Raw genomic sequence first — 57,671 nt, 5'->3', positions numbered from 1 at the left:
CGTCATAGTCACGGTGGCAATGTCATTCTGGTAATGATCCGCGGTCATCGCCGCGCCCTTGATCATGGCTTCCAGACTGGTTTTTACCGTATCGCTTTGCGTCACCATTTGCTCAACAACGGTTTCAGACGTTACGCGCACGCCACGTACCATTTCGGCCAGGTTTCGATAAGCATCCAACTGCGCGGCTCTTCGAGCCAGTAAACGCTGTTTAACCAGCGGCACATCATCAGGCGCAACCCCATAACCATAAGCGGAAATCACCCCGGTAGACCAGTTGATTTGACCGCCCGCCTGCTGCTGTACCACGTCGTCGGCACTGGCTGAGCCTAATAATAAACTACTGCATAAGGTCAGTAGTGTAAGAACGGTAGTTGAAGACTTTTTCATAAGGTTGACTCGCTATGCGTCAAATTGCTTGTATTTTTCCATTCGGGTTACCACCTTTTTCAGGTAGTTCCTGGTTTCTTGTGCCGGTAAATGCGTAAGCAGAAAATCATACACATCATCGGGTGCCATTTGATTAATGGCATCTACCGCAGCACTGATACTTTTGGTTCCGGTAAATGTTCTGGCAACATTACCCACACCGGTGTTGTAGCTTGCAACAGCGCAGTAAAAACGTGCGGTAGGATCGCTTATTTTGCGCAAATAACGATGGGTTAACAGGTGAAAATACGCCGAGCCGAGTTTGAGGTTATTTTCCTCGTTAAATAAATAATCGGCGCTAACGATTTTCTTTTCGCCATGTACGAATAAATGCGCGTCCAGTCCGGCAGTTTTAGGTACCAACTGCATTAAACCAAATGCGGGAATAGGTGACACCGCACGCGGATTAAAGCTTGATTCGGTTTCGATGATCGCCATAATCACCGACACGGGCACGTCGTACTGCTCTGCATAATCCTTGATTTCGTTGAAGTACTGCCCAAATAGTTTTTCCTGGTAGTCGTTAACGAACGCGATACGCAGTTGCAGGCGTGTTTGTCCGTTTTCTTCAATCACATCCACAACGGGCACGGCTGGCGCTGTACTTTTGGGTTGGGGTGTTGCAGCAACCTTCGTATCCTGAGCTGGCAACTGATTGATTCGTGAACCTGCCTCTTTTTCTTGTTTCACCGCTTCTGGCTTGCTTTCCACTCCTGCTGGATTTACCGGACCGGCTAATGCGCTAATAGCACTAAGTTGCTTGCTTTGCGTGACAGTATTGCTCTGTTTAGCGACTGGTTGCTTCGTTTCGGCTTCGGCTTCGGCTTCGGCTTCGGCTTCGGCTATTTTGGCAGCCAGTTGCTCATTAAGGTTCGCCAGATCGGAATCAATCTTAACCGGTAACACCGTTTGTATAGACGATTCTGTTGATGGAATAATCTCATTGGTTGGCTCTGTCACTTGCGCCACTTCTTCGATAACAGCCTGACGCAACACATCCTGCGCGTCCAGTTGCTCCGGAGTAGCCGTCGCAATAGATCCCGACATGGCCATTAGCTCTGCTAGTTTTTCCTGTACATTTGAGCCTGGCTCAATGATGGTTTCCACCACCAGTTCGCCTTTATCGAAATCGGCAATAGCCCTGCTTGTCATAGAGGCGTTGTAGGTTACCCAACGGTGACGGTCGGGCAAGGCACCATCCGGCCACTTAACTTCAATGCGTTTAGTTAAACCTTTGAAGGCTTTATCGATAGCTTTGTCTACGGCGTTGTATATGTCGTCTATTCGCTGCGCCTGGGTGTTAAATTCAAGGTCCATTTGCGCGCTGACTTCATCAAAATCATCTACCGACTGTGCAGATACAACACCAACACCGCTCACAGTGAGCGCCAGTAGCGAAACGACTAATTTAGTTTTGATTCGCCGCATTACTAATGGCCTCTAGACTTTCCTTTTGCTTGCAGATTTCAGCTTCGTTGGTTAAACAAATCCCCAATGTCACTTCCGCTACCCAGGTACCTTCTGATTCATACACTTTCTCATCCACCACAACTGTTCCCTGAAGCCAGGTTTTCACGCGCGTGGCAATAATGTCGCTGCGAACTTCGTATTCTTCAACCGTCGATCCTGCGCGAATTTCGATACCTTTAACCTGCTCAGATAACTGACGTTGCGCATCCAACTGGGCTGCGCGCTTGGCTAGCATACGGGCCTGGGCATTTGTTTTGGCCATAGCAGGATCAATAGTGCCAAACCCCAGTGCAGTAACCACGCCAGGCAACGAGTCCTGTGCCTGAGCCATTCCAACACACCCCAACAGTACCGCAGCAGTTATCAATTTACGCATCATGGTTGAATACCTTTCTTTTTGAGAACTTCGTCGTAAACGCTGTTCACCAGGTCAATTTCAACCCCTTCACGAACTGAATCCATCAGTTGGTCTACAACATCTACTTTAAAGGCACCCGACAGTAAAAACTGACGGATACTCAGCAATTCGCGTTTGCATGCAATCGGCGCGTGCACAATGGTGGAATCAATAGAATTCACTTTTAAATATAATTTTGCTTTCGCTACCACACAGGCGCGGTAATTATCCCGCAGCGTACCCAATTCCTTTGATTCGCTTACTTTTTTAATTGCCGACAACTCGTTGGCAATGGCGCCCGACCCCGTTACCAACAGCATGCTGGCGCAGATTGCCGTTGCCATGCCTCGCAACTTCCTTAACATAATCATTTATTGGCCTCCTCTGGCCACAGCAGTAGTGGTGATTTCCACCGATGAAGAGGGATTACCTTCGAGTTCGTCGTTATCAATTGCGCTAACGCGATAGCAGTAACTTCTGCCGCCTGACACATCCGCATCCACATAAGAGGTATTTTTCACGCTAGCCAGCTTTCTGAGGCTGCTACAACCCGACCCGCGATACACCTGGTACACACCAATATCAGACTCGGGATTGGCCTGCCAGTTGAGTACCACATTCGGTATGGATTCTGACGCAACCAGCCCCTCTACTCTTGCAGGCACGGGTTTAGTTTGCGCTACCACCGAGGCCGAAGCCGGACCAATTGCGTCATATTGATTATAGGCGACAATCTGGTACTCGTACTCAGTGCCGTCTTTCAGCTTCTTAAAGAAATTGCCTTCGTCTGCATATGAGCTTCGGGTGCGGCTGTCCAGCGTGTCCAACAGGTCGAAGCTGCTGCCGTCCTTGCGATAAATTTTATAGCCTTTTACGTCCGGGTCAGTAAGGGGCACCCAACTAAGCACGACTTTCTTCACTTCGCCACTGACAGCCTGAAATTGATCAGGCGGCATAGGTACAGGCTTGGTAGTTGCACTTACAATATTGGATTGTTCTGTTTCGGTATCGCCATCAACTGCGGTAATCACATAGTCATAGGTGACACCGTCGGCAAGGTTGCGTCGGTCGTCATCGCTAAACTCAGTGATAGACGGCGTAGTAATATTTTTTATTAACTTCCAGCTTGCACTACCTTGCAACCGACGATAAATGCGGTAACCGTCGATGTTGCGATGTTGACTCCACGACAAATCCGTTCTGCGCAGTCCGCCTTCGGCGGTAACTTGCAGTGCAATAGTATCGGGGCTCTTAGCAACAGCATAATCTGAGGGGTCGCTCAGCAGACCGTCCTTGTCTTCGGCAACCACGTAATAGGACGTCTGCGCATAAGGTTTTAAATCACTGTCGGCAAACTGTGTCTCACTGGCCGGCACCGTTGCTAATTGTTGCCAGCTCCCATTGTTCCAGCGCCGGTACAAACGGTACTGTTTAATGTCGATTTCGTTAGAAGGCTCCCAGCTAACCAGTATGCTGCTGGCCTGCACGGTTAACACCGGACTGCCAGCCTGATCCGGACGAGGTTTAGTGACCGCAGTTTGTGTTTCAGAAACAACCCCGACCCCACCAAATTTATTGGTAGCAACCACCAGGTAATGGTACTCCTGCCCATCCTGGAGAGGCTTGCTGTTATCAACGCCATCAACAAACTGCGTTTTGGTTCTGCCACTCACATCAGCCAGTTCATCCAGTAAAGTCTCGGGTGTCAGTGATCCCTGAGTACGGAAAATACGATAACCCGTAACATCGTTGTCAGGCACTTCAGACCAGAGCAAGTGTACGGATTTCACTCCTCCTGATGCCGTAAACTCAGCAGGGGCAGGCAATTTCTTTGTGTTTTTTTGTACAATATTAGTTCGAGCGGATTCAGATAGTCTGTCGTACAGGGTAATGGCGTATTCGTAAGTAATGCCGTCTCCAAGTCCCTTGGTGTCAGTGTATTGCCCGCCGTGTCCTGCAGCAACTTCGGCTACTGGTGCCCAGTTTGCAGAGCCTGCCTCACGTCGATATACCTTTACACCATATTCACTTGCCGTTGGTTGCCAGGCAAGGCCCACTTCACGCGTTAATTCCGCTTCATTTACCGTTAGCGTAACAGAGGGGGCACTGGTGATTTGAATGGGTGATGACTTCGCACTTTCCTTGCCACTAACGGTGAGCGTGGTGACTGCAAATTCGTATTGTTTGTCTGCTTCCAGAATATTTACCGCGGTTACCGAATAATTAATCTTACCGGTGTCTTCCACTTTTACTGCAAGTTGCCACTCACCGCCCGATTCGCGGTAGTACACCTGGTAGGCTGCGGTTTTCTCTTTGTTAGCAATAGAGGGTACAAAGTCGAGCGCCACGCCATTAACAAAGATCTGATGTGACAATATGGCCGGAGCGGAAACATCGGTGGCCACTTCTGCTTTCGAAATGCTGGCCCGGGCGAGCATGCCCCCGTCAATTTCGTCACCCGATTCAAGAATAATGTCCAACCGGTAAAAATAGGTGCCGCTTTGTGGAACCCGGTTATCCACGTATTTGGCTTCGGTTGTGCTTTCCACAAACTCAAACGGGCCGGATTCAGATTCTCCGCGATACAGGTTGTAGTAGAACACCGGACCAAGCTCTACCGTTGTCCATTCCAGTAATACCTGCTCGCCTTTAATTGTGCTTCGGAATTGTGTTAAAGAGGATGCTGCTGAAGAAGTGTCGGGTTTAACCGATTGCGCTTTGCGAATTCGTCGTTCCAGTGATTCAACAATCTCTGCCGCTCTGGAAACCAACTCACCCTGGGTCAGAAAGCTTTCCTGCCAGATAGACGCTTCTCTGGAATTGCTCACATCAACCAGTTTGAAATCGACAATAATCGTGGCGCGTTTAATGTCGATGGTGCCGGTAAGAATAAAGTTAACACCTAAATCATTACCGTAAGTGATCACTTTATCGGTATCGGCGACTTGCGCACCGCCAATCCGATAAAGTCCTTCTTCCATTTGACGGCGAGATAGCAGCTGGTAAGTTTGCGTGCGTTCCAACTCCTTGCGCATCGAAAACAACAGGTCACCATCCAGCCCGATTGCATCTATGCTGGCTGGCGTTAAATTAAATAACGCCAGACTGGTTTTACCCTGAACAACAGCTGGGATGCATAACATCACCAGCACAAGTAACCTGTTAATCACTCTGCGCATATCCCTCGCCTACTGCTTAGTTTTTAAACTGATAAGTATCGATAATTTGCTCAATATACCCATCAATTTTTGATGAAATGGGTGAATTAATATTTGATTTCACTTTTTCATCAAACATGGCGTTGATAAATTGTTCCAGCGCAGCGAGTGGCTCTTTACGTCTCAGCAGGAATTCCTCACCTTGCTCAAAGTAACCAACCTCGCGGTTGCGCAGCGGTTGCAATACTTTACGCGACAGGTCTTCTACCACCTGATCTGCCATCATTTGCAGCATTTCTGTGTCGGTAGCAATTTCCAGTGGATCGTAAGGTACATTGGCGTCTTTTACGCCATCATTACCTTCGTCTTCTTTTACCAGGCGTGAGCGAATGGTATCTACACTTACGTTCTGGCCTGTAGAAACATCAACAATCCGGTAAGAAATTTCAATAAAGCCCACTTTTTTGGCTTTGGTTACGGTGTACTCTTTTTCTGCGTATACCGGCACCATGATTTTGGCCTGTGGAGCAGACTGCAAATCTTCTTTCTTAGGATTCGGATTCAGTGCCTGCCAGTTCAGGAAGTCAATGTTGTCCTGAATTTCCTGACCAACCTGATAACGCACAGTTTCGGCGCTCTCAGAGCGAGTTTGATCTACTTTGAACAGCAGTACGGAACCCATAATTGCCACATCGATACCGTACAAACGGCCCATTTCCTTGGCCGTATCCTCTGATACCACACCAATCTGGCCCAGCTTCATCTCTTCCAGAATCGATTTTAAGTTTTCACGCTCAAGTATATTGATATCCTTGCTTGCGTTGTTAAACAGGTTGGAAATCAGTTTACCTGCAATTAAACCACCAGCGTCCATGTTATAAGACGGACTTTTGAAATCGAATACCGCAATCGACTTCACCACGCGTTCACGGATTTTGTCCTGTACATCACGTGATTTTTCAAACAAACCGTCCATTAACGGGTCCAGTTTGCCAATCAGCTCATACATGTACCAGGCTACACCGTAATTCCCGTTATCCAGGTATTCCAACGCAATGTCTTCTGCCTTGGAAACAACTGCATTGCGCAGTGCTACAGCACGCGCCGGTAATGCACCGCCCGTTGCTTCATCAATCTGAACGGCCAACATTACTGCGCGGGCAATGTATCCCTGTTGGAGCAAGCGCGTACCTTCCAGTACTTTCTCGTCTACCTGCTTCTCAACGGCTGTCACTTTCCATGAGCGGCAGTCCTGATCGTCACCCGACAAGGCAAGTACCTTGTTACAGGCAAACTCTACCTGCGCCCAATTCTGAACATCCATCGACTCTGCCGCCAGGCTCTTGAAGAATATTGGCGTATTCTTTGAGTCTGCATCGTCTGCCATCTTTTTAGCGATGGCATTCGTTGGATCCAGCATATTAGCTTTGCGGGCAGCCAGTTTCGCTTCTTCAAATTCATAGTTTACAAACGCTTTCTTCGCTTGTAACAGGTAATCACGCGTACCTTCGGTTTTAATACGCGATGCCAGTGGTACCGATGCTTCAAAGTTCGGATACAGCTTCTGAACCTGTTGCAACGTTAAGTTCGCGCGAACCCAATCCTGGCGATCAATCAGCGCCAGCGCTTCAGAGTATTTCTCTTTCACTTCGTCAATCAGCGCGGTTCTGGATGTAGTGATCGTACTTTCCAGTTCGGCAATGGCGGGCAAACCTGAGGAGAACTTTTTCGCTTCATTTACCAGCGATTCAGCTTTTTCAATAGCATTAATGTCTACACTCGCACCATTAAGCAACGTTTGCGCCTGGCTCAGCAAGTCCTGGGTGGCCTTCAACCGCATACTGCTCAATTGCGCAGCGTACTGCTTGTTATCAGGTTCCTTAGCAATAGCCTGCTGCAAGTACGCAATGGCTTCTGCGTAGTTACCGGCTGCCGCCAATTGTTGAGATACGTCAAACTCTTTCTTTCCCTTGCCCGTTGATTGACACCCTGCTAGGGCTGACAATACCAGAGCGGCCAGTACATACCGTCTCATTGTTTATCCTCAAACTTTGGTTGCGGTGATTTTATTTCCAGACACGCCAAGAATGGTCATTTGGTGACGCTGGGCAATTTGGCTTGCCAACAACTCTTCGTAAAGCTGTTCGGTCCACCCTTTGTAGCTAATTACCAGATGTGCAACACCATTGGCGATGGTTGATACTTCAATTTGTTCCACTGCCGGCATGGCATCCTGGAGTGCTGCTTTCACCTGATTGGCAGTTTCCAGTGATTCAACGCCTTCAATGTCTAAAAATATGTTGCGCGCCTGTACCTGTTCGAGGTGCCAGAACTTAATAAGCTGCTTGCGCAATTGTGGCCATTCTTTGCGGATAATGTCAGCAGACAATTTGCTGAAAATACTGTTGGATTTTACCCCAGGTTTACTCGCACTCTTGACGCCGGCGGCCAGCACCTGATTGTCGCCCACGCGGGTAATTTTCATACCCAGCGTCAGCTCATTGGCATTAATTTGCATGCCCTGAAATTCATCAGGTTTAATTTGCGCATCAACGGTTAAGTTCACGGCAAATCCTGCATACACAGGTTCGGATTCGTCAAACACCTGGAAACCGTCACGTAATAAACGCTCTACCATCTCATTACGCACATTTTGCGCAACAATTTCATTTTCAGAGGTATCGTCGATCACTACGGTAATGCGAGGCATTTTAGTCCAGCCCATAGAGGCCTGGATTTGTGCAACTTTATCTACCAGTGCGTTTACCCGAACATCTGCCTGAATAACCACTTCGTACACGCCGTTGTCCCCGGGGCCGTCGTACATGATTTTATATTCGTCGATCTGGCCAGCGGTGCTGGAGTAGATTTGGTCTTTACCTAAAAGGTAGTTGTTCACATCGGTGCGCGAGCGAACAAAGGTTCCTACAACCTGCTCCACCGCTGCGCGTTTGGCGTTTTCCAGCGCAACCTTGCGCGCTTCAACCATGTTGCCTTCAGTAAATTCACTGATCCCTTTGGCTTCCACCAGTTTCGCAGATACAACTGAACTAAACCCGGCGCTTAACAAAGCACAGAGCGTGAATGCGACGCGAAAAAAACGGCCTACGCTTCCATTGCACACTAACATGGTGTCTCCAATTACCAACTTTTAAACCACAAGTGGTAAATATAATCCAATTGTTGGGTTATTGCACTAATACAACTCGTTCATCGCAGTTTATCCAGATTTCACCCGTATTGTCTCCACCAAAAGTACCTTTTTAAGGATTTTTATCGCGAGTTAACTGTATTAACGTAAAACAATTTACAAACCAATAACAAAATCACATCGACAACTGTTCCTACCTGTTGCCAAATCGCGTCATATTCAGACAAAAGCGCAAAATTTTGCGTGTATATATTCAACAAAGGTTTATTATCATTATTGAATACACACGTTTAACGGCCAAGCTGTAAGGCGGAGTTTGCCCGGTAGAAGGCAACTGCCATTGGTCATCAAACCCAAAAGGAAACAGGCATGCAAAGTGATTCCACTGGTATCTGGTATTTTGAGTGTCAGGTAGCCGAACTGGAGAGTTACTTACTGTCGCTACAGCGTCGGTCGGTTATCTATCCAGACGAATGTGAGTTTCTTCTTCAGCACAAAAACGAACTGCAAGCCACTTCCAATCAGAACACCCGCGGCGTTGTGCCCTTGTGCCATCGCTGTGTTACGTTGATTCAAAAAGATAACCTGATAGAGATCATCGTTAACCGGGAACAGGAAAAAATCGATCACGTCACACAATTACCCCTGCGTGTGGCCCTTTTGAGACAGATAGAAATCTGGTATCAGACATCGCCCAATGCGATTACCGGGATTTGCTTAGTAGAGCTGGACGGGTTTAGCAACATTAACGATACCGTTGGCCATGCCACCGGCGATTCCATTCTGTTTGAAATTGCGCGCCGTCTTGAACGATACAATAGCCACAAGTTTAAGTTGGTGAGACTGCATGGCGATGAATTTGCCCTGGCGGTTACCAATATGAGCAGCCACGAAGAGATTTGGGGCGTATCGAAATGGATAGGTGACCAGTTTGAAGCCCCCTTTAATACACAAAAAGGCGCGGTTTTCCTTACCCCTTCAATAGGTATGTCGCTGAATATTAATACCAATGGCGAACCTGTATCGTTGCTCGAATGTGCCTATGTAGCGTTAAATCATGCGAAGAGCGATCCGCTTACCCGGGAAAAATTGTTTAACCCGCAGCACGAACAGAAAATAATCCGCCAGGTATTGCTTGAATCCCAGCTAAATCAGGCACTTGACGATGAAACCGATCTGGAAATCTGGTATCAGCCCAAGCAAAGTCTGCACAATATGCACATCAGTGGCCTGGAAGCGTTGATCCGCTGGCGCCACCCCAACGACGGTTTGATATCCCCCGGGGAATTTATTCCGCTGGCAGAACGCACTGGACTGATATGCAAAGTGACCGATTTTGTGGTTAAGCAGGTCGCCAGAGATCTGCCCACCTTGCGAAAGCAAGGCTTTGAAGGAATGATGTCGATAAACATTTCTGCCAATGATTTCTTGCGGCCCAATGTTGTTCAGGCGCTGCTCGACATTATTACCGAACAGCAAATCAGTACGTCCGATATTGAGTTAGAAATAACAGAAGGCGCGTTCATCAGTGATTTTGACCACTGTATCCTACTGTTAAACTCATTGAAAGAAGCAGGGTTTGCGTTGTCAATTGACGATTTTGGCACCGGCTACAGTTCGCTGAGTTATCTGACTAAACTACCGGTAGACACGGTAAAAATTGATATGAGTTTTGTTCGCGAACTCGCCGCGTCGAAGCAAGCCAGAAAAGTGTACAAAGGGATGATTGATATTTGTAAAGCGCTCGACTTTAAAGTGCTTGCCGAGGGCGTCGATCACGACGACCAGCGTGCAGTGTTAAAAGACATCGGCTGCGACAGTATTCAGGGATACCTGCTGAGCAAACCTTTGCCACTGGATGCACTGGTTGGCTACCTGCTGGCAACCTGCAACAAAACACCTGATACGGAATGACGGGGCGCCCGTCATTCACAATTTTACTACACGGCCATTACACGGCTTCTACAATACGTAAAGCTGCCTTACCAGCCCAACGACAGCACCACCAGCCTGTCGGGACATCCCGGTGTATTCACTCTGCACCAGCAGTATAATACACACGCTCATTACAAGGACTTGTTTCCCTTTGTGTAATACCAGGTCCTGGTTATCTTTATTGACTATACGCTTAAGGCTTATGAAAAACGCATCACACAGTGTTTTCGAAGATGTTTTCGCTTTACTTTGCGCGGGATTATTTGTCGCGTTTGGTATTTTCCTGTTCCAGTCTCAGGAACTCATGGTAGGCGGTGCTGCGGGATTAGCACTGCTGGGTACCTATGCTTTTCCAGTTGAATTTGGCGTGTTGTTCTTCCTGGTTAATCTGCCGTTTTATTATTTAGCGTGGCATCAAATCAGCAAGCGGTTCATGATCAATACGTTTATTTCGGTTACCACAGTTTCGTTATTTTCAGAGTGGGTTCCCCGTTTTGTTAACCTGTCTATGATCGACCCATTTTTTGCCGCTATTTTCGGAGGCATATTAATTGGTGTAGGTATGCTGATCATGTTTCGCCATAGTTCCAGTTTAGGTGGCCTGGGCATTCTGGCGTTTTACTTACAAAGCCGGTTTAACATTCGTGCCGGTACCTTTCAGCTTTGTGCCGATTCGGTCATTCTGAGCGTGTCTTTTTTGTTTATCGACACGCACCTGGTACTTATTTCGATACTGGCAGCGTTTTGCCTGAACATGGTGATCTCGCTTAACCACCGCCCAGAACGTTATACCTTGCCACAAGTCGCCAAGCCTGCCGAGCAGCCAGCACAACCCAACACTACCGAAGTAGACCACTTACATCCACAGAATGGTTAGCTATAGCGATTATCGAGCGCGGGTTATTTAACCAGCGCGTCCTGATCAGCGCACACAGTAGATTGGGACGCTTGTAACGTTCTCGCGTAAAACATCGCTCCCCATTCTGCAGAGTGCAGCGGCTGAATCAGTCGCTTCTGTATGTCTGTATTGAGCAATGGCGTCCATTTTTCAGCCAAACCGCCCAGAAAAACCAGTTTCAGCGACGCATCGGTCAACGCACTTTTTGCAAGGGCATTCAGGTATTCTGCACCGCTTTGTAGGAGTTGCCTGGCTTGCTCATCGTGTTTCGCAAGCGCAAACAGCCCCGGCGCCAGTTGAGCAAACTCACCGGGTTGCCCCTGATTTAAACGGTCAACAATATCGGTAGCAGACTGACACTGATAAAATCCCGTTACCAAAGTGTATATTCCAGGTGCTTCAACAATAGCGTCGGCGTGCAACAGCGCTTGCTGCACTGCCTGTCTGCCGAGCCAGGCTCCGCTGGCCTGATCGCCTAACTGGAAACCGTATCCCCCCACTTGTTTTACGCGAAAGTCTCCGTTGACGTTACACAGAGTAGCAGCACAAGAACCCGTACCCGCGATCATAACGGCACCGTCCTGACCGCCATGGGCGCCTAATAATGCAATTTGCAGATCAGACGTAAACACAAAGTTGCCAAACGGATGCTGCCACTGCGAAAGCAATTGTCGTGACGACGGCAAAAATGCACCCGCAAGTCCTGCACATACTGTTGAAGATGTACTCACTTCATCAAATTCCAGCCCAGCCTGAGCAACGGCCGCTTTTACTGCATCCAGCATGGCGTCAAGCGCAAGCGCCTTATACCTGGCAATGTTTGCCGGACCACCGAGCCCTTCAGCCAACGCATCGCCCTGCTCACTAAAAAGCACAGCCCGGCACTTGGTGCCGCCACCGTCAATCCCAACCCAATACTGTTGTTTACTGTTTGTCATGTCGTTAACCCAACACGATATCTAAAAACATCATTGCAACGAACCCTATTATGAGACTAAACGTCGCCACGTTTTGATTGCCATTCTGGTGCGTCTCCGGAATGATTTCATCGGAGATAATGAATAACATTGCCCCTGCCGAAAATGCCAACGCCCAAGGCATAACACTCGCGGTGCTACTTACTGCGATTGCACCTATTAACCCGCCAACTGGTTCAACCAATCCACTTGCCACGCCAATTGCGGCCGATTGGATTCGGCTGTAACCAACCGACATCAGGGCTACCGAAACCGCCAACCCTTCGGGTATATTCTGAATACCGATACCCACGGCCAGCGACAGGCCATTCGTTATTTCGCCACCCGCAAACCCCACGCCCACTGCCAGTCCTTCCGGAAAATTATGCAATGTAATGGCAATCACAAACAGCCATATTCTTGCTAATTTTTTTCCTTCAGCCCCTTCCCGACCGGTCACGAAATGCTCGTGTGGCACAGCCTGGTGAATAAAAAACAGCAATAACGCTCCACTGATCACACCTGCACCGGCTATCAGTGCCCCCGCCATTTCGCTGGCATACTGTTCAGTGCCGTACTCAATGGCAGGCAATAACAACGAAAAAAACGTCGCTGCCAGCATGATTCCTGCTGCCAGGCTCAGCAACCCGTCCTCCAGGCGTCTTGACAGCGTTTGTATAAAGAACACTCCAACACTGCCTACGGCCGTCCCCAGACTTGCACATGTGCTGGCGATCAAACCCGCAAGAATGACGTGTTGTACGTCCATGGGGATTGCGGACATGGTTACTATGCGCCTTCGCTAATTTGTTCCAGTACTCTGGGTACACGGGTAGATACCCGGGTAGTCAGTTCATAACTGATTGTGCCCGCCCAAGCGGCCACTTCGTCAACCGGCAACTGACGCCCCCATAATTCCACTTTGTCCTGCAATGACACCTCTGGAATATCGGTTACATCTACCGTGATCATGTCCATGGAAACCCTGCCGGCCAGGGCTGCCCGATGTCCGTTCACAATGACCGGCGTACCGCTTGGGCAGTGGCGTGGGTAACCGTCAGCGTAGCCAATGCCTACGGTTGCAATCACGCTGTCTCTGTCGGCAAACCAGGTCTGGCTGTAACCTACCGATTCGCCTTTTTTTATCCTGTGCAAACCAATCACTTCAGCCTGAAGTGTCATGGCAGCTTCCAGCGACAGTGCTTTGGCCGTTTCGTTAGCCAATGGTGTCGCACCGTACATGCCTATTCCAAGCCGACACCATGCGCCACTGGTTTCAGGATGCGCAAGGGTTGCAGCGGAATTAGCCATACACACCGGCAAACCGGAATTCACTGCGATCTGATTAAACTGCTCAATTTGCTGCGCATTAAACGGATTATCCGGTTCATCAGCACACGCAAAATGCGTGACCAGCACACAGGGCTGCTCAGTTAACCAGGAATTTTCGGCCAGCACTCTGGCTGCTTCCTGCACGGAAAATCCTAAACGGTGCATTCCGGAATCAACCTTGAGCCAAATGACGGGTCTGTGTTGGGGGGGTAACTCAGATAACCATTCCAGTTGCACCTGGTTGTGCACAACCAGAATACAATTGCTGGATTTGGCCACTACACAGTCCTGCTTGTCATGCGGTCCTTCCAACACAACAACCGGTTGTGTGATACCGGCCTCCCGCAACGGGTGAACCTCATCACATATCGCCACAGCAAAGCACTCACAGCGATCGCGTAAAGCACTTGCAACGTTAACCGCACCATGCCCATACGCATCAGCTTTAATAACCGCAATAGCCCGAGAAGGCAACGATGGCTGAAGCCTGGAAAAATTAGCCTGTAGCGCCTTAGGATGAATTATGGCGCGGGTTTGTCTGCTCAACTAACTGACTCTCTTTAACGAACGCAAATCATACAATACACTGACTGCATTAATTAATAAATTCTTAATTTGAAATGTTCACAGAATAATATATTCTAGACTGAGACTGTGCGTAATAATCACTGATATTATTGCAAAGCAGTAACATAACAATGATGCAGTTAACGCTGTTTACAGCATCATAACTCAGCCAGCCAATAGCGATAAAGTGGATACATGCTAACCCAATATACCAGTATCGATCTGTTGCTCTTTATCCTATACGGATTATTACTTGCCGTAAGCGGTTGGTATTTTAATCGAAAAACCACTACAACCAGCGATTATTTTCTGGGTGGACACGTTATGCCGGTTTGGATGGTTGCCATATCGGTACTGGCCACCTCGCAGTCTGCTGCGACGTTTTTGGGCGGCCCCGACCAGGGATACCGCGGAGATCTGACGTATTTAGCCACTAACATCGGGGCTTTTATTGCCGCGTTTTTCGTTGCCCGCTTTTTAATCCCGCGCTTTTACGCCCTAAAGGCCTTTACCGTTTACGAACTACTGGAAAATCGATTCGGTGAGCCCGCGAAACAACAAGCCGGGCTGATGTATTTATTCGGCCGTGTATTCGCAAGCGGTGCCAGGCTCTACATGGCAGCACTGGCCGTGGCGATGATTATCTTTGGCAATATAAATGCCTCCAGTGTGATATCAGCCACCCTAATCATTAGTGTTATCGGCCTGGTGTATAGTATTTACGGGGGCATTCGCACCGTTATCTACAGCGATGTCATGCAGGCTATTACCTATGTGAGCGCTGCAATTGCGGTTATTGTTGCGCTGTGGCTGGCGATACCCGCCGATTTCAGCACGGTGCTCGAGGCCCTTCAGCATCCCAGCGATGGTCAGTCTAAACTACTACTTTTTGACACACGACTGGATGTTGGCCCTGGTGGCGTATTCACCTTGTTGTCGGTATTCACTGGTTTTGTTCTGCTGAACATTGCCGCCTTTGGCCTGGATCAGGACATGACGCAGCGGGTACTCACCTGCAAAAATGCCCAGGAAGGAGCACGGGCGATGCTGCTTTCGGTAGTTATGGTGATCCCGGTTATGCTGCTATTCATCATTATTGGCTTGTTGTTGTATATCTACTATCAGCGACCTGACATAATGAGTACCGGCTCGGGTGCGCCAGTACCTGAATTCGCTGGCGAACAGGTGACTATTTTTATGTATTATGTGCTCACCGATTTACCAGCTGGGCTAAAAGGGCTGGTTACCATTGGAATACTTGCTGCGGCGCTTTCTACTCTCAATTCCGGGCTCAATTCCATGTCGAGTGTATTGATTCAGGATTTGTACCGGCCCTGGAAATTAAAGCAGCACGATTCTTGTGCAGAAGAGCACTTTGTTAGCGCAGGCCGGGTAGCAATGGCGATAGTGGCGTTGGCATTAGCGCTTATGGCGTGTTTGTGCTATTACTGGCAACAGTATTCAGATACGCCACTGTTGCAGTTTGCGCTTGGGGTGATGGTTTTCTCTTACAGCGGATTACTTGGCGTGTACTTTGTTACGCTGTTTACCCAGCGTGGAAGTCCTGCCTCAGTATTAACCGCTCTGATTATTGGTTTTATCATCCCTCTGCTGCTACAACCTTATATAATGGAATGGTATTTGCCTGAATCTATGCGTTTCTCGCTGGGATTTACGTGGCAACTGGTAATAGGCACACTGATTGCCGGTGTAGTGTGTGCGGTCGGAAGACCGTCTGGCAAAACATGGCAGGAGGCCAGCGTACAATGACACGTACGAACGGTATTTTATGTTTCGGACAGGCGCAATCAAGCGTTAATAATTATGCTCATGACTAATAAAAACTCAGCAACGCTACTGGAACAACTCAACAAGATTGTCTCTGAAGGTCGCAATCCAAACACCATGGATATTGACCTGTTACCCACCATTTCGATACTTGAAAAAATTAATCAGGAAGATACGGGTGTCGCGGATGCGGTTCGCAAAACCATTCCGCATATTGCAAAAGCAGTTGATGCCATCGTGCCCCGCCTCCAGAACGGTGGTCGCCTGGTGTATCTGGGTGCAGGCACCAGCGGCAGACTCGGCATTCTGGATGCAGTAGAGTGCCGCCCCACATTTAGTGTGTCTGAATCTGTAGTGATTGGCATTATTGCCGGCGGCGACAGCGCCATTAAGCAAGCCATTGAAGGTGCAGAAGATAACACTGCACAGGGCGTGTTGGATCTGGAAACTATCCAGTTTAACAGCAAGGATGTACTGGTTGCCCTGTCTGCCAGTGGACGGACCCCCTATGCGATAGGCGCACTTGAACACGCCAACAAATTAGGCGCCGTTACCGTTACGGTTACCTGTAATCCTGGTTCACCCATGATGGAATGCGCGCAAATTGGCATCTGCCCTGTTGTTGGTCCGGAATGTATTACCGGTTCAACACGGATGAAATCAGGTACCGCGCAAAAGCTGATATTAAATATGCTGAGTACCGCCAGCATGATTCGACTGGGTAAAACCTACGAAAACCTGATGGTGGATGTCAATGCAACTAACCAAAAACTCAAAGCCAGAGCCATCCGCATTGTAATGCAAGCTACCGACTGCAATGAGCAGGTAGCCAGCGAAGCACTGATCGCGGCAAACAACCACGCCAAACTCGCTATTCTTATGATATTAACGGGTTTGGGCGCCGTTGAGGCAGAAACCATTTTAACTCAGAACAATGGCTTCCTAAGACAAGCCGTACAATCGCAATCTTAGCCCCATGCCCAAGGATAAGCGCATGACGGGCTTAATACGCAGTGTCAGTTTGTTAGTTTGCTGGCTGATTGTGAGCTTTCAGGCAAAGGCGTTGGTGGTAGGCGCTGAGCAATCCGCCATTTATCTGCCATTATTAAAAGACAAACAGGTGGGACTGGTTGTTAATCAAACCAGCCGGGTTAGGGAACAGCATCTGGTTGATTATTTGTTGTCGCAACACATCAATGTCAAATCGGTGTTCTCGCCAGAACACGGCTTCAGAGGTGATGCTGGAGCCGGTGAAACCATTAGTGATGGTATCGATGTCCAAACGGGCCTGCCGATTCGCTCGTTATACGGTAAAACGAAGAAGCCAACCCCTGACATGCTAGCCGGCATTGACGTACTGGTGTTTGATATTCAGGACGTTGGTGCGCGCTTTTACACTTATATCAGTACCCTGCACTATGTGATGGAGGCCGCTGCCGAACAAGGCATTGCCATTTTGGTGCTGGACCGTCCCAATCCAAATGGTCGGTTTGTTGATGGCCCGGTATTGGAACCCGCTTTTAAGTCGTTTGTAGGCATGCATCCGATTCCGTTACTCCACGGCATGACAGTAGGTGAGCTGGCATTAATGATCCGCGGTGAACAGTGGATAAATCAGGCGAATTCGCTGTCGTTAACCGTCATACCGGTATTCCGTTACCGCAAAACTAACCACTATTCACTGCCCGTACCGCCCAGCCCAAACTTACCCAACGACCAGGCAATTCAATTGTACCCCTCGCTGTGTTTGTTTGAAGCCACCACCATGAGCATTGGGCGCGGCACGCCCTGGCCATTTCAGGTGCTCGGGCATCCGGTTATTCAGCCAGGAAACTTTGAATTTACGCCGGTGTCCATGCCAAACAGTGCACCGAACCCCAAACTCATGGGAGAAGCGTTACGGGGATTAGACTTGCGTTCAAGCACCGTTAAAGGATTTGATTTATCGTTATTAATTAAAGCAAGAGACGCTTTCGCGGCGACAGACCACACCTTCATAGACCGCCCGCGTTTTTTTGATTTGCTGGCAGGCACCGACGTATTGCGTACGCAAATGGAACAGGGCCTGAGTGAAGAGTCCATTCGGTTGAGCTGGCAATCGGGAATTGAACATTTTCTGGTTCAGCGCAAACCTTATCTGCTCTACCCGACACACTAATTACACCATTTCTCTGGGCGGACGACTTTTTATTTTGCAGGTAGGTTCCAGTGTGACTTGCATTTTTACCATTGACTCTCCACATTATACGCACTGGTCTCATTGCCCTGGCTTAGGACGCTAACTATGACCGCGAAACACACGAACACCGATCTTCCTTTTGGCATGGTTCAGGGGATTGCACCAGGCAATGTGCCTGCCTATTGCAGTGATTACGACACAGTGGATGAAACACAGCATCCCAATCGTCAGTCTTTCAAACATTATCACAATGGCATTTACACAGGTTATAAATGGCAGTGTGTGGAATTTGCACGTCGCTGGTTACTGATCAACACCGGGTGTGTATTTGATGACGTTGCCATGGCTTACGACATCTTCACCTTGCGCACCCTGACTCACGTGCAGAAAAAAGCGTCGCTGCCACTACAGGCATTTCGCAACGGCAGTAAGCAAAAGCCGCAAGCCGGTTGCTTGCTTATTTGGGAAGAAGGCGGTGAATTTGCGGTGACCGGCCATGTTGCCATTATTGTCAGGGTAAATGACGACTGTGTGCATGTAGCTGAACAAAATGCTTCCTATCAGGCCTGGCCTGAAGGCGCTGATTACGCTCGCAGCCTGCCAATGTATACCGACGAATCAGGTGGCGTGTGGATTAAAGAACCCGAACACGGCACAGCGGTACTGGGTTGGATGATCCAAACCCAGGACAGTGAATTTGCCGAACCCTCGGTACCCTTTATTCCCTCGCGAATGCAGGTACTGGCCCATCGCATAAAAAAGGCGTTTTCAGCCAATCATTGGTTGAACGAAGCCAATCTGGCCGAAAAGGCCTATGTAGATATGATGGAAGGTCATGCCATGGTGGCGCAGAGTGATCCCAATCAGTTTTATTCTGTGTCGGACACAGCCAGAAAAGCCGTAAAACGGGCTACAACCGAGCTTCACCGTCAGTTTATGCATGCCATTGACTACGTACTGCAAAATCCTACTTGCTGGCCTGCGTTTAATATTCCTGACGTTATCTGGCCGAAAATACAGCAAAGCTGGAACAACCGGCGCAATGAAGTGATGACAGGCCGCTTCGATTTTTGCTTAAGTGAGCGGGGACTCAAGTTATACGAGTACAACGCCGATTCCGCCTCCTGTTATATGGAAGCAGGCCGTATTCAGGGAAAATGGGCGCGTGTCGCAGGGGTTGAAATGGGTGCTGACAGCGGTCAGGATCTTTTTGGTTCGCTGGTTACTGCCTGGACAGAACTGGTAGAGGAGGTCACCGAAAACGGCGAACCGCTGCATATTCACGTGCTGTACGATTCTGATTTAGAGGAAGCATATCACGCCCGATATATGTGTGAAGCCATGGAAGCCGCCGGCATTGTTACGCACCTTCAGCAGGGTTTTAAAGGACTGCATTTTAACGATGCAGGGCAGGTTGTAGACGCCAATGACCGTCCGATTACCCGTGTATGGAAAACCTGGGCCTGGGAAACGGCGCTCGACCAATTACGGGCCGACCTCAATGACACCAGCGCGCCCGCTTCTGGCCAACCCCGATTGTCTGATATTTTGCTGCAAGACAACGTAATGGTTCACGAACCATTATGGACGTTATTGCCCAGCAACAAAGCCATGCTTACCGTGTTGTGGGAATTGTTCCCCGATAGCCCCTATCTGCTTGAATCAACGTTTGAGATCACCGACAGCCTCAGCGCCAGTGGCTATGTGAGCAAGCCGATTGCCGGTCGCTGCGGCGCCAATATCACAATGGTAGATGCTTCTGATCAGAAGCTTTCTGAATCACTAGGGAAGTTTTCTGCTCAGGATCGCATTTATCAGGCCCTGTTTCCTTTGCCATTTGTAGGGGAACAGTATGTGCAAATTTGCAGCTTCTGTGTAACGGGTGCGATGCGCGGTATGTGTACCCGTGTAGATACCAGCGCTATCATAACCAGCAAGAGTGATGTAGTGCCATTACGGGTAATTCCCGACAATGAGCACGACCAATGCGTGATCAACCTGATAAAGTAGATCAATGAATACCGTTATCTGGCTGGGTATAGTGCTGTGTTTAGTGCAATCAGCACTATTTTCCGGGTTAAATCTGGCTTACTTTTCGGTGAGCCGGATGCGATTGGAAGTGGAGAATGCCAATGGCAATCCGCACGCCCAGTATCACCATCACATGCAGCAACCAACCTGGTTGAATTAACCGAACTTAACCAGCTGATATTGGCGCTTAGTGACGACAATGACACCTACAACCGGTATCAGTGGTTTCAGGACAGACTCTATATAAGACTTAGCGACAAAGAACGGGCTGAGGCCAACATATTGGCGGAACGGTAACCACACCGCAGGTAAATATTGATTAACCATGGACTAGCAACCATAAAGCCCGCATAATTGCGGTTCAATTTTATTTGTACCTATTACTTTGAGTCGTCAATCACACCATCTCTTTGACGTTCCAGCTGCAAAACGCTCGAGGACGTCGGATATACTGCTATCTATCGCCAGTCAGGGGGCCGAGCACTCGTTGTCGCTGGGCACCCTGGCAACGCAATTTGGCGACCGTACCTTCGGTATCCTGCTGATATTTCTAGCGATAATTAATATCGTGCCGATTATTTCGATTATTTCGGGGTTGTTGATTGTATTTCTGGGCGTACAAATGATTCTGGGCATGCGCAGAGCCTGGCTGCCCGCCTCTGTTATGCATTACCAGTTGAACCCGGTACAAATTCAAAAGGCGCTGAACACTTTTCATCCCAGCATTGTAAAACTGGAGTACTATATCCGACCTCGCTGGCAATTTTGTGAAGCGCCCATCGTTGATCGCATTAACGGTGTCGCCATTACGGTATTTGGTATGGCTACCATGATCCCCATTCCACTGACAAACCTGCCGCCCGCATTGTTTATTATTTTAATGGGCCTTGGCTTATTGGAACGCGATGGGCTGGTTCAGGTGGCGGCTGCGTTTTTTGGACTGTTAGTGACCAGCCTGCTTGGTTACCTGATCTTAATGTAGCCCCATGTGATCAGCATTGAATAGCAATACTGACTACCGGTGTGACCTGTAAATTATTAGGCGAAAATACTAACCGGCCCCGTTTACCGGCGGCGTCCCCTGACGGAATTGCGAAACCACTTCATTGGTTTTCTCCAGTAGCTTACGACCAGGACGCGACGCCTGAGTTAACGCAATAAACAGCATATCAATAATGAGTTCCTGCGCCGTTCTGGCCAGAATGGATGAAAGCCGAGCTGATGCCTCTTCGGCTACGGAATAGAGTTTCACATCAGCCAATTCAGACACCGGAGTTGTGCCGTATTTGGTAATCGAAATCACTTTTGCGTGATTGGCTTTTGCCTGCTGCACCACATTCACAATTTCCCGGGTAGTGCCAGACTCAGAAATGGCAATAACTACGTCAGCCTCACTGTAGGTTGCAGCAATGGCTAACTGTATATGACCATCGGCTTCAGCCATCGCCACCATCCCCAGCTTTTGTAGCTTGAATGAGAAGTCCTTGCTGACCAGCGCTGAGCCGCCTACTCCGCAAATTAAAATCCGTTTGGCATTTTTAATGATCTCTACAGATTTTTCGAATTCAACAATTTCATTGAGGTTACGGGTTTCGTTCAACACGCTGATCTTACTGCTTAGCAGTTTATCGGCCATCTGTTCAAAGCCGTCGTTCAGCGTAATTTTACCGTGTAACTGGGTATTCGGCGTTTCGCGATTAAGCGCATCAATAACCGCCAGCTTAAACGCAGGATAACCTTTGTAACCCAGCTTCTGTGCAAACTTCACAACACTGGACTGACTCACACCTACCACATTTGCCAGTTCCTGCGACGACAAATCTCGCACCGCATTGGGCGAATCCAGGGTAAAGGTTGCCAGTTTTGCTTCGCTTGAAGACAACGAATGTTTAATGGCTTTGATTTTTACAAAGGCAGACATAGCAGATTATTTCCTACTCTCAGGTTCAAACGTCACAATCGCAATGTACAACGCAAAACCTTCAACATGAATTTTTTATTCAAATATAAACTAGTTGCTACGAATATCAAAATCTCTTTAAATAAAGGGTAGCGAGCAAGGCGTCCTTAAATTATTCCAAATAGGTTACCGTAAATTATGCACACTGCCCATCCACACCTGCCTGCCAATTCCATTGCGTCAATCTGGGATGAGCAGCACTTTGCCTGTTTGAATAAACCCCATTTACGGTTTAGTGACATTACCGGGCCAATAACACAGTTTACGGAACACTCCAATGTGCGGCACCAGGTAATAGGCCATGCCTGTTCAGGTACCCCGGTTACGCGTTTGACCGTTGGTGAGGGGCCGCTGGTGTTGCTGGCATGGACTCAGATGCATGGAGACGAACCCACTGCTACCGCAGCCGTGTTGGACTGGCTGCATATTTTGCTAACCCAGCCATTGCCCTCACTGGACACAAACTGGCAGTCGCTGGTTACGCTACACATTATTCCCATGCTCAATCCAGACGGCGCTGAACAACGCACCAGAGTTAACGCACAGGGCATTGATATCAACCGTGACGCCAAAGCGCTGCAATCGCCGGAAGGCCGGATATTGTGGGAGCAGGTTAGCCTGCTAAAGCCCGACATTGCGTTTAACCTGCACGACCAGAACCCTTATTACACCGCGGGCAACCAAGGCGAAAGCGCTACCATTGCCTTTTTAGCCCCGGCGTTCCATGTAGATAAACATGTAGACGCACCACGCCTGCGTGCAAAGCAGTTGATCGCCTGTATGGCAGACGCAATAAAACACTGGTTACCCCGCCACATTGGACGCTATGATGATACTTACTCTCTGCGCTCATTTGGCGATAACATTGCCGCAACCGGTGCCAGCACTATTTTAATTGAGTCCGGCGCTTATCCGGGCGATCCCAATCGCCAGATGGCCAGAAAAATGAACGTAATTGCATTGCAAACCGCCCTGGAGGCACTGCTCAGCAATCAGTTTATGGCGAAATCGCTGGCAGACTACTACAGCATTCCCGACAACGTCGAAGACGGCCTGGTCGATATCAAATTCCAACAGCTTGCACTGACATGTTTTAACGAACAATTCCATGCCGATATTAGCGTGAATATCTGCCGTAAGACCGGCAGAGCCAGCATTAAACACATTGGCGATTTATCGGTGCAACAGGCTTTTTATAACCCCAACACAGTGGGGATGAAGGTGCTGCCTCTGGTTGGAGAAGCATTAGTTGCCCCGTTAACCTTAACCAGGCAGGATTATCTGAACAAACTGTCGGCGGGAATTGTGTACTTTATTGGTGATCAGCATTACCTGAACAACCAATCGGGCTTACCCGTTCTTTGCGTGCCTGAAGCGTTAACACACCACTGGTTGCAACCCGACACTGCGGCCTACTGGATTATGCAACACGACAATGGCCACTGTGTTGCGGTGTTAAATGGCGAGCTAGTCAGCGTAGAGAGCTGATTAGCCCGCTGGTTAATTAACTAATAACAATGCGTTTGTAAGCCAGTAGGGAACCGTCGGCATTCTGCTGAAGGTCAAACAAAAAGGCTTCGTCACTGCTGCGGAACACCGTATCGCCCGACAAATGTGTGTCTGGCTCGCCTCGTGATGAATAGTCTGTATGAGATGTACAAATCGCATCGACAAAATCATCACTAAACGCAAACTGTGATACCACTTCGTCGTTGTTGTTGCTTTTCACCCTGAAATGAATATGGATCACCCGGCTCGAATACCAGCCAGGGAAGCACGACGAAAAATTCACCCGCCCTGCACTGTCGGTTACCTTGATTCCACGGAACCATTTGGCAGCTAGTGCATCGCGGTCGTTGCCGGTACAAAAGGATGAGCTGAATCCATTTGCATCGCTGCTGTCGCTGGTATCACCCGAGTAAATACCGTCTACGTCACAATGCCATACTTCAATTTCATAGCCCGACAACGGATTACAATTAGCATCTACCAGTTGCAGGCACAGCATCATGGGCAAGCCGGTTTGGCCTTCGGAAATATCGTCCCGGTACTCACTGTCGAAGTAGCACGGCCCTTCGGTTAAGGTCTGAGTGAGTTCAACCGAACAGGTACTGCTACTCTCAAATAAGCTGTCATCCGGAAAATTCTCGGTCATGGATGAGGTGCCGCCACTTAGCCAATCGGTAGTGGTAGTTACACCGCTACTCGTAGTACCGCTTCCCGACGTGGTGCCGCCACTACTGCCCGTGGAGCCAGTTGAAGTCGCTGCCGACGCTGAAGTTGACGCAGTTGATGTACTCGCTCCACCGCACCCAATGAGGGATAATACCGGTGTTGCCATGGCGGCGCCCAACAGGGTTCGGATAACCTTTCTGCGCTGCGTAATTTGATTTGAATTTAATGGTGGTTGACGGTCCACAATAATGCTCTCCACTTAAAGCCTGAGCCAGTTTGGCAGCGAAAGTGGCGGTTTATTCAAACCTTTACGGAAGTTTTACATTAGCATCCAGTTGTTGCTTTAAAGCCTGATTAAATCGCTTCATAAAGTCAGCATCGACACGCAAGCGGCTAAACATAAAATGCACCGGTGTTTGATTGATGACGGCTGCGCCGATTTGTAAATCCGTGATCCCCAGCTCCCAGGCCGCATCCTGTAAAACATGGATGTCACCAATCACTGCCGACACCCTGCCCATTTTGAGCAGCTGCATTCGCCGGAGCGTGCCTTCAGCATGAATCAACTGGGTCGGATAGGTCTCCTGAATATGGTACCTGAACCAATCGCCGAACCAACCGCTATTGTTTACTGCAATGAGTTCTTGCTGCTGCAGGATCTGTTCAAGCCCCTTATCCTGCCAATCGGGATGCACCGACTTACGGTAGGCAAATACGATAGTTTCCAGGCGATAGGGAATAGAAAAATAATTTTGCTCACGTCGCTCGGGGGTAGAAACGGCTCCCAACGTCACATCTACATGACCACGGAATATATCCCGCCCTAACCGTTGTTCCGGGAGGTCAACCGCCATTAGTTCGTATTGCATACTGGTTAGCGTACGTTGAAGCAAAGAAAAATCGTCACCCGCTGCTTTGCCGTTGGCATCGAGGTAAACATAAGGCTTCCAGTCTTCTGCCATGGCCAGATACAGGGTTTCGTCACTCTGTGCTGTAACTACACAGCAAAACACCATAGCTGTGATATACAACGTATGCCTGAGCCGCCTGGCAATCATCCTTAAATCCTTTTACTCACAATGAATTTCCAACCCTGTCTATTCTGCCCTTGACCCAATGGTCAGGTGGACCTACCAGACCGTCCAGAGCAATACTAAAGAAATCAGTATTACACCCGCCAAAAGATACCGCGCCGGTACATCCAGCGAAGCGGCAAATAACACACTCCGCAAAACAGCAATGCAAAACACAACGACGCCAGTTCCGGTGAGCTTATTACCTGCGTAATGGGCTGATACAACCAATGCTTCAGCGATTCACCATTTATCCGCACCATCAACAATAACCGAGCTAATATGCCAGCAAGCATGTAAAGCGCGATACTATTGGTACCGGCCACCAGCAAGGGATTCCCTGGTTTAAACAGCTGAAAGCGGCGTTCCAGTAACATCAATCCCCACAGCAGGTACACCATAATGCCACTGGTGATCAGCACAAAAGTGGGTGTCCATAACGCTTTATTCACAGGGACCCATGCCGACATTGCTGCACCAATACATATTCCCGCCAGCGCTATATTCAACAAGCGCGAGCTACAACCATTAGCCACCAGCGCATGACGGCCTGCAACGACGCCTAACAAACAACTACTGACAGCCGGCATCGTAGATAACAAGCCTTCCGGATCGAACGCAAACGGTCTAGCCTTTGCGTAGTACAGGTGTTGCGCGCCAAACAGCTGATTATCTACATAAGCAGCCAGGCTATTACCATGCAGCCACAACCCCTGAAATTGCTCACCAGTGGCTGTCTGATAAGGCATGAAACTCATTATTAACCAATAGAAAATCAGTAGCGCTATTGCGCTGTATAATATCCCCCTGGCTGCCACAACACACAACACAACTATGGTTAAAAAATACACCAAACCAAGGCGTTGCAGCACACCAAAGTATCGCAATGTAGCTAATCGGGAATCCAGCCAACTGTATTGAGGCACAGAAAAATCAAACCAGAACAGGTATAACAGCCAGCCCAACAGCACCAGCACAGCACTGCGACGCAGTGCAGATAAACACAGTGCTGCTCGGCCTGAAGACGTCGCCACAGCCTTGGGAAACTGAATGGCAATGGTCACACCCATCACAAAAATAAAGCCCGGAAACACCAGATCTGTTGGCGTTAATCCGTGCCAGGATGCATGCAGTAAAGGCGCATATACATGCTGCCAGGAGCCCGGATTATTTACCAACAACATGGCAAATATCGCCAGCCCTCTAAGTGCATCCAGCGCCTGTACCCGTTGGGTCATTCTATGGTTACCGGCGATTGTCCGGGCATTGGAATATGCCCTAACAGCCCTGCGGCCAGCGCGGTAAACACTGCACCTACTGCCACCTCGCCCTTTGCTGTACTATTTACTGTAACGTTGTAACCAAAGGTTGCTACACCCGCATCGGCAAGCTCCCGATATTCACTGAGCATATAGGGCGTGCGAAGCGCAACCATCACAACCGGCACCTGCCTGGAGCGGGCCTGTTCCACCAGCCCTTTCACCCACTTGTCTATGGCGGCTTTATCCGGCCTTGCTTTCCAGTTAGCCAGATCATCCATTCCGCCCATTTCCACCAAAGAGTGCAGAGGGGTAATATCGCCAATAATCAACGCGTCGGCCTCTAACAACGGTCTGACATCTGGCTGGGCAGCAATGCGATTAAGCGACAGGCACGTTGTGGTAATCCCCTTACCGTGCTGTTCAAGTGCGGTTGAAAGCGCATCGCAGCGCGCTTCGTCTGGCATAACCAGCGCAAAGTGCTTACCTTTGAGCGGCAGTACGCCCTTGTCAAATACCTTGGTTAGCGAAGCCTCCGCCAACTCACGTTCCAATTGCTGATTATCCGGCATAGGAAGCTGTGATGTGGCATCAGCAAGACGCTTGCTGAGCGGCTGCTTTATAAACTCGTCCAACGCATAAGTCTGCTTGGCTGCCAAAATACGTTGTAGAGAAGCATCCAGCTCGGTGGCGTTTAATTCGCCGGTTGCTCTGGCTTGTATCCACTGTTCGTACAATTGCCAAAACTGCTTTACACCCTGCGGATTGCGGATGGCAAATGGCATGAGCGCGATATCGGCACCGGCGTTAAAGGTTTTCACCACCGCGTCGCGGTGATCAACATATTGCGCAATACCAGCCATGTCCAGCGCGTCGGTTACGATCAAGCCACTGTAACCCATTTTGTTGCGCAACAAGCCGGTTAAAATATTATGAGACAACGTGGCGGGTAACACTTTTTGCTCGCCGTCTTTTGTGGTGAACGTCGTGTCATCCAGTTCAGGATATTGAATATGCGCAGTCATGATCATAGCGGGGTAATCAGGCTGCTCAATGGCATAGTTAAATGGCAATAGGTCAACTGACTCGATGGTTGCCGCATCGTGTTCTACTTTCGGCAAGCCAGTGTGGCTGTCCACATGCGTGTCACCATGTCCCGGAAAGTGCTTGAGGGCACTCATCACCCCATTCTTTTGAAGTGCTGACACGGCTACAGCCCCCATTTCGGCGACGAGTTCGGCTGATTCACCATACGAACGCACATTGATCACTGGATTGTCAGCATTCACGTTTACATCCACCGTGGGGGCAAAGTTAACGTTAAACCCCAACAAGCGAATAGATTTCGCAATTCCCGCATTCACCTCAGCCGAAAACCGGGTGCCGTGCTCAGGATAGGTTGCACCTATCGCCATGTTGCCAACAAAACGGGTGGCAACGGCATCGGGTAATCTCGCAACCCTGCCGCCTTCCTGATCAATGGCAACAAACAAAGGAGGCAGTCCGGCTTCCTTGACAATCGATTGCAACTGGTAATTAAGCTTAACCACTTGCGCGGTATCCTGCAGGTTTTCCGCAAACAGGATCACACCGCCAATCTTACCTTGCTTAATGACCTCAATTAATACTGGCGGCAGTTCGGTAACAGGCGTTTTACATTGCTTTTCATCGGTGCCGTCTGCGCAATAATAACGCAAATCCAACATTAGTTTCTGGCCAAGCCACAATGGTGACTCACTGGAAAACGAGCAACCCGCCGACACGCTCAGCATAACCAGCACTCCCAAAAAACCATACAACCCTCGCAACATAATACCTGTAATCCGTATTGCTGTTTCATTATTCATGCAGCTTACCTGATCCGCCACAAAAAATAAATTATTCCAACACATGTCTATTCACCCGCTGATTTACCACCTTATTGCTTCGACATAGAATTTATTGGGTCAAGTCTAAAAACGCCCAACAGGACTAATATAGCGACAGTATGAAGCTTGAAACAGCAAGTAACGCCTTCAGCATCACTGACACAATATTGGAATATTTTATTATTTACATTCCGGTTGGGTATTGTTAATTTGAGCTGAATGATGAATAACACCAGTAGCAAAGGAATCTCCGTGATCAAGCGCGTAGCACGCACCCCGTTTACCTTACTGCTTTGCACCCTTCTGATGATCAGTTGTAGTAGTCGCAATGTTATTCAAATGCCGTCCAGCAACTACGGCGAAAGGGTTAAGTCACTGGTGATCCACTTCACCGCCATTGATTACGCGAAATCGGTCGACGCACTGGTAAAGGAAGGCGGACTTAGCGCGCATTATCTGGTGCCCGAATCCAATGATCCTTCCGATCCGGTGGGCAAGCCCCGGGTCATCCAACTGGTAGATGAAAACAAACGGGCCTGGCATGCCGGGCAAAGTTACTGGCAGGGTCGTACCGGCTTAAACGATCATTCTATCGGTATTGAAATTGTTAACGTACCGACCTGCGAACGGGATGGGCAGCTTGGCCCATCATTGGCAGAACATGGCAATAATCGCCTGTGCTTGTTTCCAGACTACGATCCCAAACAAATAGAAGTGGTAATTGAATTAGCTAAAGATATTCTGTCACGCAACCCGGATATTCATCCAACGGCAGTCATTGGTCATTCAGACATCGCGTTTAACCGCAAGAACGATCCAGGCCCGCGATTTCCCTGGTACGAGCTTTATCAGGAAGGGATTGGTGCGTGGTACGACAACGACACCCTTGCGCACTACTGGAAGCAATTTAATGAGCACCCGGCTTCAGTTGGACTAATTCAGGCCGCTTTTCGTGCCTATGGCTATGGTTTGGTGGAAACCGGCATAAAAGACAGCAGTACACTGAACGCGGTGTCGGCATTTCAAATGCATTTTTTACCCTGGCACGTTACGGGTGAGCCGGATAGCCGCACGGCTGCGGCCTTGTTTGCATTGTTGGAGAAGTATTTCCCTGCCACTGCAGAAAATCTGCTGGCCCGTTATGCAAAAGAGCTACAACCTTCGGAACAATTGAGTTATGAGCCGAAACACGGTCAAATCGACGCCATCGTACCCGATATGTCCCCCTCAGAGCGCGCTTTGGTAAACGACAGATTTTCCTTTAAAGGTTATCAGGGCCGCGGCGAATTGATGATCAAAGCCTCTGAACCTACGCAAGCTACCATTACCGTAAATGGTGAGCGAATCAACATAGACCAACCTCTTATGCCTGATACCCCTTATCAGTATTCACTGGCGCGACGAACCCGCAACGGCGTAAACACCCTTGCGGTGAGCCAGGTTGAACCTGAATCCGCTACATTGCGTGTAACAGTGCCTTTCCCCACGCTAACCGACCAGACTGCGCAAAATAATCAGCGCTTCTCAGCAGTAGATGCGCTGATTAATCAGGAAGTGCAGCAGGGTTTTCCAGGTGCTGTACTACTGGTAGTCAAAGACGGTGCCATTATTAAACGTACCGCTTACGGTTATGCAAAACGTTACAACGAATCCGATCACGAATTGATGCATCCCCAGCCAATGCGCACCGACACAGGCTTTGATCTGGCGTCGAATACCAAAATGTTTGCCACTACATTTGCCCTGATGCGGCTGGTGGAAACCAGGCAACTCGACGTGTCCAAACCCATTCAATTTTATCTGCCGGAATATCAGGGTGATGGACGCGAAGCCCGCCTTGTCAGTGATTTACTGTCACACAAATCCGGTTATGCGCCAGAGATCCCGTTTCACAAGCCAGACAATCCACTTGGCCCGGCCTTCTACTCCCAGGACAAACAACGCACCTCAGAACTGCTGGTAACCCAGGTGCCCTTTGACACCGGCAACGGACTAACTACCGCGTACAGCGATACCAATTTTATGCTTTTGGGTTTATTGGTTGAACGCATTACCGGTATGCCTTTGGACCAATATTGCGAAGAGCAGCTTTACGCCCCTCTCGGGCTAACTCACACGCGCTTTAATCCATTGCTTAAAGGGCATCAAAGCGAGGAATTTGCCGCCACTGAACTCATGGGCAATACCCGTGGTGGACGATTGGACTTCCCCAATATCCGCACCTATACCCTGCAGGGTGAAGTGCACGATGAAAAGGCGTTTCATGCAATGCTTGGGGTATCGGGTCATGCGGGTTTGTTTTCCACTGCTGATGATCTGGCCGTCATGGCACAACTGCTGCTGAACGGTGGCGGATATGGCACAGTGCAGCTTTTTGAAAACAGTGTACTTAATGCTTTTATTAAGCCGGATAACCGCTTTTGGAGTTACGGACTAGGCTGGCGGCGAGCGGCTAATGGCGTAAACCGCTGGCATTTTGGCCCTTACGCCAGTGAACAGGCGTTTGGCCACACCGGATGGACCGGCACAGCGACAGTTATCGACCCTGCTCTGGATTTGGCCGTCATTCTGTTGACCAATGCCCGCCACTCGCCCATTGTAGAAAATGAAGACGGCGAATTGCAATTTACCGGTAAAACCTTTGAAACCGGCAAATATGGCAGTATTGTATCGCTGGTATACGAAGCGGTACTAAACCGCTGATCCTGGCATTAATGCCACACTACAAGAACAACAACAGGGCTTAACATTATGGAATGGGTTTCCATTATTCCACCGCTGGTCGCTATCGTGATTGTTTTCTGGAAGAAAGAAGTCATTATGGCGCTGCTGATGGCGGTATTGTGCGCCGAAGCACTTATTCTCTTCACCGCAAATGACGGCTCGCTGCTTCTTGCTCCCATCACCTCTATTGAACGGGTGGTGGACGTTGCAACCAGTGCGGGCAACACACGGATTTTGTTATTCAGTGTGCTGGTAGGTGCACTACTTGCCTATATTCGCGATTCCGGCGGGGTCACCGCTACCGTTAACTGGCTTACCCAGCGCGGTGTTGCGCGTAGTAAGCGTCAGGTGGGTGGATTAACCATGGCCACCGGCATAGTGGTATTCATTGAATCAAACCTGAGCGTACTCACCGCAGGTATTTTCGCGCGGGGGCTGTTTGATAAATTCGGCATGAGCCGCGCGCGACTGGCCTACCTGATAGACAGCACCAGTGCACCTGTGTGTATATTAATTCTGTTAAATGGCTGGGGGGCATTTGTACTGGGCATGCTTGACACATACGACCTACCTGAGTCTTCTGCCAGCATTTTGTGGGGTTCAGTGCCCTTTAACTTTTACGCCATCATTGCCCTGGTACTTGCAGCCTTTACCGTATTTGCCGACAAGGTACACGGCCCAATGGCAAAAGCAGAACAGCAGTTAAGTAGTAACCAGCAAACACTCGAGGCCGCTCCGGCAACTAAAGCCAGTTACATGGTAGTCCCTATTGTTACCATGGTGTTGAGCATGGTGGGCTTTATGCTGTGGACAGGAAACGGTGAAATTGCCCAGGGCAGCGGCAGTAAATCGGTACTTTACGCCACCATACTGGCGACTGCCGTTGCTTACCTGATGCTGGTTTTTGGCAAGCGGTTCACTCATCATGAAGCCGTTGAAACCGGCTTTAAAGGTATGGGAGAAATTCTGCCACTGGTTACGATTGTACTGTTGTCGTTAACCCTGGGCAGCAGCCTTAAAATTCTGGGTACCGGCGTATTCGTGGCAGGATTAGTTGGTGAGTACTTACCAGCTGTACTGGTAGTGCCCATGTTGTTTATTGCTGGTGCCATAATGTCATTCACTACCGGTACATCCTGGGGAACCTTTGCTATTTTGATCCCAATTGGTGTGCCGCTAATCCAGCAGTTAGGCTTGCCGCCTTCTTTAGTGATAGGCGCCATTCTGGGTGGCGGGGTGTTTGGCGACCATTGCTCGCCAATTTCTGATACCACAGCGGTATCGTCCATCGCCTCCGGCTGTGACTTGCTGGAACACGTAAGAACCCAATTACCCTATGCACTGGTTGGCGGAGGACTGGCCCTCGTCGCTTACCTCGTCGCAAGTATTATAATGGTGGGATAACAATGCGAATATTACTGATCACATTAGGCTTGTTCGGGCTGGTTGCCTGCTCGAATCAACCTGCAAATCAAACGACATCTGATTATGCGGTAGCCATGCCCGACAAGTTCGGCGCACAAGTAGCCATGGACGTTCTGGAACAGGGCGGCAATGCCGTAGATGCTGCTATCGCAGCCCAGTTCGCGCTGGCAGTAACCTACCCGGAGGCAGGTAACATTGGTGGCGGCGGCTTTATGACCATCTATATCGATGGACAATCCGATTTTCTGGATTACCGTGAAATGGCGCCGGAAGCTGCCTCTCGCGATATGTATTTAGACGCCGACGGCAACGTTCATCCCACTGATTCCTTATTTGGTGCCAAAGCGTCCGGTATTCCTGGCACGGTTGCCGGTATGTGGGAAGCTCACCAGAAATACGGCAAACTGCCCTGGGCCAGACTGGTTCAGCCTGCCGTGTCGCTGGCAAAAGATGGATTTAACGTGCCGCCAAAACTGGCTGGACGTGTAAGCCGCTATATTAAGCGATTAGGTGAAAATAGCCGCGAGAGCAATTTTGAAACCTATTTTGGCGCCGCTGCTGAACCAGAGGTGTTATTTACGCAACCTGAACTGGCCGCCACACTGGCTCGCATTCGCGACCAGGGACCGGATGGCTTCTACAAAGGTGAAACGGCCGATGCCATCGTAGCCTACATGCAGAAAACCAATGGGTTAATGACCCACCGTGATTTAACCAATTATCACGCCAAATGGCGCACGCCGCTGGCATTTGATTGGCGCGGCTACAAAATCGTTACGGCGCCACCGCCTAGTTCAGGGGGGATCGCTGTAGCACAATGGCTGGGTATGGTTGATAGCGTATTAAGCACCAATGTAATGCCTGCACACAACTCTGCGCCCTATTTGCACATGGTGTCAGAAGCCGGCAAACGCGTATTCGCCGACCGTGCTGAATATCTGGGTGACCCGGATTTTGTTAATGTGCCACAGAGCCAGTTAATGGCACCGGCGTATATCGAAAGCCGGGCCAAAGACATTAACCTGACCGCTATTTCCGCTACAGAAGGCATACAACCTGGTTTGCATGAAAGTGAAGACACCACCCACTTTTCTATTGTTGATCAATGGGGTAATGCCGTATCGAATACCACCACCATTAACCTGAGTTTTGGTGCAGGCGTGGTAGCAGAGGGCGCAGGATTTCTGTTGAACGACGAAATGGACGACTTTAGTGCCAAACCTGGCGTCCCCAATTTCTTTGGAGCAATGGGCGGCGATGCCAACGCGATTGAACCGTTCAAACGCATGTTGTCGTCGATGACACCGACTATTGTGCTGGATAACGACAAGGTTAAACTGGTTACCGGCTCCCCCGGTGGCACCACCATTATCTCCTCAGTAACACTCTCGGTATTCAATACGCTGTTATATGGCATGAGCGCAGAAGAGGCCGTGAACAGCCCGCGCTTCCATCATCAGTTGTGGCCCAAAGATACTATTCGTGTACACGATGGATTTAGTGCAGAGACATTGGCAACCCTTAAAGCAATGGGTTATACCATTGACGAAAGCCGCTTTGGCGATCTGCACCTGATTTTAAGCGAAAACGGCAAGCTGTCTGCGGCGTCTGAGAAAAACGGCCGTGGCAAGGCAGAGGTTCGCAGTACCCATTAATCCACCGCGGGGAACGGCACCTGTCGTTCCCCGCTTATTCTTAGTCAAAGACTGCCATCACAGGCCTGCTGGGCCTTTAGATAATCCGCCAGAGACTTGCCTTTTTCATCGCGAAAACGTTGTTGTCCAATAGTAAACGCGGCTATCCGATCCAATCTGAAATTGCGGAAATCCTGCCGTAATTCACACCATCCTGCCAGTAGCCAAACCGGACTAAACGAAATCAATGCCAGCGGTCGTATCGTGCGTTCGGTAACTTGTTCGTTGAGGTCGCGATACTGAAACGACACAAATTGCTTGCGCCGGATACACTCCCTTACCTGAGTAAAGTTAACCTCCCAGGGAATTTTATAATGGCTTGGCGCCGAAAACGTGCTGATCTGCGTGAGTTCATGAATCATTGGCGCAGTTAACGTTGCCTGAATTTTTTGATAGGCACTTTTGGCCTTGCGGGCAAAGGCATCGTCAGTCCAGTTACTCACCATGCCAATGCCCAGAGCAATGGCTTCAATTTCATCCGCATCAAACATAATCGGAGGAAGGTGATATTGCTTGTCTATCATGTAACCCACACCCGCTTCGCCGGAAATGGGGATCCCCGAATCCACTAAATCCTGAATATCGCGATAGATTGTACGTGGGCTTACCTCAAAGGCTTGGGCTAACGTTTCTGCTGTTACTGCGTGATGCATTCTTCTTAAATGGTGAACAATGGCATTAAGACGTTCCGCTTTTCGCATACTGACTATCCGGTTACCAGGGACGATTAACAATACAAAAACACTACTGACACTTACTGTCAGTAGTCAACGAATAAGATGAGATTGTGTAGATCAACACTCATTAAGGAGATAAAAATGATTGGTTATGTTTTGGTAGGTACTGCCGATTTGGCTAAGTCTGGCGCATATTACGATGCATTGTTAAGCACAATAGGGGCTGAGCGTTTTATGGAGCAGGACAATTACTTTATTGCCTGGGCCCGCACACCCGGTGAAGTGTCGTTTGGCGTAACCCTGCCCTTTAACAAACAAGCTGCTGTTGCTGGCAATGGCAACATGACGGCCATTGCACTGGAAACGCCGGAACAGGTTAATGCCTTTTATAACAAAGCACTGGCGTTAGGTGGCACTTGCGAGGGTGCGCCGGGATTTAGGCCACACGATGCCACAAAGGGTTTTTATGTCGGCTATTTCAGAGATTTGGACGGCAATAAACTCAACGCGTTCTGCATGGTAAAGTAGCGATTAGTAAGCGGGCATTAGGTTGTTATTTATGCCCGTTTTTTGCGCTGAACCCGTTTTGGGTTCAGCCTCTCGACGCATTGTTATCTCAGCGTCAGCGCAGGAAGATAACCCGTAAAATACGCCACAACCAAACTCAGTACAATCAAGCCCACCATAGCACAACTAAAGCCCGTATGTGCCCGCTGATGCCGGAATATAGCCCGCTCACGGGATTGAGAGTGTGGATAAGATCCAAGGGTGAATACCTTGCACACCGGCCAGCCAATAGCATAACACACTCCCCAGAATAACCAGCCCAAAAACACTTTTGACACTGAGCGCCTGCGCTGACCATCAGTTATAAATTCTTCACGCATGATGTCGCTCCTTTATTATTATTTTTTTGCGATTAACGTGAGCAGTCGCATTAATTTAATGTATTGTCGTTTGTCTCGTACTGACTGTTGTGCAGCAATTGCGCCTGGGCAATTTTCTGCTCAGACTCCGCTTTTGTTATTACTTTTTGTTCTGCCAACCACTGAAACTTCCTGATTTCGTTTTGCAGGTCGTTTTCAGGATTCACCTCGCCATACCAATTAAGCAATTGTGCCTTTCTGCGTGCATGCAGCGTATCGACTATTTGCTGATGCTGCTTGTTCTGGAGTACCAGTACATGACCCTGATCAGTTCGGAACACCGAGTAGCGGGTTTTAGAAAAGTGCGCCCACAATACACACGCCGTTCCCACCATTAGCCAAAAACCTTTGCCAGACAGGCTCAGGTCATTAAACAACGCCCAACCAATTTGGGCCACACCCAGCGCAATCCATAAAAAACCCACGTTGCGCAACCATTCGTTTTGCTCAATGGTTACCGACGACTTCACCGGAAAATCAGCGTAGTTTACATCGATGTCACCTGCGCCTGATTTATCCTCATAAGCAAAATTGAAGTGGTCTTCCTTCAGGGTAAACGTATGCTTAACGCCGCGTTTCTTTTGGATAAACTCCATTTATCTCGTTCCTGTTGTGTTAGCTGCTTGTACTTCGGCCAGCGCCGAATACAATAGTTTCATACTAACAATAAGTTAGCAAAAAAAGCCAGTATCATTTTGCGTATTTTTTAATCTACCGCAAACAACTGTTTCATATCTTTAAACGCTTTGAATTCCAGCGCATTACCCGCAGGATCCATAAAGAACAAGGTAGCTTGCTCGCCCGCCTGCCCTTTAAAACGGATGTATGGCTCAATTACAAATGACACACCAGCCGCAGTAAGTCTGTCGGCCAGCTGTTGCCAGTCAGCCATGCCAAGCACCACACCAAAATGCGGCACGGGCACATTGTGGCCATCTACGCTATTGTATTCCGGTGGTGTTGGCATACGTTTTACGCAATGCGTAACTAACTGGTGCCCATACAAGTCCCAATCGATCCAGTGAGTATCACTTCTGCCCTGCTTGCAGCCCAGCAAGTCACCGTAAAACGCACGGGCCTTATCTAAATCGTCTACCGGAATGGCTAAATGAAAAGGTTGCGTCATACCCTGCCCTTATGTCGGATAATGAAAATCTGTCAAAGCACATTCGCGTTTACACCGCGAATGTATGATGAAAGGAAGCATAGTAGAAAATAAAGTGATAAACGCAAAGCGCTGTGTGTTGTTTTGTCGCTTTTAATACGCTTCGTCTCTTATTTTCAAATCAAACGCTCAGGTTATTGAATTGAAAGTTAGCACGCCCAAAAGGGAACATTTAACTTTTATTAGAGCCGTTCTAAAACCGATGAAAAGAAGCTGGCAATAGACGAAGTAATGCTAAAGCAACTTCTTCAATAAATAGCGTTTCCGCGCACTGGACGGCGCGTAGCGAATAGCCACGTCGAACCAGAAGCTGCGTTTCATCACACTCTTATGGTGAGAAAACGTATCAAAGCCAAATTTACCGTGATAACGCCCCATGCCACTAAAACCAGTACCGCCAAAAGGCAGCTCCGGATTTGCCATAAACATCATTACATCGTTTATACATATACTGCCCGCACTTACTTCACCGACGATTTGCTGCTGTACCGATTGACGATGGCTAAACAAATAGGCCGCCAGAGGTTTGGGCCGGCGTTTCACAAAATCAAAGGCTTCCTGCACACTGCTGACTTCCAGTAGCGGCATAACAGGGCCAAATATTTCTTCCTGCATAACCGGGCTGTCGATATCCGGATTAAGCACAACAGTGGGGGCTATGCGAAGCGAGGATTCGTCAACCTGCCCGCCCATCACCACATTTTGTTGCTGCAAATAACCACGCAGGCGATCGAAATGCGTGCGATTTACAATCCGTCCGTAATCCTTACTGGTCAGCGGCTGAGTGCCGAACTGGCGGGCGATTTCCTGCTCCAGCAACAAAAGAAACTCCCGGGTTACCGAACGCTCTACCAACAGGTAGTCCGGTGCAATGCAAGTTTGACCTGCGTTAGTCCATTTTCCCCAGACCACACGGCGCGCACTCACCGCCAGGTCGGTTTCACTATCGATAATGCACGGACTTTTGCCACCCAATTCCAGCGTTACTGGCGTTAAATGGTTAGCCGCTGCTTGCATTACAATTTTGCCCACGCGGTCGCCACCTGTGTAGAAGATGTGGTCGAAGGGCAATGTCAGTAGTTCCGCCGCTTCTTCTTTACCACCTTCTATCACTGAAATTGCATCGCCGTCCAGATAACGCGGCACAAGTGAAGCCATTAATGCTGAGCTGGCTGGCGATAATTCAGAAGGTTTCAACAAAGCGCAATTGCCTGCAGCCAGGGCCGCAATATAAGGTGCCAGACTAAGTTGTACGGGGTAATTCCAGGCACCAATAATCAATACGGTTCCAAGTGGCTCTGGCTGAATAAAACTGCGCCCCGGTTGTGCCACTATGGGCGTGCTTACCCTTACGGGCTTCATCCATTGCTTGAGGTGTTTCTTGGTGTGTTTTATGTCACTCAGCAAAAAGCCAATTTCAGTTGTAAAGGCTTCGCTTTGGCTTTTGCCCAGATCTTCTGCCAAAGCATTGCAAAACGCTTGCTCATTTTCCGTAAGCAGGCGCTGCAGGGCTTCCAACTGTGATTTTCTCCACGCGTACGTGCGCGTTTTACCTAGCTGAAAGGTTTGCTGTAAACGTTCAAACGCCTGAACAATTGGGGTATTTTGCGACATTACTGGTCAACTCCACCTTAACTGGACCGACCTATCCTAACACTAATTTACGCCAATCCGCACTGGAGATTATTCAGCTGATTCAAGTGGCCAGCAGACAAAAAAAAGCCCCGGCATCGGGGCTCTATAGATTTGAACTACGCAGAGCGCTTACGCGTCGTAAGGGTGGCGCAGTACAATTGTTTCGTTGCGATCCGGGCCTGTAGAAATAATGTCTACCGGTACACCCGTTAATGCTTCCAGGCGCGCAATATAGTTTTTCGCCGCCTGAGGCAGTTTTTCATATTCAGTCACGCCGAAAGTGGTATCGCTCCAGCCTGGCATTTCTTCATATACAGGAGTAACCAATTCGTAACCATCGGCAGCCATTGGCGGCACATCTTTAATGTTGCCGTCTTTGTCTTTATAACCAACGCAAATTTGCAGGGTTTTCAGACCATCCAGCACGTCCAGCTTGGTTAAGCAAAAACCAGTAATGGAGTTAATCTGTACGGCGCGCTTCATTGCTACCGCATCAAACCAGCCAGTGCGGCGTTTACGACCAGTAGTAGCACCAAATTCGTGACCTTTCACGCCCAGATGCTCACCCACTTCACAGGCAAGCTCAGTTGGGAACGGGCCTGAACCCACGCGAGTGGTATAGGCTTTTACAATACCCAGTACGTAATCCAGGTTGAGCGGACCAAAGCCAGCGCCTGTTGCTACGCCACCTACGGTGGTGTTTGAAGACGTAACATAAGGGTACGTGCCGTGGTCGATGTCCAGTAACGTGCCTTGTGCACCTTCAAACATAATTGGCAGACCCGCTTTCTGAGCCTTATCCAGCTCATCAGTTACATCTACCACCATGGCGCGCAATATGTCGGCAACTGCCAGCGCATCAGCCAGGGTTTTATCGAAATCAACTGGCTCTGCACCATAGTACTGAGTCAGTGTGAAGTTATGTACGTGTAATACTTCTTTCAGCTTAGCGGCGAAGTCTTCTGCATTAAACAGATCGCCAACGCGTAAACCGCGACGGGATACTTTGTCTTCATATGCAGGACCAATACCGCGGCCTGTGGTACCGATGGCTTTGTTACCGCGCGCTTTTTCACGAGCCACATCCAGTGCCACGTGATAAGGCAGAATAAGCGGGCAGGCTTCGCTGATCTTAAGACGCTCGCGTACCGGTACGCCGCGTGCTTCAAGCATGCCGACTTCAGTCATCAGCGCTTCCGGGCTCAACACCACACCGTTACCAATAATACAGGTTACGTTGTCGCGCAGAATACCAGAGGGGATCAGGTGCAAAACGGTTTTTTGACCGTCGATCACCAGGGTGTGACCAGCGTTGTGTCCGCCCTGATAGCGCACAACATACTTTGCCCGGTCAGTGAGTAGATCTACTACCTTACCTTTACCCTCGTCACCCCATTGGGTACCGAGGACTACAATATTTTTAGCCATGAGTCGAGTATGTGTAAAAAATTAGGCGTGGATTCTATCAAAATTCCCCACACCTGATCATCTGTTTTATGCACAAATATTCAGCACGGAGTGATTTAATAAGGAATATCTTACAATTAATACCAATAACGAGGGTGCTACCGGTTATTCCTGACCATCGCGAAACGAATCAGGTTGTTGCCCAGAGTAGCCACAATGCGCCAATAATCACGGTGACACCACCAATTTGCCGCAGTTGGGCAACAGACAAACTGCTGAGCTCCTTGATATAGGCTTTCCATCTGTTTGGAAAACAAAGGGGGCCCAGCCCTTCCAAAATCACTACCATGGCTATTGCCGGCCAGAACCAATCAGGCATTTTTGGCTATCTCCAAATTTTTATGTTGCAACACAGTATTTCCCTCTATACTCAGCGTACACCTGTTAACTGAATGTGCCATGCTATTTCCTAATTTAGGTCAGTTTAGCCTGACGGTTTCCAACAATATACTGGAAGTCTACGTTACCGGCGCCTGGGATTTGGCCATGGCGAATTTGCTGGTAGATGAAATGCTGCCAGTATCAGAAACATTCAACAATACCCCATGGGCGGCCATCATTGACTGTCGCCGATGGGTGCTCAGCACGCCGGAATCTCAGGTTAAAGTGCGGGAGGGCATTGCCCGTAATATCAGCAAAGGCTTGTGCAGGGCGGCGTATGTGGTAGACACAAATCACATAAAACACGCGCAATTAGAGCGAACAAATCCGCAAATGGTAAGCAATAATCCGGCCCTGAAAGCATATAAAAGGCGGTATTTCACCAGTTATCTGGAAGCACTAAAGTGGCTTCAAGGCGAGGGATATACGCCCTGAGAGACGACCCTCCCAGGGCAGTTCAATTAATACATCAGGCTGTACAGTTTTCTGCGATAGGTCGACTTCAGCGCGTCGCCATCTGGCAGGGCGTTAATCACATCCAGCATGGTTTTCTTTGCTTCACCAAAACCAAAGTCTTTTAACAGCACACCGTGCAGTAGTTCCAGCGCCTCAGCCGAACGCTGCACCCGATAAAGGGCCACAGCCAAATCCACTTTTAACTGCAGGTTGTCGGGTTGTGCTTCAACCTGTTCAAACAAAGCGCGAATTTCCGGGGTATCGGCGGCTTGCTCGGCGAGTTCTATTTTAGCCTGGAGTGACTGGTAGCGATGATCCTGGTCGACCATTTTAATTTCGCCTAGCAGGTTTTTTGCCTGCTCCAGCGCACCTGTCTCGACTAAACAATCAATGTACAAAAACTTACTATCGATATTACCGGGATTGATGTCGTAGGCCTGCTTCGCAAATGGAAAGGCAGCCGCATAGTCGCCTTCGGCCAGGCATTCAGACGCCTTTTTCAAGTATTCATCTTCCGGGCTTGGCAAATATTTCGCTAACATAGCGCGAATCTCGGACTCTGGCTGTACGCCGGCAAATCCATCAACCGGTTGCGCGTCTTTCACTACCATAACGGTAGGCAGGTTGCGAATACCAAACTGTGCGGCCACCTCTTGCTGGCGATCACAGTCTACTTTCGCCAATAGCAGCGTATCGGGGTAATCTCTGGCAATTTTCTCCAGTACCGGCATCAAATCTTTACATGGCTCACACCATTCGGCCCAAAAATCAATCAGGACAACTTTCTCTCTGGAGATTTCCAGAATAACCTGCTGGAAATTCTCGACGGTCAGGTCAACAATATTGTTCGACATCATCTGCGGTATGCTCATTTGTCAGTATTAGCGTTGTGTAACAATATGGGCATCCTGAACGCAATTACAAGTATCCAGGCCAATTACTCGCTGAAAACAACAATTGATAACGAGGCAGTCATGACAGAAAAACACGCAGGTCCCTTTAACCGCTTTAGCGATTTTTACCCTTACTACCTGAACGAACACCGCGATCCGAGATGCAGGTTGATGCATTTCATCGGCTCGACGCTGGTAATAATCTTATTGATCTTGTCTGCTGTTACCGGGCATTGGATGCTACTGTGGTGCTTACCGTTGGCTGGATACGGTTTTGCCTGGGTAGGACACTTTGTTTTTGAGCACAATAAACCCGCCACGTTTCGTTACCCTTTTTATAGTCTGTTGGGCGACTGGGTAATGTATAAAGATATTTGGACGGGCAATATTTCCCTTACAACGACAGAAAACCGGGACAATAAATAAGATGAAAGCACCTGTAAAACCCATGATGCTGGCTACTGCACTGCTATCTGTTAGCGGGCTGGTAAATGCCACTGAACCTGCAAAGTACTTCGACTACCCACACGTCTTTGAATTGGAATACGCGGCCTCTCCGCTGTTCACTCCCGACGGTAAGCAAGTGATCTACGAGCGCCGCAGCAACGATATCATGCACGACCGTACGCATATTAGTCTGTGGCGTTATGACATTAAACAAGGGACACATCGTCCACTGTTGTCTGAAAGCGCAAGCGTTCGCAACCCGGTTATTTCGCCAGATGGCAAAAAGCTGGCGTACCTGTCAGACCGCGATGGAAGTCAGCAATTGTATATTCGCTACCTTGATACAGGTGAAGACGCCAAATTAACCAATTTAAGTTACTCGCCCGGTAGTATTGTGTGGTCGCCTGACAGCCAGCAACTGGCATTCACCCTGTTTACCCCCGTATCCGAAAAACCGTTATTTACCGGTATGCCGGCCAAACCAGCCAAAGCAGAATGGGCACCCACGGGCAGCTATATTGAAAAAACGAACTATCGCTTCGACGGAGCGGGATATGCACCCTCTGGATTTTCTCAGATATATGTTCTCCCTGCAGATGGAGGTACACCGCGTCAGCTCACGTTTGATGCATATCCAAACAATGGCGACCTGAGCTGGAACAAGGCCGGTACCCATATTTATTTCTCCATGAATCCCAGTGACAACTACGCCATGGAAGTCATGAGCAGCGACATTTATCAAATCGATGTAAAAACAGCGCAAGTCACTCAAATTACCGATTTGGCCGGGCCGGAATCAGCGCCCATGCTCAGCCCCGACGGCAAGTATCTGGCGTTTCGTTATGTTAACGATCGCAAACTCAGCCACCAGCAATCCGACATTTGGGTAATGACGCTGGCTAATGGCAAGATGCGTAACATTACCGAACAACTGGATCGTCAGGTTGACCAGGCAGAATGGGCACCAGACAGCGATAGCTTGTATATCAGCTATCAGGACCACGGTCAGGTAAAATTATCTGAATTTTCACTCAATGGCAGCGAAACATCGTTGAATGTGACCCTTTCAGGGCAGTCCCTGGGACGTCCGTACACATCGGGGCAATTTGCGGTATCGGCAAATGACGAGATAGCTTACACCTATTCTTCTGGCACCCGCCCAGCGGATTTATTCCTCCGTAGTAAGCGCGGTAAAACATCATCCATTTCAAACCTCAATGAAGATGTACTTGGGCATCTCACTATGTCTGATATTCAGGCGTTAACCGTAACGTCATCAGTAGACGGCAAAACCATTGACGCCTGGATGCTGTTACCGCCGGATTTTGATGCAACCAAAACCTACCCGCTTATTCTGGAAATTCACGGCGGACCTCACACTGCTTATGGCCCACACTTTGGTGCTGAAATCCAGTTAATGGCGGCCAAAGGTTATATTGTTGTGTGGTCGAATCCTCGCGGCAGCACGTCGTACGGTGAAGACTTCGCCAATCTTATCCACCACAATTACCCGTCTCAGGATTACAACGACTTGATGGACGTGGTAGATGGCGTGATAGCCAAGGGTAATGTAGATACGAAAAATCTGTTTATTACCGGTGGTTCGGGTGGTGGCGTACTCACGGCATGGTCGATTGGCAAAACCGATCGCTTTGCTGCCGCGGTTGTTGCTAAGCCGGTAATTAACTGGATGAGCTTTGCCCTAACAGCCGACGCCTACCCCTATTTTAGTCAGTACTGGATGCCAGGGATGCCTTGGGAGATACCAGAACACTTGTGGAAACATTCGCCGCTGTCGTTGGTAGGTAACGTTACCACACCCACACTGCTGCTTACCGGCGAGTCAGATTACCGCACGCCGATCAGTGAATCCGAGCAGTTTTATCAGGCATTAAAATTAAAAGGTGTTGATGCAGCGATGTTGCGTTTACCGGGCGCCTCGCATGGCATTGCATCCAAGCCATCACGGCTGATTCAAAAGGTGGGAAATATTCTGGCCTGGTTTGAACGCTATAAAACCAGTAGTGACGATACGTCTCCATCTGAGGCCAAATAAGCAAGTTGAGCGCGCTACCTGCTTGGGTAGCGCACTTCATACCGGATATTGATTACATCTTTGGCGTAACTTGCAGTAATTTACCGTTGTCTTCGTCGGTTAACAGGTAGATAAAGCCATTCGGACCTACTTCGACGTCGCGAATACGTTCGTTGCGATCTTTAAGGTATTCAGTTTGTGATACCGGCTCACCTTTGTCGTTAAAACTGATCCGGCGCAGATGGCGGAATTTCAGTGCGCCAACCAGTAAATCACCCTGCCAGGCTTTAAATACATCCCCGTTATAAAACGTCATACCGCTGGGGGCTATTGAAGGATTCCAGTACAGCACTGGCTGTTCCATGCCGTCCTGATGGGTTTTATCAGAGATAATATCGCCGTTGTAGTCGATACCATAAGTGATCACCGGCCAGCCATAGTTATTGCCCGCTTTGATCAGGTTAATCTCGTCGCCGCCTTTGGGTCCATGCTCCATGGCCCATACTTCGCCGGTTTCAGGATGAACGGTCAGGCCCTGCACGTTGCGGTGGCCATAACTGAACACTTCGGGCGCCTTACCCTCTGCAAACGGATTGTCTGAAGGCACGCTACCGTCTTTGCCGATTCGCACTATCTTGCCAAAATGGTTATCGGTGTTTTGTGCTTCTTTCATGTACTTGTAGCGATCGCCCAGTGCTATATAAAGATCGTTTTCAGCGTCAAACGCCAACCGACAACCAAAGTGAAAACCATTGTCGACCACCGAGTCGGCGATAAAGATATCCTTAACATTCTTGAGTTCACCGGCCGCATAAGTAGCGCTGGCAACAGACGAACTGCTACCGCCTTCTGTGGGACGCGAGTAACAGAAATAAATGGTTTGGTTATTGGCGAAATCAGGATCTGCAATCACATCCAGCAGGCCGCCCTGATTGTTGGCAGCAACCTGAGGCACGCCTTTCAATGGGCTGCTCAACCCGGAAGCAAAATTAAATGCGCGCATCTGCCCGCTGCGTTCGGTAATAAGTACTTCGCCAGTAGGCAGGAATGTCATACCCCAAGGGTGGTTAAGTCCTGTGGCCAGTTCGGTAACGGTGACGTCTTCTGTCGCTTGGCTGCTAAACGCAACAGCACCGGCGAAAGCCAGTGCTGTTAGTTTGGCAACCCGTTTTATAGGCTGCTTCATCATTGTTATTCTCGTTTTTAACGTTGAATTTACTGTACCATAGCGCGCAGCATCCAGGCGGTTTTTTCGTGGACTCGCATACGATCTGAGACCAGTGCCGAAGTGGATTCGTCATCGGCATCCTGGGCAACACGCAGCACACTGCGGCAGGTTTTCACAACCTGTTCGTGGCCGTGAGTTAATAGCCGAACCATCTCAGACGCTTCCGGCACGCCGTCCACTTCTTCGATACTACTTAATTCAGCAAATGCGCGGTAAGTACCAGGCGCAGTAAAACCCAATGTACGAATACGCTCGGCAATATCATCCACTGCCAGCGCCAGTTCGTTGTAGTGTTCTTCGAACATCAGATGCAGTTCACGGAACTGAGGCCCGGTCACGTTCCAGTGAAAATTGTGTGTTTGCAAATACAGGGTGTACGAATCGGCCAGCACTTTTTTCAGGCCCCCGGCAATGGCTTCGCGATCGGTTTCTGATATACCAATGTCAATCTTGCTCATCATTCACTCCTTAGCTTTGATCGGTTGTGTTATTTATAGAGGGAAATCGCGTAATGGGATGACTCCTCTTGCCCATCACTCATGGTGGTGATGCGACTGCTCACGGCCACCCTTACCTACGGTTACGGTGGTGATAATGGGCGGTTGATTGGCGAAGTTCAGCGTTATATCGAACGTCGCCCCTTCGTTTAGTGGTTTAGTTAACCCCAGTAACATTACATGGTAGCTGCCCGACTTGAATTCAACCATGTCTCCCGGCGCAATATCGATACCATCAGTCATTTGGCGCATCTTCATCATGTCGCCTTCCATAACGGTGGTATGCAGTTGTGCTTCTGCGGCAACAGCGCTGTCTACGCTTACTCCGGTTAACGTAACGGCGTGCTCACTGTGGTTCATTACGGTAAAATACACGGCACCAGTAGTAGCCATGGCGAAGGTAGCACGGGCATTAGCATTGTGTACCATTACACCTTGCATAGCGGTAATTGCACCCGCGTAAACTAAGCCCAATACGCAAACACTGAGCGCAACAGCGCGCTTTACTACAGACAAATGAGGCATGTATTTTGTTTTCTTTTGTGTCGTTTACCTGTTAACAATGTAGACGATAAAAGCCTGTTAAAACAAGCGAGAAAACATGAATTATTGATCTGGATAAGCGATTCGCCTGATTGAAAAAAACGAATTGCTTTAAGAGGGAAATGGTGCCGACTGCCGGAATCGAACTGGCGACCTACTGATTACAAGTCAGTTGCTCTACCAACTGAGCTAAGTCGGCCCATTAATTATTGCACTTGCCCGGTTGGGTAAGCGCGCCGCATTGTATGCTGCGACGCGCGAATGTCAAGCTTACTTTTGCAAACGTGACGCTTCTTTTATTAATTCAGGGAAATGGTCTGCTGACAAATACCCCCAAAGCTGTTCCAGTTTAGCGCCAAGTGCCTGATAACTGCCCGCAGTGACGTTGATGTGGCCCATTTTACGCTTGTTGCGCACCGTTTTGCCGTACCAGTTAAAATGTACCCCAGGCAAGCTGAGTAACGTCAGGTCATGGTTATCGCAACCAATGATATTGATCATTGCACTTACCGCGGCGTTCCCACCAATATTGGCCGTATCGCCGAGGGGTAAATCCAGCACCGCACGCAGATGATTTTCGAACTGACTGGTATCTGCACCGGCCTGAGTCCAGTGACCAGAGTTGTGTACACGTGGGGCTAGCTCGTTCACCAGCAGTGTCTCGCCACATTGGAACAATTCCACAGCGAGTACACCCACATAATCCATGCCTTCTACCAGCTTGCTGAAAATCTCCAACGCTTTGGCTGTTAGCGCATCATTGCTGTTCGTAGCGGGCGCTACTGACACATGCAACTGCCCCTGGTAATGCAGGTTTTCCGCCAGCGGATAGACCTTGATTTCCCCGCTTACATTGCGCGCGCCAATCAACGACACTTCGCGGTCGAACTGCAACATTTGTTCAACCACCAGCGGTACGCGCACCAAATCCAACCCTTCAAGTTGTGCCTTTAGTGCAGGTAAATCTGACTTTTGCGACAAACGCCACTGGCCATACCCATCGTAGCCATCACGGCTGGCTTTAATGATCAGGCGCTCGCCCAACGCATCAACGCAAGCATCCAGTTGCGCAAGGTCCGTTACGATGCGGTGCGCACAGTTGGGAATATTCAAACGTTCCAGTAGCGCTTTTTCGCGCACGCGGTCAGCCCCTACCAGGATCGCTTCTTTGTTCGGATACAATTTGCCGGATTGCTCAGCAGTTTCAAGCAAGCCTTCCGGCACATGCTCAAACTCAACGGTAAGCACATCGGCGCGTTCAATAGCTTGCGCTAACGTGCAATCCAGTGGTTGCTTGCTTACGGGGTGAACGACTGAGTTATTGCTTACATCGACAGCCTGTACATCAATCCCTAACGCTGCGCCATCCAGATACATCATCTGTGCCAGCTGTCCGGCACCGTATACCAGCACTTGCATAATTATAACTCCAGCTTACCACTTGCTAATACGGTGTCGGTTTGCGACTTTCTGAACGCAATCACGGCTTCCCGTACTTGTGGGTCTTGCAAGGCAACAACCTGCGCTGCCAGTAAACCGGCATTGGCCGCGCCCGCTTCACCAATAGCTAACGTACCTACCGCAACGCCTTTTGGCATTTGCACTATAGACAGCAACGAATCCATACCATTGAGAGCTTTAGACTGAACAGGACAACCAAATACAGGTAAATGGGTGTGGGCAGCAATCATACCAGGTAGGTGCGCGGCGCCACCAGCGCCTGCAATAATAGCGCAGAAGCCTTTATCTTCAGCCGTTTCGGCAAATTCCACCAGTAAATTTGGCGTTCGGTGTGCTGACACTACCTGAGCTTCAAACTCAACGCCAAATTGCTTTAACATTAACGCGGCATTCTGCATGGTAGGCCAATCTGATGTAGACCCCATAACGATCGCGACTTTTGCCATGATGCTGTCCTCACTGGCTAGCTGTAATCAACAGGTGCTGGAATAATACACAGCGTTCGAAAAGCGGCCGATATTAGCCTATTTTGGTACATTTGCCCATAGCCCGCCCAATCCAATATCTATATTTATGCAAAATTCATTCAAGCGTAAAAGTGGCAATCTGACCTGCCAATTATTCTATTCAACCCAATGGCATTGCCGAAAATATTGTTACACCTCAAAATATAGATAGAAATAAATGCATTTTTGATCTATTTTTATTTCAATATTTTCAGAGAGAGCCGTTCATGAATTCCCTGACATTCCGTTTATTAGAAGTCTTTCAACAGGTTGTAGACAGCGGATCAGTGACTGCAGCGTCTAATGCACTGTCGCTTTCCCAACCGACGGTTTCGCTGCAATTAAAGAAATTAACCAGTATTGTTGGCCTGCCGCTGGTTGAGCACTACCAGGGTAAAATTCAGCTGACTGAAGCCGGTGAAGCTGTGTATCGCTGTGCTCAGGAAGTGCTGACATCTCAGGAAAAGCTCAACAGTCAAATCAGTGCATTGCGCGGTGTGGAAGTGGGTTCACTGAAACTCGCTGTGGTAACGACTGCCAAGTACATTATTCCCCCATTTCTTAGCCCGTTTTGTAAGCAGCATCCCAATATTGACGTGCGATTCACCGTGGGTAACCGGGCGCAGATTATTGAACGCCTCTCACATAATCGAGACGATCTGTACATTTTTACGTACCCACCAGAAGATGAAGAACTGGAATGTGTACCCTTTATGTCAAATCCATTGGTGATCATTGCGCCATCCGATTATGACGGCCCGGATAATTGTTCGCTGAGTGAGTTGGTAAATCAGAAGTTTCTGTTGCGTGAACAAGGCAGTGGCACGCGCAGAACACTGGATGAATATTGCGACTTAAAACGTATTACACTGAATAATAAGATGATCATTGAAAGCAATGAAGCTATACGCCTGGCCGTTTCTGCGGGGTTGGGATTAGCGATATTGTCGCGGCACACGCTGGCGCAGGCGTCTACCGACAATGTAAAAATTCTGAAAGTGCGCGATTTTCCTTTGCACAGTAACTGGCAGGTGGTTACCAACAAGCGCCGTCCTATTAGCTTATCTGCGCAGGCGTTCCGTCAATCGCTGATTGAGAAAAAATAAGCGGGGTTTTTATACCAATCCTTATACAGTTGAGAGTTACTTACCGCTTGCATACTGAATAATGAGCCGGAATAAGTCGCCACGGCGCACCGGCTTAGCCAGATAATCATTCATACCCGCGGCTAAACAGGCTTTTCTGTCGTCTTCAAAAGCATTTGCCGTAAGCGCAACTATGGGCGTGGAAGCTTTGGCATCTTCCATACCACGAATTTCCCTGGTGGCCGTAAATCCGTCCATAATGGGCATTTGGCAATCCATTAAAACCAAATCAAAGTTAACCCGGGTAATCACCTCCAGCGCTTCCCGGCCATTTTTGGCTCTTATGCATTTGGCATTTCCATCCTTGAGCATATCAATCAGGATTTCCGCATTGATGTCGTTGTCTTCGACAATCAGGATTTTCAGTCCCGAAGGCAGAGATAGACGTGTTTCATCAAAAGCTGGCTCCACGTGATCCGTAATTACCATAGGCAACGACACGGTAAATACTGTGCCCATACCTAACTCGCTATCAAGTGTAATAGTGCCAGACATTAGCTCAACCAGCTTACTGGTGATCGCCAGTCCCAGTCCTGTACCGCTGAACTGACGCGATGTAGTCGCGTCAGCCTGCACAAACTGTTCAAACACCTTGAATTGCTCAGATTTATCTATGCCTATACCGGTGTCTTTGATCGCTATATTCAAGCTTCCGTTGGCATAATCAACGTACATAGTAACGCCACCAATAGCGGTGAACTTCACCGCATTGCTCAACAGGTTATTCAGGATCTGACTTATTTTTACTGCATCGCCTTTCACCATTTCAGGTACGCTTTCGGCCCATTTAACATCCAGCCTAATCTGTTTGCGTGTGGCAGCCTGGCGATGTATTTCAACACAGGCATTAATAACTTTACGCGGTGCCATGGGATGCAGTGTCAGCTTCATTTTGCCCGCTTCAATTTTTGACCAGTCGAGAATACTGTCCAATATAAGCAGTAGATTGGTGGCTGATTGCATAATTACCTGAATTCGGCTGGTAGTTTTAGGATCATGCGATTTTTCCAGCAGGTTCTCACAGGTACCAAGAATGCCATTCATGGGTGTACGGATTTCATGAGACATATTTGCCAGAAACTGTGATTTTGCCACACTGGCAGCTTCTGCCTGGTTAAGCGCATTCACTAACGACGCAGTTTTTTCCTCTACCCGTTCGGTTAAGGTGCGATTGAGTTCTTCCAATTCCTGATTTAACACATTCTGGCGTTTTCTGGCGGTATTTAAATCACTAAACACACTGACCAAACGTTCGCCCAGATCCCTGAATTCGTTACCCAGACCAGCAATCTCGGTGAGTTGGAGAGTTTCGTTAGAAAATACCTGATGGTGAACTTTTCTTTCCGGTGTGTATCCCGCGAAAGTCAGCATCAACTCTCTGATAGGATCAGCAAAAATTCTCGCCACTTTGCCGCCTAAATAAATCCCTAAAAAGGTCAACACGCACAGTAATATCAGCGCCCACCGTAAATAACTGGTACTCAATGCCACAAAGCTACTGTGTTCATACAAAATTGAAACAGTCCAGCCATGTTCAGGCTCAAACGCTTGAGCCACAAACCACTCCCGCCCCATAAAATGCTTTCTGCCCTGGCATTTTTTGTCTGAACAGAACTGCATGTCAGGGGTTTCCAGTGGGTTAATTTGCAGCTCCGGAGAAGCGTATACCACCGTACCGGTATTGTCCTGATAGACCGCCCAGAACAAGGCCAGGTTACGACTGTCGTACTCCATAAAACTACTGAGATTCAATGAACCTTCTATAATACCAATCACATTACCTGAGGCATCGCGAAGCGGGCTTGAAATTGCCACAATGGGATCATCACCGAAACCTCGCCCCTGAATGGCACTGGACACAAAGGTGTTGTTAGTTTCAATAGCCTTGATGAAGTATTCCCGCTGTGAGATGTCTGCCCTGCCAAGCTGCCTCGCTCTGAATAACAAATTGGTAGGATAAGAATGGGTAATTTTGCCGTTTGTGTCGGCGATCAAAAACGTCAGAAACTCTGGGTAGTTGCGGGCCATATTGGCCAGTGTGTCCGGTGCCACCCTCGTCAGGTTGGCGCCATTTTGTGACGCTAGATGAATGGATTGAGCTGCGCTGGTTATTGCTGTGGCGTGATAGTGCAGAAACGACGACAGCTCTTCTGCCATCACCTGCGAACGATGGCCCATGTAGTTGCTTACCTGGTTGGCTTGCTGACGCTGCAGCTGGCCCAGGTACACGTAGGTCATTGACAAAATAATGAAGAAAAACAAAGCCGAGAACATGTAGCGGAACAGTACTTCCACGTTAAACTTCAGCTTATAGCCAATATCGAGCCGCCGGACCATGGTAAGAAATAACAAGTGTCCAAACAGACAGGAAAACGCACCACTTAACCAGGTTACGATATACGCGGTTAAAGCAGTGTCAGGACTACCGCTGTAATGAACGGCAACAATGACGGCAAAGATGGGGACGGTGAAAGCGCTCCACCAGCCAATACCTACTTTTAGTGGATTGAGTGTGTCGGTGCGGTCGTACAACAGGTTAATTAAAAGCGGCTGGCCGGCCAGAAATAGCACCAAAGGCCAATCGTAGCCTTTTAGTAATAAGACCCCATACACGGCCACCATAGCGACCACGGTTAACCGTATCGAATACAGCAACGCTACCGTAACCGCAAAGCCGCCACCAAAAAAGATGACACCCTGACTTTCGATAGGCTCAGGCAGAAGATTGACAAACGCGCCAATTACAATTAGCGCGAATGCTCTAAGCAAGTGATTCCCCATAACCGCTCTTGATAGCAGAGAGTATTATCCGCCGTGCTGTGCCATGTAATCGAGAGTTAGATTGGATAACACCCGAACGCCAAGCTTCATGCCAGCATCGTCCACGTAAAACTCTGGTGTATGATGCGCCGGAGACTCTTCTACTGGTACGTCAAGAGGCTTTCCTCCCAGCCACATAAAGAGTCCCGGAACCTGCTCCTGATAAAATGAAAAGTCTTCCGCACCGGTTACAGGTTTAGCCAGAATGGTATTTTCCTTACCAGCTGTGCGTTCAACCGTAGGTAACATTTGAGCAGTCAGTGCGGGGTCATTAAACGTAATAGGGTAATTATAGTCTAATGGTAACGTTAATTCCGCTGTTGCCCCCATACTATCGGCGATGCCTTTTACTTTTCTGGCCATTGCCTCATAGACATGCTCCCTGGCGGCGTGATTGAGGGTGCGAATTGTACCCACCATTTCTACTTCATTGGGAATGATATTAGAGCGGTTACCGCCGTGAATTGAGCCAATCGTTACCACAGCCGCGTCATCGATAAGTTTAAGCTCACGGCTCACGATGGTTTGTAACGACATGATCATTTGTGCTGCGGTAGTAATAGGGTCAACACTCTTCCAGGGATACGCACCGTGCGCCTGCTTGCCGTGGATTACAATTTTGAACGGGTCGACTGCTGCCATTGTGCCACCGGCATTGTAGCTCACCGTGCCAATGTTGGCATTCGCACTAATATGCAGGCCAAATATTACATCAACATCCGGATTTTTCAGCACGCCTTCTTTAACCATGATTTCGGCACCGCCCTTTTCTCCTGGAGGAGCGCCTTCTTCTGCCGGCTGAAATATAAATTTCACCTTGCCTTTCAACAGGTCTTTCATGGCCGTTAACACACTGGCAGTGCCCATCAGCATTGCCATATGCGTATCGTGGCCGCAAGCGTGCATTACTGGCACGTCCTGCCCTTTAAACTCTCCGCGCTGAGTAGAGCGCCAGGCCAGGTCGTTTTGTTCTGGAACCGGTAATCCATCCATATCGGCGCGCAAAGCCACTACAGGGCCAGGCTTGCCGCTGTCGAGTACAGCAACCACGCCGGTTTTTGCTACACCTGTTGTCACTTCAAGGTCGAGTGAACGCAAAAATTTTGCAACGTATTCCGCCGTATTGAATTCCCGGTTAGACAGCTCAGGATACTGGTGTAAATGGTGGCGCCAGGCAATCACATCACCTTCCACTTCGTTAGCTAAACGATCAACATCACCAGATTGTGCAGCTGCTACCGCAGAGAAAACCAAAGGGGCGAAGAACAGGGAAAACTTTCGCATAGAATTTCCGAATATTAAAAACAGATTGATAATAACTATACATTAAGGGCCAACGTATTACAGAAAAAAAAACCGCTGAAATTTCAGCGGCTTTTTTATTTGTTAACTTAATTAACTGATTACAATCAGCTCTTCTGACGCTTCATTGCATCAAAGAACTCATCGTTTGTCTTGGTCATGGCCAGCTTGCTGATCAAAAACTCCATCGCGTCAATTTCTGACATTTCATGCACGATTTTGCGCAGGATCCACATTTTTTGCAGTTCATCCTGGCCAGTCAGTAATTCCTCACGACGAGTTCCTGAACGGTTAAAGTCGATTGCCGGGAATACGCGTCTTTCAGCAATCTTACGATTTAAGTGCAGTTCCATGTTACCGGTACCCTTAAACTCTTCGTAAATTACTTCGTCCATCTTAGAGCCAGTGTCGATCAGTGCGGTAGCAATAATGGTTAAGCTGCCGCCTTCCTCAACGTTACGCGCAGCGCCAAAGAAACGCTTAGGCTTGTGCAATGCGTTGGCATCCACACCACCGGTAAGTACCTTACCAGATGACGGAATGACTGTGTTGTATGCACGGGCAAGACGGGTAATTGAGTCCAGCAGAATAACTACGTCTTTTTTATGTTCAACCAAACGCTTTGCTTTTTCGATAACCATTTCCGCTACCTGAACGTGACGGCTAGCTGGTTCGTCAAAAGTAGACGCAATTACTTCACCACGCACAAGACGCTGCATTTCGGTCACTTCTTCCGGACGCTCGTCGATGAGCAATACCATCAGTTCACAATCGGGGTGATTAGCAGCAATCGACTGAGCAATGTTCTGTAATAATAAGGTTTTACCCGCTTTTGGCGGAGCAACAATCAGACCGCGCTGACCTTTACCTATTGGCGATGCCAAATCCAGAACACGGGCAGTAATATCCTCTGATGAACCATTGCCACGCTCCATGCGCAAACGGCTATTTGCGTGCAGTGGTGTTAAGTTTTCAAACAGGATTTTGTTGCGGGAATTTTCTGGTTTGTCGAAGTTAACTTCGCGGATTTTCAACAGGGCAAAATAACGTTCACTGTCTTTCGGCGGTCGGATTTTACCTGAAATCGTATCACCAGTGCGCAGATTAAAACGGCGGATCTGGCTTGGAGAAACGTAGATATCGTCAGGGCCGGCCAAATAAGATGAATCGCCTGAACGTAAAAATCCGAAGCCATCCTGAAGAATTTCGAGCACACCATCACCGAAAATGTCTTCACCGCTTTTCGCATGCGCTTTAAGGATAGAGAAAATGATGTCTTGTTTTCTCGCGCGAGCCATGTTTTCCAGGCTCATTTCTTCGGATAGGGCGACCAATTCGTTAATTGGCTTATTCTTTAGTTCAGTTAGATTCATACTGGTGGGTCTTTGTGTATATTGAACGTCTTGTTGGGAAATTCGTTAAATTGTATTGAAAAGGGTTCGTTGCCCGGGTATGGGCCAGCCGGGTAAGGCTTGTAAGGATGCCAGGAACTCTGAAGGATTTCCTAGTGTTGTAACGTTAGCACCATAATTTTCACTCGTCCAGCCTTTCAGGATTAAATGTTAAAAAAACTTTGCGGTTACCATCAATACGCCGATTACAGCGACGTATCAATGGCTTCAGCCTGCTTAACAACGCCAAAGACTAGCCCGTGCAGCGCAACATTACAGCATGCGTAGCGGAAAGATCAGCGGGCCTTGGAATACGCACCTGATAGCCACTGCCCGGTGCCACAAGCACAGACTCCCCGATAGCCGATTGCAAAGCGGCCAATTGCACAATCTTATTCCCTGTCGGCGTCATAATTTCAATCAGATCGGAGACAGTAAAATGATTCTTAACATCAATATACCACCAGTTTTCATCTTCACCGGTTACTTCGCCAACCAACTGTCTTGAGGCACTCACCGAACTGCCGCGCTCGTATTGTTGATAATCCTGATGATTGTGCCGCTGTAAAAATCCGTCGGTATATCCTCTGTTTGCCAGATGCTCCAGCTCCGTATACCAATGTGGATCAAAGGGTTCACCTGCAACCGCAGCATCGATGGCTTTGCGATAAACCTGTGCAGTCCGCGCGCAGTAATAAAACGATTTCGTGCGCCCCTCTATTTTTAACGAATCGACACCAATTTCGGTTAATCGATGAACATGCTGCACCGCGCGCAAATCGCGAGAATTCATAATGTATGTGCCATGTTCGTCCTCAAAAGCTGCCATGGGTTCATCAGGTCGCTGTGGTTCGGTAATTAAAAACGGTTGATTCACGGGCTGACCTTTACCCAGTGTTGGTGCGATCGGCTCACCGCTTGGTATAAACTGCCCAACATCGTTAGTGGTGGCAGGTTTTACATCATATTGCCAGCGACACGCGTTGGTACATGCCCCCTGATTAGGGTCGCGCTTATTAATGTAACCCGACAACAAACAGCGCCCGGAGTAGGCCATACACAGTGCACCATGAACAAAGACTTCCAGTTCAATATCCGGACAGCGCTGGCGAATTTCTTCAATTTCGTTGAGGCCGAGTTCGCGCGACAAGATCACCCGCTTAATCCCCTGCTGCTGCCAAAACTTCACCGCAGCCCAGTTTACGGCATTCGCCTGTACCGACAGGTGAATAGGTAAATCAGGAAAGTGTTCCCGGGTAAGCATAATAATGCCCGGATCAGACATGATCATGGCATCGGGTTTCAATGCGGCTACCGGTCCTAAATCACTCAAAAAGGTTGTTAACTTACTGTTGTGCGGCGCAATGTTGTTTACCACATAAAGCCGCTTCCCCATTTCCCAGGTGTAGGCACGCGCTTCGGCCAGCTTTTCTAAGGTAAATTCGTTGTTTCTTACCCGCAGTGAGTATCGGGGCTGACCGGCATAGACCGCATCAGCACCGTAGGCCAGCGCATATTCCAGGTTTTTCATGGAGCCTGCTGGCGAGAGCAGTTCAGGAGTTCGCATAAATGTGTCGCAGTGTGGTTATTCAATAAAGCGCGACAGCTTAGCGGATTCGGCAAGCCTGTTATTTAATTGAGATCAAACAGACATAAAAAAACCGCCTTGCGGCGGCTTTTACATGTTAGTAAAACGCTTACAGATTAGCGTTCAGGAATTCCGTTAGCTGGGCTTTAGACAAAGCGCCTACTTTGGTGGCTGCAACGTTACCGCCTTTAAACAACAACAGGGTAGGAATACCACGGATGCCGTATTTAGGTGGAGTTTCATTATTTTCATCGACATTCAGCTTGCCAACTGTTAACTTGCCTTCAAAATCGGTTGCAATTTCTTCAAGAATTGGTGCAATCATTTTACAAGGGCCACACCACTCGGCCCAGAAGTCAACCAGCACAGGACCTGATGCATTGATAACATCTGCTTCGAACTTATCGTCAGTCAACTGGATAATTTTGTCGCTCATTCTTTTCTCCGTTATTGGTCTGTCGCTGATTTGTTCAGCTCTACCATAAGTGTTATATAGAAACTGTTTTTTAATGCAAGCACTGATAAGCTATAAGCTATGCAAACAACTCATTTAACCGAAACTCATTTTTCCGATTTGCCTATCAATGGCAAAGTGATTGATGCCTTAAATGCGGCTAATTTTACGCATTGTACACCAAT

At 48.8% G+C, this 57,671-nt stretch carries 50 protein-coding genes and 1 tRNA gene (1 of these 51 running past the window's edge); 17 read left to right on the top strand and 34 right to left on the bottom strand.

Going from position 1 to position 57,671, the window contains the following annotated elements; all coding sequences use genetic code 11:
• The 7 genes in view from ACLR2L_RS03900 to ACLR2L_RS03870 are tightly spaced (at most 16 nt apart) and all read right to left on the bottom strand, a layout consistent with a single transcriptional unit that may run on beyond the window.
• Positions 1-390: the start of an LPP20 family lipoprotein gene (locus ACLR2L_RS03900; protein WP_140958091.1), read on the bottom strand. The gene continues 651 nt to the left of window position 1, outside the view; only the first 390 of its 1,041 coding nucleotides appear in the window; it begins with the start codon at positions 388-390; the stop codon falls past the left edge of the window.
• A gap of 12 nt (positions 391-402) precedes the next feature.
• Positions 403-1,857 carry a murein transglycosylase domain-containing protein gene (locus ACLR2L_RS03895; protein WP_413365872.1) on the bottom strand — a complete coding sequence of 485 codons (1,455 nt, stop codon included), beginning with the start codon at positions 1,855-1,857 and terminating at the stop codon, positions 403-405.
• Positions 1,838-2,278, bottom strand: a complete 441-nt coding sequence (locus ACLR2L_RS03890) for an LPP20 family lipoprotein (RefSeq protein ID WP_413365870.1) — start codon at positions 2,276-2,278, stop codon at positions 1,838-1,840. Before ACLR2L_RS03890 ends, ACLR2L_RS03895 begins: the two co-directional genes overlap by 20 nt.
• Positions 2,275-2,667, bottom strand: a complete 393-nt coding sequence (locus tag ACLR2L_RS03885) for a hypothetical protein (protein ID WP_413365868.1) — start codon at positions 2,665-2,667, stop codon at positions 2,275-2,277. Before ACLR2L_RS03885 ends, ACLR2L_RS03890 begins: the two co-directional genes overlap by 4 nt.
• Positions 2,668-5,475, bottom strand: coding sequence for a hypothetical protein (locus tag ACLR2L_RS03880; protein WP_413365866.1), 2,808 nt, complete (start codon positions 5,473-5,475; stop codon positions 2,668-2,670).
• A gap of 16 nt (positions 5,476-5,491) precedes the next feature.
• Positions 5,492-7,489 (bottom strand): CsgG/HfaB family protein, encoded by a 1,998-nt coding sequence (locus tag ACLR2L_RS03875; protein WP_140958097.1) that lies wholly within the window; start codon positions 7,487-7,489, stop codon positions 5,492-5,494.
• A 9-nt stretch (positions 7,490-7,498) separates the two neighbouring features.
• Positions 7,499-8,584 (bottom strand): hypothetical protein, encoded by a 1,086-nt coding sequence (locus tag ACLR2L_RS03870; protein WP_413365863.1) that lies wholly within the window; start codon positions 8,582-8,584, stop codon positions 7,499-7,501.
• 390 nt (positions 8,585-8,974) lie between these two features.
• Between ACLR2L_RS03870 and ACLR2L_RS03865 the strand changes: the two genes are divergently transcribed.
• The gene (locus tag ACLR2L_RS03865; RefSeq protein ID WP_413365861.1) at positions 8,975-10,519 is read left to right on the top strand and encodes a putative bifunctional diguanylate cyclase/phosphodiesterase; all 1,545 of its coding nucleotides are present in this window, start codon (positions 8,975-8,977) and stop codon (positions 10,517-10,519) included.
• Between the two features lie 223 nt (positions 10,520-10,742).
• Positions 10,743-11,417 carry a YitT family protein gene (locus ACLR2L_RS03860; RefSeq protein ID WP_413365859.1) on the top strand — a complete coding sequence of 225 codons (675 nt, stop codon included), beginning with the start codon at positions 10,743-10,745 and terminating at the stop codon, positions 11,415-11,417.
• Between the two features lie 23 nt (positions 11,418-11,440).
• Here ACLR2L_RS03860 and ACLR2L_RS03855 read toward each other — a convergent pair whose 3' ends face one another.
• The 3 genes from ACLR2L_RS03855 to alr are packed head-to-tail and all read right to left on the bottom strand — an operon-like array spanning position 11,441 to position 14,272.
• Positions 11,441-12,376 carry a BadF/BadG/BcrA/BcrD ATPase family protein gene (locus ACLR2L_RS03855; RefSeq protein ID WP_413365857.1) on the bottom strand — a complete coding sequence of 312 codons (936 nt, stop codon included), beginning with the start codon at positions 12,374-12,376 and terminating at the stop codon, positions 11,441-11,443.
• 4 nt (positions 12,377-12,380) lie between these two features.
• Positions 12,381-13,178: a ZIP family metal transporter gene (locus ACLR2L_RS03850; RefSeq protein WP_413365855.1), complete on the bottom strand. Its 798-nt coding sequence runs from the start codon at positions 13,176-13,178 to the stop codon at positions 12,381-12,383.
• 5 nt (positions 13,179-13,183) lie between these two features.
• A complete protein-coding gene (gene alr, locus ACLR2L_RS03845) occupies positions 13,184-14,272 on the bottom strand; it encodes an alanine racemase (RefSeq protein WP_413365853.1) in 1,089 nt (362 codons plus the stop codon).
• Between the two features lie 216 nt (positions 14,273-14,488).
• Here alr and ACLR2L_RS03840 point away from each other — a divergent pair, with 216 nt between their 5' ends.
• From ACLR2L_RS03840 to ACLR2L_RS03815, 6 genes are all read left to right on the top strand, one after another.
• Positions 14,489-16,063: a sodium:solute symporter gene (locus ACLR2L_RS03840; protein ID WP_413365851.1), complete on the top strand. Its 1,575-nt coding sequence runs from the start codon at positions 14,489-14,491 to the stop codon at positions 16,061-16,063.
• 60 nt (positions 16,064-16,123) lie between these two features.
• Entirely contained in the window at positions 16,124-17,053 is a 930-nt protein-coding gene (gene murQ / locus ACLR2L_RS03835; RefSeq protein WP_413365849.1) for an N-acetylmuramic acid 6-phosphate etherase, read from the top strand.
• Positions 17,054-17,075: 22 nt separating this feature from the next.
• Complete coding sequence (locus tag ACLR2L_RS03830) at positions 17,076-18,239, top strand: exo-beta-N-acetylmuramidase NamZ domain-containing protein (RefSeq protein WP_413365847.1); 1,164 nt, start codon at positions 17,076-17,078, stop codon at positions 18,237-18,239.
• A gap of 126 nt (positions 18,240-18,365) precedes the next feature.
• On the top strand, positions 18,366-20,270 hold the full coding sequence (locus ACLR2L_RS03825; protein ID WP_413365845.1) for a glutathionylspermidine synthase family protein: 1,905 nt from the start codon (positions 18,366-18,368) through the stop codon (positions 20,268-20,270).
• Positions 20,271-20,274: 4 nt separating this feature from the next.
• Positions 20,275-20,451 (top strand): DUF21 domain-containing protein, encoded by a 177-nt coding sequence (locus ACLR2L_RS03820; RefSeq protein ID WP_413365843.1) that lies wholly within the window; start codon positions 20,275-20,277, stop codon positions 20,449-20,451.
• A 225-nt stretch (positions 20,452-20,676) separates the two neighbouring features.
• On the top strand, positions 20,677-21,273 hold the full coding sequence (locus tag ACLR2L_RS03815) for an exopolysaccharide biosynthesis protein (protein WP_413365841.1): 597 nt from the start codon (positions 20,677-20,679) through the stop codon (positions 21,271-21,273).
• A gap of 69 nt (positions 21,274-21,342) precedes the next feature.
• On the opposite strand, the gene ACLR2L_RS03810 is transcribed toward ACLR2L_RS03815, so the two are convergent.
• Entirely contained in the window at positions 21,343-22,212 is an 870-nt protein-coding gene (locus ACLR2L_RS03810) for a MurR/RpiR family transcriptional regulator (protein WP_140958108.1), read from the bottom strand.
• A 177-nt stretch (positions 22,213-22,389) separates the two neighbouring features.
• Here ACLR2L_RS03810 and ACLR2L_RS03805 point away from each other — a divergent pair, with 177 nt between their 5' ends.
• The gene (locus ACLR2L_RS03805; RefSeq protein WP_413365839.1) at positions 22,390-23,739 is read left to right on the top strand and encodes a M14 family zinc carboxypeptidase; all 1,350 of its coding nucleotides are present in this window, start codon (positions 22,390-22,392) and stop codon (positions 23,737-23,739) included.
• A gap of 16 nt (positions 23,740-23,755) precedes the next feature.
• Here the strand turns inward: ACLR2L_RS03805 and ACLR2L_RS03800 are convergent, their stop codons facing one another.
• The 4 genes from ACLR2L_RS03800 to ACLR2L_RS03785 form a co-directional block, all read right to left on the bottom strand.
• Complete coding sequence (locus ACLR2L_RS03800; protein WP_413365837.1) at positions 23,756-24,670, bottom strand: intradiol ring-cleavage dioxygenase; 915 nt, start codon at positions 24,668-24,670, stop codon at positions 23,756-23,758.
• A gap of 64 nt (positions 24,671-24,734) precedes the next feature.
• Positions 24,735-25,484 (bottom strand): substrate-binding periplasmic protein, encoded by a 750-nt coding sequence (locus tag ACLR2L_RS03795; protein WP_413365835.1) that lies wholly within the window; start codon positions 25,482-25,484, stop codon positions 24,735-24,737.
• Between the two features lie 110 nt (positions 25,485-25,594).
• Positions 25,595-26,737, bottom strand: coding sequence for an acyltransferase family protein (locus ACLR2L_RS03790; protein ID WP_413365833.1), 1,143 nt, complete (start codon positions 26,735-26,737; stop codon positions 25,595-25,597).
• Complete coding sequence (locus ACLR2L_RS03785) at positions 26,734-28,605, bottom strand: glycoside hydrolase family 3 protein (RefSeq protein ID WP_413365831.1); 1,872 nt, start codon at positions 28,603-28,605, stop codon at positions 26,734-26,736. The genes ACLR2L_RS03790 and ACLR2L_RS03785 overlap by 4 nt, the downstream gene beginning before the upstream one ends.
• 327 nt (positions 28,606-28,932) lie before the next feature.
• On the opposite strand from ACLR2L_RS03785, the gene pbp4b reads away from it, so the two are divergent.
• From pbp4b to ggt, 3 genes are read left to right on the top strand one after another with little or no spacing between them, the layout of a single operon-like run.
• Positions 28,933-31,329 (top strand): penicillin binding protein PBP4B, encoded by a 2,397-nt coding sequence (pbp4b, locus tag ACLR2L_RS03780; protein ID WP_413365888.1) that lies wholly within the window; start codon positions 28,933-28,935, stop codon positions 31,327-31,329.
• Positions 31,330-31,377: 48 nt separating this feature from the next.
• Positions 31,378-32,754, top strand: coding sequence for a Na+/H+ antiporter NhaC family protein (locus ACLR2L_RS03775; RefSeq protein ID WP_413365828.1), 1,377 nt, complete (start codon positions 31,378-31,380; stop codon positions 32,752-32,754).
• A gap of 2 nt (positions 32,755-32,756) precedes the next feature.
• Positions 32,757-34,430, top strand: a complete 1,674-nt coding sequence (ggt, locus tag ACLR2L_RS03770; RefSeq protein WP_413365826.1) for a gamma-glutamyltransferase — start codon at positions 32,757-32,759, stop codon at positions 34,428-34,430.
• A gap of 44 nt (positions 34,431-34,474) precedes the next feature.
• Here the strand turns inward: ggt and ACLR2L_RS03765 are convergent, their stop codons facing one another.
• Positions 34,475-35,170, bottom strand: coding sequence for a helix-turn-helix transcriptional regulator (locus ACLR2L_RS03765; RefSeq protein WP_413365824.1), 696 nt, complete (start codon positions 35,168-35,170; stop codon positions 34,475-34,477).
• 117 nt (positions 35,171-35,287) lie between these two features.
• Between ACLR2L_RS03765 and ACLR2L_RS03760 the strand changes: the two genes are divergently transcribed.
• Positions 35,288-35,674, top strand: coding sequence for a VOC family protein (locus tag ACLR2L_RS03760; RefSeq protein WP_413365822.1), 387 nt, complete (start codon positions 35,288-35,290; stop codon positions 35,672-35,674).
• Positions 35,675-35,757: 83 nt separating this feature from the next.
• Here the strand turns inward: ACLR2L_RS03760 and ACLR2L_RS03755 are convergent, their stop codons facing one another.
• The 6 genes from ACLR2L_RS03755 to ACLR2L_RS03730 all read right to left on the bottom strand — a co-directional run bounded on the left by ACLR2L_RS03755 (position 35,758) and on the right by ACLR2L_RS03730 (position 40,658).
• Positions 35,758-36,033, bottom strand: a complete 276-nt coding sequence (locus ACLR2L_RS03755; protein ID WP_413365820.1) for a hypothetical protein — start codon at positions 36,031-36,033, stop codon at positions 35,758-35,760.
• 50 nt (positions 36,034-36,083) lie between these two features.
• Complete coding sequence (locus ACLR2L_RS03750; protein ID WP_413365818.1) at positions 36,084-36,668, bottom strand: hypothetical protein; 585 nt, start codon at positions 36,666-36,668, stop codon at positions 36,084-36,086.
• Positions 36,669-36,778: 110 nt separating this feature from the next.
• Entirely contained in the window at positions 36,779-37,198 is a 420-nt protein-coding gene (locus tag ACLR2L_RS03745; RefSeq protein ID WP_140958117.1) for a VOC family protein, read from the bottom strand.
• 273 nt (positions 37,199-37,471) lie between these two features.
• Positions 37,472-38,851, bottom strand: coding sequence for an aldehyde dehydrogenase family protein (locus tag ACLR2L_RS03740; RefSeq protein ID WP_413365815.1), 1,380 nt, complete (start codon positions 38,849-38,851; stop codon positions 37,472-37,474).
• A gap of 150 nt (positions 38,852-39,001) precedes the next feature.
• Entirely contained in the window at positions 39,002-40,300 is a 1,299-nt protein-coding gene (locus ACLR2L_RS03735) for an adenylosuccinate synthase (protein WP_140958119.1), read from the bottom strand.
• A 169-nt stretch (positions 40,301-40,469) separates the two neighbouring features.
• Positions 40,470-40,658, bottom strand: coding sequence for a DUF2065 domain-containing protein (locus ACLR2L_RS03730; protein ID WP_413365813.1), 189 nt, complete (start codon positions 40,656-40,658; stop codon positions 40,470-40,472).
• 80 nt (positions 40,659-40,738) lie between these two features.
• Between ACLR2L_RS03730 and ACLR2L_RS03725 the strand changes: the two genes are divergently transcribed.
• Complete coding sequence (locus ACLR2L_RS03725) at positions 40,739-41,155, top strand: hypothetical protein (protein ID WP_413365811.1); 417 nt, start codon at positions 40,739-40,741, stop codon at positions 41,153-41,155.
• 26 nt (positions 41,156-41,181) lie between these two features.
• On the opposite strand, the gene trxA (ACLR2L_RS03720) is transcribed toward ACLR2L_RS03725, so the two are convergent.
• The gene (trxA, locus tag ACLR2L_RS03720) at positions 41,182-42,048 is read right to left on the bottom strand and encodes a thioredoxin (protein WP_413365809.1); all 867 of its coding nucleotides are present in this window, start codon (positions 42,046-42,048) and stop codon (positions 41,182-41,184) included.
• 102 nt (positions 42,049-42,150) lie between these two features.
• Between trxA (ACLR2L_RS03720) and ACLR2L_RS03715 the strand changes: the two genes are divergently transcribed.
• The gene (locus ACLR2L_RS03715) at positions 42,151-42,495 is read left to right on the top strand and encodes a DUF962 domain-containing protein (protein ID WP_140958122.1); all 345 of its coding nucleotides are present in this window, start codon (positions 42,151-42,153) and stop codon (positions 42,493-42,495) included.
• Position 42,496: 1 nt separating this feature from the next.
• Positions 42,497-44,572 (top strand): S9 family peptidase, encoded by a 2,076-nt coding sequence (locus ACLR2L_RS03710; protein WP_413365805.1) that lies wholly within the window; start codon positions 42,497-42,499, stop codon positions 44,570-44,572.
• Positions 44,573-44,624: 52 nt separating this feature from the next.
• On the opposite strand, the gene ACLR2L_RS03705 is transcribed toward ACLR2L_RS03710, so the two are convergent.
• From ACLR2L_RS03705 to purE, 6 genes are all read right to left on the bottom strand, one after another.
• Positions 44,625-45,740 (bottom strand): PQQ-dependent sugar dehydrogenase, encoded by a 1,116-nt coding sequence (locus ACLR2L_RS03705; protein WP_413365803.1) that lies wholly within the window; start codon positions 45,738-45,740, stop codon positions 44,625-44,627.
• A 26-nt stretch (positions 45,741-45,766) separates the two neighbouring features.
• Positions 45,767-46,237, bottom strand: a complete 471-nt coding sequence (locus tag ACLR2L_RS03700; RefSeq protein ID WP_413365886.1) for a Dps family protein — start codon at positions 46,235-46,237, stop codon at positions 45,767-45,769.
• 75 nt (positions 46,238-46,312) lie between these two features.
• Positions 46,313-46,801, bottom strand: coding sequence for a copper chaperone PCu(A)C (locus ACLR2L_RS03695; RefSeq protein WP_413365801.1), 489 nt, complete (start codon positions 46,799-46,801; stop codon positions 46,313-46,315).
• Between the two features lie 141 nt (positions 46,802-46,942).
• Positions 46,943-47,018 (bottom strand) — tRNA-Thr (locus ACLR2L_RS03690).
• Positions 47,019-47,089: 71 nt separating this feature from the next.
• Positions 47,090-48,238, bottom strand: coding sequence for a 5-(carboxyamino)imidazole ribonucleotide synthase (locus tag ACLR2L_RS03685; RefSeq protein WP_413365799.1), 1,149 nt, complete (start codon positions 48,236-48,238; stop codon positions 47,090-47,092).
• A 2-nt stretch (positions 48,239-48,240) separates the two neighbouring features.
• Entirely contained in the window at positions 48,241-48,726 is a 486-nt protein-coding gene (gene purE / locus ACLR2L_RS03680) for a 5-(carboxyamino)imidazole ribonucleotide mutase (protein WP_140958127.1), read from the bottom strand.
• Between the two features lie 287 nt (positions 48,727-49,013).
• Here purE and ACLR2L_RS03675 point away from each other — a divergent pair, with 287 nt between their 5' ends.
• Entirely contained in the window at positions 49,014-49,892 is an 879-nt protein-coding gene (locus ACLR2L_RS03675; protein WP_413365797.1) for a LysR family transcriptional regulator, read from the top strand.
• 36 nt (positions 49,893-49,928) lie between these two features.
• On the opposite strand, the gene ACLR2L_RS03670 is transcribed toward ACLR2L_RS03675, so the two are convergent.
• The 5 genes from ACLR2L_RS03670 to trxA (ACLR2L_RS03650) all read right to left on the bottom strand — a co-directional run bounded on the left by ACLR2L_RS03670 (position 49,929) and on the right by trxA (ACLR2L_RS03650) (position 57,468).
• Complete coding sequence (locus ACLR2L_RS03670) at positions 49,929-52,712, bottom strand: response regulator (RefSeq protein WP_413365795.1); 2,784 nt, start codon at positions 52,710-52,712, stop codon at positions 49,929-49,931.
• A 24-nt stretch (positions 52,713-52,736) separates the two neighbouring features.
• Positions 52,737-54,035: an amidohydrolase gene (locus ACLR2L_RS03665; RefSeq protein WP_413365793.1), complete on the bottom strand. Its 1,299-nt coding sequence runs from the start codon at positions 54,033-54,035 to the stop codon at positions 52,737-52,739.
• A 125-nt stretch (positions 54,036-54,160) separates the two neighbouring features.
• Positions 54,161-55,426 (bottom strand): transcription termination factor Rho, encoded by a 1,266-nt coding sequence (gene rho, locus ACLR2L_RS03660; RefSeq protein WP_413365791.1) that lies wholly within the window; start codon positions 55,424-55,426, stop codon positions 54,161-54,163.
• Between the two features lie 271 nt (positions 55,427-55,697).
• Positions 55,698-57,011 (bottom strand): tRNA 5-hydroxyuridine modification protein YegQ, encoded by a 1,314-nt coding sequence (yegQ, locus tag ACLR2L_RS03655; protein WP_413365789.1) that lies wholly within the window; start codon positions 57,009-57,011, stop codon positions 55,698-55,700.
• A 130-nt stretch (positions 57,012-57,141) separates the two neighbouring features.
• Positions 57,142-57,468, bottom strand: a complete 327-nt coding sequence (trxA, locus tag ACLR2L_RS03650; RefSeq protein WP_140958133.1) for a thioredoxin TrxA — start codon at positions 57,466-57,468, stop codon at positions 57,142-57,144.
• Positions 57,469-57,671: the final 203 nt, after the last annotated feature.

The organism is Alteromonas sp. AMM-1 (genome assembly GCF_047290655.1).
Taxonomy (GTDB): Bacteria; Pseudomonadota; Gammaproteobacteria; order Enterobacterales; family Alteromonadaceae; genus Alteromonas; species Alteromonas mangrovi.
This window is presented reverse-complemented; position numbering and strand designations above follow the sequence as displayed.

Excerpts from the sequence above, each read along its gene's own strand:
- ACLR2L_RS03895 (WP_413365872.1), bottom strand. The coding sequence starts at position 1,857 with ATGCGGCGAATCAAAACTAAATTAGTCGTTTCGCTACTGGCGCTCACT.
- ACLR2L_RS03890 (WP_413365870.1), bottom strand. The coding sequence starts at position 2,278 with ATGATGCGTAAATTGATAACTGCTGCGGTACTGTTGGGGTGTGTTGGA.
- ACLR2L_RS03885 (WP_413365868.1), bottom strand. The coding sequence starts at position 2,667 with ATGATTATGTTAAGGAAGTTGCGAGGCATGGCAACGGCAATCTGCGCC.
- ACLR2L_RS03880 (WP_413365866.1), bottom strand. The coding sequence starts at position 5,475 with ATGCGCAGAGTGATTAACAGGTTACTTGTGCTGGTGATGTTATGCATC.
- ACLR2L_RS03875 (WP_140958097.1), bottom strand. The coding sequence starts at position 7,489 with ATGAGACGGTATGTACTGGCCGCTCTGGTATTGTCAGCCCTAGCAGGG.
- ACLR2L_RS03870 (WP_413365863.1), bottom strand. The coding sequence starts at position 8,584 with ATGTTAGTGTGCAATGGAAGCGTAGGCCGTTTTTTTCGCGTCGCATTC.
- ACLR2L_RS03865 (WP_413365861.1), top strand. The coding sequence starts at position 8,975 with ATGCAAAGTGATTCCACTGGTATCTGGTATTTTGAGTGTCAGGTAGCC.
- ACLR2L_RS03860 (WP_413365859.1), top strand. The coding sequence starts at position 10,743 with ATGAAAAACGCATCACACAGTGTTTTCGAAGATGTTTTCGCTTTACTT.
- ACLR2L_RS03855 (WP_413365857.1), bottom strand. The coding sequence starts at position 12,376 with ATGACAAACAGTAAACAACAGTATTGGGTTGGGATTGACGGTGGCGGC.
- ACLR2L_RS03850 (WP_413365855.1), bottom strand. The coding sequence starts at position 13,178 with ATGTCCGCAATCCCCATGGACGTACAACACGTCATTCTTGCGGGTTTG.
- ACLR2L_RS03840 (WP_413365851.1), top strand. The coding sequence starts at position 14,489 with ATGCTAACCCAATATACCAGTATCGATCTGTTGCTCTTTATCCTATAC.
- murQ (WP_413365849.1), top strand. The coding sequence starts at position 16,124 with ATGACTAATAAAAACTCAGCAACGCTACTGGAACAACTCAACAAGATT.
- ACLR2L_RS03830 (WP_413365847.1), top strand. The coding sequence starts at position 17,076 with ATGACGGGCTTAATACGCAGTGTCAGTTTGTTAGTTTGCTGGCTGATT.
- ACLR2L_RS03825 (WP_413365845.1), top strand. The coding sequence starts at position 18,366 with ATGACCGCGAAACACACGAACACCGATCTTCCTTTTGGCATGGTTCAG.
- ACLR2L_RS03820 (WP_413365843.1), top strand. The coding sequence starts at position 20,275 with ATGAATACCGTTATCTGGCTGGGTATAGTGCTGTGTTTAGTGCAATCA.
- ACLR2L_RS03810 (WP_140958108.1), bottom strand. The coding sequence starts at position 22,212 with ATGTCTGCCTTTGTAAAAATCAAAGCCATTAAACATTCGTTGTCTTCA.
- ACLR2L_RS03805 (WP_413365839.1), top strand. The coding sequence starts at position 22,390 with ATGCACACTGCCCATCCACACCTGCCTGCCAATTCCATTGCGTCAATC.
- ACLR2L_RS03795 (WP_413365835.1), bottom strand. The coding sequence starts at position 25,484 with ATGATTGCCAGGCGGCTCAGGCATACGTTGTATATCACAGCTATGGTG.
- ACLR2L_RS03790 (WP_413365833.1), bottom strand. The coding sequence starts at position 26,737 with ATGACCCAACGGGTACAGGCGCTGGATGCACTTAGAGGGCTGGCGATA.
- ACLR2L_RS03785 (WP_413365831.1), bottom strand. The coding sequence starts at position 28,605 with ATGAATAATGAAACAGCAATACGGATTACAGGTATTATGTTGCGAGGG.
- pbp4b (WP_413365888.1), top strand. The coding sequence starts at position 28,933 with ATGATCAGTTGTAGTAGTCGCAATGTTATTCAAATGCCGTCCAGCAAC.
- ACLR2L_RS03775 (WP_413365828.1), top strand. The coding sequence starts at position 31,378 with ATGGAATGGGTTTCCATTATTCCACCGCTGGTCGCTATCGTGATTGTT.
- ggt (WP_413365826.1), top strand. The coding sequence starts at position 32,757 with ATGCGAATATTACTGATCACATTAGGCTTGTTCGGGCTGGTTGCCTGC.
- ACLR2L_RS03765 (WP_413365824.1), bottom strand. The coding sequence starts at position 35,170 with ATGCGAAAAGCGGAACGTCTTAATGCCATTGTTCACCATTTAAGAAGA.
- ACLR2L_RS03760 (WP_413365822.1), top strand. The coding sequence starts at position 35,288 with ATGATTGGTTATGTTTTGGTAGGTACTGCCGATTTGGCTAAGTCTGGC.
- ACLR2L_RS03755 (WP_413365820.1), bottom strand. The coding sequence starts at position 36,033 with ATGCGTGAAGAATTTATAACTGATGGTCAGCGCAGGCGCTCAGTGTCA.
- ACLR2L_RS03750 (WP_413365818.1), bottom strand. The coding sequence starts at position 36,668 with ATGGAGTTTATCCAAAAGAAACGCGGCGTTAAGCATACGTTTACCCTG.
- ACLR2L_RS03745 (WP_140958117.1), bottom strand. The coding sequence starts at position 37,198 with ATGACGCAACCTTTTCATTTAGCCATTCCGGTAGACGATTTAGATAAG.
- ACLR2L_RS03740 (WP_413365815.1), bottom strand. The coding sequence starts at position 38,851 with ATGTCGCAAAATACCCCAATTGTTCAGGCGTTTGAACGTTTACAGCAA.
- ACLR2L_RS03735 (WP_140958119.1), bottom strand. The coding sequence starts at position 40,300 with ATGGCTAAAAATATTGTAGTCCTCGGTACCCAATGGGGTGACGAGGGT.
- ACLR2L_RS03730 (WP_413365813.1), bottom strand. The coding sequence starts at position 40,658 with ATGCCTGATTGGTTCTGGCCGGCAATAGCCATGGTAGTGATTTTGGAA.
- ACLR2L_RS03725 (WP_413365811.1), top strand. The coding sequence starts at position 40,739 with ATGCTATTTCCTAATTTAGGTCAGTTTAGCCTGACGGTTTCCAACAAT.
- trxA (WP_413365809.1), bottom strand. The coding sequence starts at position 42,048 with ATGAGCATACCGCAGATGATGTCGAACAATATTGTTGACCTGACCGTC.
- ACLR2L_RS03715 (WP_140958122.1), top strand. The coding sequence starts at position 42,151 with ATGACAGAAAAACACGCAGGTCCCTTTAACCGCTTTAGCGATTTTTAC.
- ACLR2L_RS03710 (WP_413365805.1), top strand. The coding sequence starts at position 42,497 with ATGAAAGCACCTGTAAAACCCATGATGCTGGCTACTGCACTGCTATCT.
- ACLR2L_RS03705 (WP_413365803.1), bottom strand. The coding sequence starts at position 45,740 with ATGATGAAGCAGCCTATAAAACGGGTTGCCAAACTAACAGCACTGGCT.
- ACLR2L_RS03700 (WP_413365886.1), bottom strand. The coding sequence starts at position 46,237 with ATGAGCAAGATTGACATTGGTATATCAGAAACCGATCGCGAAGCCATT.
- ACLR2L_RS03695 (WP_413365801.1), bottom strand. The coding sequence starts at position 46,801 with ATGCCTCATTTGTCTGTAGTAAAGCGCGCTGTTGCGCTCAGTGTTTGC.
- ACLR2L_RS03685 (WP_413365799.1), bottom strand. The coding sequence starts at position 48,238 with ATGCAAGTGCTGGTATACGGTGCCGGACAGCTGGCACAGATGATGTAT.
- purE (WP_140958127.1), bottom strand. The coding sequence starts at position 48,726 with ATGGCAAAAGTCGCGATCGTTATGGGGTCTACATCAGATTGGCCTACC.
- ACLR2L_RS03675 (WP_413365797.1), top strand. The coding sequence starts at position 49,014 with ATGAATTCCCTGACATTCCGTTTATTAGAAGTCTTTCAACAGGTTGTA.
- ACLR2L_RS03670 (WP_413365795.1), bottom strand. The coding sequence starts at position 52,712 with ATGGGGAATCACTTGCTTAGAGCATTCGCGCTAATTGTAATTGGCGCG.
- ACLR2L_RS03665 (WP_413365793.1), bottom strand. The coding sequence starts at position 54,035 with ATGCGAAAGTTTTCCCTGTTCTTCGCCCCTTTGGTTTTCTCTGCGGTA.
- rho (WP_413365791.1), bottom strand. The coding sequence starts at position 55,426 with ATGAATCTAACTGAACTAAAGAATAAGCCAATTAACGAATTGGTCGCC.
- yegQ (WP_413365789.1), bottom strand. The coding sequence starts at position 57,011 with ATGCGAACTCCTGAACTGCTCTCGCCAGCAGGCTCCATGAAAAACCTG.
- trxA (WP_140958133.1), bottom strand. The coding sequence starts at position 57,468 with ATGAGCGACAAAATTATCCAGTTGACTGACGATAAGTTCGAAGCAGAT.